This is a genomic window from Algibacter sp. (assembly GCF_039977455.1).
Lineage (GTDB): Bacteria > Bacteroidota > Bacteroidia > Flavobacteriales > Flavobacteriaceae > Algibacter_B.
Genome location: NZ_JBDWDG010000010.1, coordinates 57,672 through 110,603 on the forward strand (window position 1 = coordinate 57,672; position 52,932 = coordinate 110,603).

The 52,932-nt window shown below is 33.0% G+C and carries 46 protein-coding genes; 25 read left to right on the forward strand and 21 right to left on the reverse strand.

The annotated features are described in order from the left end of the window. Positions 1-36: 36 nt before the first annotated feature. The 6 genes from ABJM36_RS02240 to ABJM36_RS02265 all read left to right on the forward strand — a co-directional run bounded on the left by ABJM36_RS02240 (position 37) and on the right by ABJM36_RS02265 (position 6,587). The gene (locus ABJM36_RS02240) at positions 37-1,083 is read left to right on the forward strand and encodes a sugar kinase (RefSeq protein ID WP_348448730.1); all 1,047 of its coding nucleotides are present in this window, start codon (positions 37-39) and stop codon (positions 1,081-1,083) included. Positions 1,084-1,210: 127 nt separating this feature from the next. Next, entirely contained in the window at positions 1,211-2,428 is a 1,218-nt protein-coding gene (locus ABJM36_RS02245) for a 6-phosphofructokinase (RefSeq protein ID WP_348448732.1), read from the forward strand. 26 nt (positions 2,429-2,454) lie between these two features. Continuing rightward, a complete protein-coding gene (locus ABJM36_RS02250) occupies positions 2,455-3,123 on the forward strand; it encodes a bifunctional 4-hydroxy-2-oxoglutarate aldolase/2-dehydro-3-deoxy-phosphogluconate aldolase (RefSeq protein WP_348448734.1) in 669 nt (222 codons plus the stop codon). Positions 3,124-3,281: 158 nt separating this feature from the next. Next, positions 3,282-3,983: an FKBP-type peptidyl-prolyl cis-trans isomerase gene (locus ABJM36_RS02255; protein ID WP_348448736.1), complete on the forward strand. Its 702-nt coding sequence runs from the start codon at positions 3,282-3,284 to the stop codon at positions 3,981-3,983. A 123-nt stretch (positions 3,984-4,106) separates the two neighbouring features. Continuing rightward, positions 4,107-4,988, forward strand: coding sequence for a GTPase Era (era, locus tag ABJM36_RS02260; RefSeq protein ID WP_348448738.1), 882 nt, complete (start codon positions 4,107-4,109; stop codon positions 4,986-4,988). 81 nt (positions 4,989-5,069) lie between these two features. Further along, entirely contained in the window at positions 5,070-6,587 is a 1,518-nt protein-coding gene (locus ABJM36_RS02265; protein ID WP_348448740.1) for a choice-of-anchor I family protein, read from the forward strand. A gap of 48 nt (positions 6,588-6,635) precedes the next feature. Here the strand turns inward: ABJM36_RS02265 and ABJM36_RS02270 are convergent, their stop codons facing one another. Continuing rightward, positions 6,636-7,148 carry a GTP-binding protein gene (locus tag ABJM36_RS02270; RefSeq protein WP_348448742.1) on the reverse strand — a complete coding sequence of 171 codons (513 nt, stop codon included), beginning with the start codon at positions 7,146-7,148 and terminating at the stop codon, positions 6,636-6,638. 167 nt (positions 7,149-7,315) lie between these two features. Here ABJM36_RS02270 and der point away from each other — a divergent pair, with 167 nt between their 5' ends. From der to ABJM36_RS02285, 3 genes are all read left to right on the forward strand, one after another. Further along, positions 7,316-8,620, forward strand: a complete 1,305-nt coding sequence (der, locus tag ABJM36_RS02275; protein ID WP_348448744.1) for a ribosome biogenesis GTPase Der — start codon at positions 7,316-7,318, stop codon at positions 8,618-8,620. A 164-nt stretch (positions 8,621-8,784) separates the two neighbouring features. Then, positions 8,785-11,568: an outer membrane beta-barrel protein gene (locus tag ABJM36_RS02280; RefSeq protein ID WP_348448746.1), complete on the forward strand. Its 2,784-nt coding sequence runs from the start codon at positions 8,785-8,787 to the stop codon at positions 11,566-11,568. Positions 11,569-11,658: 90 nt separating this feature from the next. Next, the gene (locus tag ABJM36_RS02285) at positions 11,659-12,663 is read left to right on the forward strand and encodes a sugar kinase (RefSeq protein ID WP_348448748.1); all 1,005 of its coding nucleotides are present in this window, start codon (positions 11,659-11,661) and stop codon (positions 12,661-12,663) included. Between the two features lie 180 nt (positions 12,664-12,843). On the opposite strand, the gene ABJM36_RS02290 is transcribed toward ABJM36_RS02285, so the two are convergent. The 5 genes from ABJM36_RS02290 to ABJM36_RS02310 all read right to left on the reverse strand — a co-directional run bounded on the left by ABJM36_RS02290 (position 12,844) and on the right by ABJM36_RS02310 (position 16,115). Then, entirely contained in the window at positions 12,844-13,668 is an 825-nt protein-coding gene (locus ABJM36_RS02290; RefSeq protein ID WP_348448750.1) for a TPM domain-containing protein, read from the reverse strand. An 8-nt stretch (positions 13,669-13,676) separates the two neighbouring features. After that, a complete protein-coding gene (locus tag ABJM36_RS02295; protein ID WP_348448752.1) occupies positions 13,677-14,120 on the reverse strand; it encodes a TPM domain-containing protein in 444 nt (147 codons plus the stop codon). Positions 14,121-14,125: 5 nt separating this feature from the next. Further along, the gene (locus ABJM36_RS02300; RefSeq protein ID WP_348448754.1) at positions 14,126-14,722 is read right to left on the reverse strand and encodes a LemA family protein; all 597 of its coding nucleotides are present in this window, start codon (positions 14,720-14,722) and stop codon (positions 14,126-14,128) included. Between the two features lie 92 nt (positions 14,723-14,814). After that, a complete protein-coding gene (locus ABJM36_RS02305; protein WP_348448756.1) occupies positions 14,815-15,144 on the reverse strand; it encodes a MerR family transcriptional regulator in 330 nt (109 codons plus the stop codon). After that, positions 15,144-16,115: a M23 family metallopeptidase gene (locus tag ABJM36_RS02310; RefSeq protein ID WP_348448758.1), complete on the reverse strand. Its 972-nt coding sequence runs from the start codon at positions 16,113-16,115 to the stop codon at positions 15,144-15,146. Before ABJM36_RS02310 ends, ABJM36_RS02305 begins: the two co-directional genes overlap by 1 nt. Before the next feature lie 223 nt (positions 16,116-16,338). On the opposite strand from ABJM36_RS02310, the gene alaS reads away from it, so the two are divergent. From alaS to ABJM36_RS02325, 3 genes are all read left to right on the forward strand, one after another. Continuing rightward, a complete protein-coding gene (gene alaS / locus ABJM36_RS02315) occupies positions 16,339-18,954 on the forward strand; it encodes an alanine--tRNA ligase (RefSeq protein ID WP_348448760.1) in 2,616 nt (871 codons plus the stop codon). A gap of 128 nt (positions 18,955-19,082) precedes the next feature. Then, a complete protein-coding gene (locus ABJM36_RS02320; protein WP_348448762.1) occupies positions 19,083-20,027 on the forward strand; it encodes a GSCFA domain-containing protein in 945 nt (314 codons plus the stop codon). A gap of 475 nt (positions 20,028-20,502) precedes the next feature. After that, complete coding sequence (locus tag ABJM36_RS02325; protein WP_348448764.1) at positions 20,503-21,117, forward strand: DUF4230 domain-containing protein; 615 nt, start codon at positions 20,503-20,505, stop codon at positions 21,115-21,117. On the opposite strand, the gene ABJM36_RS02330 is transcribed toward ABJM36_RS02325, so the two are convergent. Beyond that, positions 21,112-21,378: a rhodanese-like domain-containing protein gene (locus ABJM36_RS02330; RefSeq protein WP_348448766.1), complete on the reverse strand. Its 267-nt coding sequence runs from the start codon at positions 21,376-21,378 to the stop codon at positions 21,112-21,114. The genes ABJM36_RS02325 and ABJM36_RS02330 overlap by 6 nt on opposite strands. Positions 21,379-21,528: 150 nt before the next feature. Between ABJM36_RS02330 and ABJM36_RS02335 the strand changes: the two genes are divergently transcribed. The 3 genes from ABJM36_RS02335 to ABJM36_RS02345 all read left to right on the forward strand — a co-directional run bounded on the left by ABJM36_RS02335 (position 21,529) and on the right by ABJM36_RS02345 (position 24,561). Continuing rightward, on the forward strand, positions 21,529-22,278 hold the full coding sequence (locus tag ABJM36_RS02335; RefSeq protein WP_348448768.1) for an enoyl-CoA hydratase/isomerase family protein: 750 nt from the start codon (positions 21,529-21,531) through the stop codon (positions 22,276-22,278). 185 nt (positions 22,279-22,463) lie between these two features. Beyond that, complete coding sequence (locus ABJM36_RS02340) at positions 22,464-22,712, forward strand: hypothetical protein (protein WP_348448770.1); 249 nt, start codon at positions 22,464-22,466, stop codon at positions 22,710-22,712. A gap of 388 nt (positions 22,713-23,100) precedes the next feature. Beyond that, on the forward strand, positions 23,101-24,561 hold the full coding sequence (locus tag ABJM36_RS02345; protein ID WP_348448772.1) for a potassium/proton antiporter: 1,461 nt from the start codon (positions 23,101-23,103) through the stop codon (positions 24,559-24,561). Positions 24,562-24,601: 40 nt separating this feature from the next. On the opposite strand, the gene ABJM36_RS02350 is transcribed toward ABJM36_RS02345, so the two are convergent. The 3 genes from ABJM36_RS02350 to ABJM36_RS02360 form a co-directional block, all read right to left on the reverse strand. Then, positions 24,602-26,362, reverse strand: coding sequence for an aromatic amino acid hydroxylase (locus ABJM36_RS02350; RefSeq protein ID WP_348448774.1), 1,761 nt, complete (start codon positions 26,360-26,362; stop codon positions 24,602-24,604). 195 nt (positions 26,363-26,557) lie between these two features. Then, entirely contained in the window at positions 26,558-27,115 is a 558-nt protein-coding gene (locus ABJM36_RS02355; protein ID WP_348448776.1) for a DUF4136 domain-containing protein, read from the reverse strand. 115 nt (positions 27,116-27,230) lie between these two features. Beyond that, positions 27,231-27,395, reverse strand: coding sequence for a DUF5522 domain-containing protein (locus ABJM36_RS02360; protein WP_348448778.1), 165 nt, complete (start codon positions 27,393-27,395; stop codon positions 27,231-27,233). A 148-nt stretch (positions 27,396-27,543) separates the two neighbouring features. On the opposite strand from ABJM36_RS02360, the gene ABJM36_RS02365 reads away from it, so the two are divergent. Genes ABJM36_RS02365 through ABJM36_RS02385 form a run of 5 tightly spaced genes read left to right on the forward strand, consistent with a single transcriptional unit; the run spans position 27,544 to position 31,366 of the window. Further along, positions 27,544-27,882 (forward strand): hypothetical protein, encoded by a 339-nt coding sequence (locus ABJM36_RS02365; RefSeq protein WP_348448780.1) that lies wholly within the window; start codon positions 27,544-27,546, stop codon positions 27,880-27,882. Beyond that, a complete protein-coding gene (locus ABJM36_RS02370) occupies positions 27,872-28,780 on the forward strand; it encodes a pyridoxal-phosphate dependent enzyme (RefSeq protein WP_348448782.1) in 909 nt (302 codons plus the stop codon). The genes ABJM36_RS02365 and ABJM36_RS02370 overlap by 11 nt, the downstream gene beginning before the upstream one ends. Before the next feature lie 4 nt (positions 28,781-28,784). After that, positions 28,785-29,576 carry a glucosaminidase domain-containing protein gene (locus tag ABJM36_RS02375; protein ID WP_348448784.1) on the forward strand — a complete coding sequence of 264 codons (792 nt, stop codon included), beginning with the start codon at positions 28,785-28,787 and terminating at the stop codon, positions 29,574-29,576. 5 nt (positions 29,577-29,581) lie between these two features. After that, a complete protein-coding gene (gene hemL, locus ABJM36_RS02380) occupies positions 29,582-30,868 on the forward strand; it encodes a glutamate-1-semialdehyde 2,1-aminomutase (protein ID WP_348448786.1) in 1,287 nt (428 codons plus the stop codon). Positions 30,869-30,883: 15 nt separating this feature from the next. Next, positions 30,884-31,366: an SRPBCC family protein gene (locus tag ABJM36_RS02385; protein ID WP_348448788.1), complete on the forward strand. Its 483-nt coding sequence runs from the start codon at positions 30,884-30,886 to the stop codon at positions 31,364-31,366. Positions 31,367-31,455: 89 nt separating this feature from the next. Here ABJM36_RS02385 and ABJM36_RS02390 read toward each other — a convergent pair whose 3' ends face one another. Next, positions 31,456-31,950, reverse strand: coding sequence for a hypothetical protein (locus ABJM36_RS02390; protein ID WP_348448790.1), 495 nt, complete (start codon positions 31,948-31,950; stop codon positions 31,456-31,458). Between the two features lie 327 nt (positions 31,951-32,277). Next, entirely contained in the window at positions 32,278-33,495 is a 1,218-nt protein-coding gene (locus tag ABJM36_RS02395) for a hypothetical protein (RefSeq protein ID WP_348448792.1), read from the reverse strand. A gap of 120 nt (positions 33,496-33,615) precedes the next feature. Here ABJM36_RS02395 and ABJM36_RS02400 point away from each other — a divergent pair, with 120 nt between their 5' ends. Continuing rightward, the gene (locus ABJM36_RS02400; RefSeq protein WP_348448794.1) at positions 33,616-34,494 is read left to right on the forward strand and encodes an alpha/beta fold hydrolase; all 879 of its coding nucleotides are present in this window, start codon (positions 33,616-33,618) and stop codon (positions 34,492-34,494) included. Further along, the gene (locus tag ABJM36_RS02405; RefSeq protein WP_348448796.1) at positions 34,454-35,278 is read left to right on the forward strand and encodes an alpha/beta hydrolase; all 825 of its coding nucleotides are present in this window, start codon (positions 34,454-34,456) and stop codon (positions 35,276-35,278) included. Before ABJM36_RS02400 ends, ABJM36_RS02405 begins: the two co-directional genes overlap by 41 nt. Position 35,279: 1 nt before the next feature. Here ABJM36_RS02405 and ABJM36_RS02410 read toward each other — a convergent pair whose 3' ends face one another. After that, positions 35,280-37,748, reverse strand: coding sequence for a hypothetical protein (locus tag ABJM36_RS02410; protein WP_348448798.1), 2,469 nt, complete (start codon positions 37,746-37,748; stop codon positions 35,280-35,282). A 333-nt stretch (positions 37,749-38,081) separates the two neighbouring features. Further along, a complete protein-coding gene (lysS, locus tag ABJM36_RS02415; RefSeq protein ID WP_348448800.1) occupies positions 38,082-39,776 on the reverse strand; it encodes a lysine--tRNA ligase in 1,695 nt (564 codons plus the stop codon). A 299-nt stretch (positions 39,777-40,075) separates the two neighbouring features. On the opposite strand from lysS, the gene ABJM36_RS02420 reads away from it, so the two are divergent. Both ABJM36_RS02420 and lipB read left to right on the forward strand, forming a co-directional pair. Further along, positions 40,076-40,234 carry a YqaE/Pmp3 family membrane protein gene (locus tag ABJM36_RS02420; RefSeq protein WP_348448802.1) on the forward strand — a complete coding sequence of 53 codons (159 nt, stop codon included), beginning with the start codon at positions 40,076-40,078 and terminating at the stop codon, positions 40,232-40,234. Positions 40,235-40,312: 78 nt separating this feature from the next. Further along, a complete protein-coding gene (gene lipB, locus ABJM36_RS02425) occupies positions 40,313-41,020 on the forward strand; it encodes a lipoyl(octanoyl) transferase LipB (protein ID WP_348448804.1) in 708 nt (235 codons plus the stop codon). Positions 41,021-41,060: 40 nt separating this feature from the next. Here the strand turns inward: lipB and ABJM36_RS02430 are convergent, their stop codons facing one another. The 7 genes from ABJM36_RS02430 to ABJM36_RS02460 all read right to left on the reverse strand — a co-directional run bounded on the left by ABJM36_RS02430 (position 41,061) and on the right by ABJM36_RS02460 (position 50,197). Then, positions 41,061-41,453, reverse strand: a complete 393-nt coding sequence (locus ABJM36_RS02430) for a response regulator (RefSeq protein WP_348448806.1) — start codon at positions 41,451-41,453, stop codon at positions 41,061-41,063. Further along, positions 41,440-43,311: a PAS domain S-box protein gene (locus ABJM36_RS02435; protein WP_348448808.1), complete on the reverse strand. Its 1,872-nt coding sequence runs from the start codon at positions 43,309-43,311 to the stop codon at positions 41,440-41,442. The genes ABJM36_RS02430 and ABJM36_RS02435 overlap by 14 nt, the downstream gene beginning before the upstream one ends. A 306-nt stretch (positions 43,312-43,617) precedes the next feature. After that, the gene (locus ABJM36_RS02440; RefSeq protein WP_348448810.1) at positions 43,618-44,667 is read right to left on the reverse strand and encodes a nucleoid-associated protein; all 1,050 of its coding nucleotides are present in this window, start codon (positions 44,665-44,667) and stop codon (positions 43,618-43,620) included. Positions 44,668-44,800: 133 nt separating this feature from the next. Then, the gene (locus tag ABJM36_RS02445; protein ID WP_348448812.1) at positions 44,801-45,478 is read right to left on the reverse strand and encodes a hypothetical protein; all 678 of its coding nucleotides are present in this window, start codon (positions 45,476-45,478) and stop codon (positions 44,801-44,803) included. Between the two features lie 6 nt (positions 45,479-45,484). Then, the gene (locus tag ABJM36_RS02450; protein WP_348448814.1) at positions 45,485-47,029 is read right to left on the reverse strand and encodes an OmpA family protein; all 1,545 of its coding nucleotides are present in this window, start codon (positions 47,027-47,029) and stop codon (positions 45,485-45,487) included. A 104-nt stretch (positions 47,030-47,133) separates the two neighbouring features. Next, positions 47,134-49,566, reverse strand: coding sequence for a ribonuclease HII (locus ABJM36_RS02455; protein ID WP_348448816.1), 2,433 nt, complete (start codon positions 49,564-49,566; stop codon positions 47,134-47,136). 31 nt (positions 49,567-49,597) lie between these two features. Then, a complete protein-coding gene (locus tag ABJM36_RS02460) occupies positions 49,598-50,197 on the reverse strand; it encodes a ribonuclease HII (RefSeq protein ID WP_348448820.1) in 600 nt (199 codons plus the stop codon). Positions 50,198-50,797: 600 nt separating this feature from the next. On the opposite strand from ABJM36_RS02460, the gene ABJM36_RS02465 reads away from it, so the two are divergent. Further along, a complete protein-coding gene (locus tag ABJM36_RS02465) occupies positions 50,798-52,801 on the forward strand; it encodes a putative porin (RefSeq protein ID WP_348448818.1) in 2,004 nt (667 codons plus the stop codon). Positions 52,802-52,932 lie beyond the last annotated feature (131 nt).

A 52,932-nucleotide genomic window follows, 5' to 3' on the forward strand; every position in this document is an offset into this window, starting at 1 on the left:
AAGCAAAAACTAATTTTTTAAATAACACTAAATAGGATGAGTAAAGTAGTAACTTTCGGAGAGATCATGTTAAGATTAGCTCCACAAGGATTTTTAAGATTTTCACAAGCAAATAACTTTGATGCTGTTTACGGTGGCGGAGAGTCAAACGTAGCTGTTTCTTTAGCTAATTATGGTGTGTCATGTGATTTCGTAACACGTTTACCAAAAAATGATATTGGTGAGTGTGCTATGATGGAAATGCGTAAAAGAGGCGTTGGTGTTGATAAAATTGTTTGGGGTGGAGATCGTTTAGGAATCTACTTTTTAGAAACAGGTGCGGTATCTAGAGGTTCTAAAGTGGTTTACGATAGAGCACACTCTGCAATTGCTGAAATTGAATCAGGAATGATTGATTGGGATGCTGTTTTTGAAGGTGTTGAGTGGTTTCACTGGACAGGTATTACACCAGCAATTTCTCAAGGTGCTGCCGATGTTTGTTTAGAAGCTGTTAAAGCTGCAAGTGCTAAAGGAATTACTATTTCTACCGATTTAAATTACCGTGCTAAACTTTGGAAATATTGTAGCGATGCACATAGAGAAAAAATAATGACTGAGATTACATCATATTGTGATGTTGTTCTTGGAAATGAAGAAGATGCAGAAATGCACTTTGGTATTAAGCCAGAAGGAATTTCTGTGCAAACTCAAGGGCACGATGTTAAAGCTGAGGCTTTCTTATCTGTATGTCAACAAATGATGGAAAAATTCCCTAGAGCTAAAAAGGTGATTACAACTTTAAGAGGCTCTATTTCTGCATCTCATAATACATGGGCTGGAGTTTTATATGATGGTAAGAAAATGTACGAAACTCGTCAATATCAAATAACGGATATCGTTGATAGAGTTGGTGGTGGAGATTCTTTCATGGGTGGATTAATCTACGGATTATTAAAATACCCAGAAAACGATCAAAATGCATTAGATTTTGCTGTTGCGGCATCTTGCTTAAAGCACACTATTAAAGGTGATGCTAACTTAGTAACTGTTGCTGAAGTTGAAAAACTAATGGGTGGTGATGCATCTGGTAGAGTTGCTAGATAAATTATACCGATAAAGTTTATAAAATAACCTACAAGGTGAAGTATAGCTGTAATTGCAGTTAACACCTTGTAGTTTTTTTGTTATTTAATTAAGTAAGTTTTTCTAATCTTAAAATCATATAAACTATATGAAGAAATCTATTGCAATAATGTGTGGAGGCGGACCAGCTCCGGGCATAAATACTGTTATTAGTACATTAGCCAAAACATTTCTGAAAGATGGTTACCAAGTTATAGGTGTGCATCATGGTTATAAAGGATTGCTTTCTGATGAACCTTCATTAGTTTTTTTTGATTTTCATCATGCCGATCGAATTTTTAGTCGTGGTGGTTCAACCTTAATCATGAGCCGGTTTAAACCTAAAGATAGCGATTTTAAGGCTGGTTTTTTTAAGAAATACAACGTAAAATTACTTGTAACTATTGGAGGGGATGACACAGCATCAACAGCCAATAGGTTAACAAAATATGTAAATACTCAGGATTTGGATGTGGCGCATGTTCATGTGCCTAAAACCATCGATAACGATTTACCTTTGCCAGATAGGAATCCAACCTTTGGTTTTCATACAGCAAAAGATGAAGGTGTACGTATAGGTAATACGGTTTATGAAGACGCTAGAACAAGTGAAAACTGGTTTGTAGTTGCCGCTATGGGGCGTTCTGCAGGACATCTTGCTTTTGGAATTGCATCGGCATGTCATTATCAAATGATGATTATTCCTGAAATGTTTAATAAAACTAAAATAACATTCGGAAAAATTATCAATATGATTATTTCTTCGATTGTTAAATGTAAGATCCAAGGTATCGAATATGGTGTTGCCTTGGTTAGTGAAGGCGTTTTTCATTTTATGGATGAAGACGAGATTATAAATTCGGGCATCAACTTTACATACGATGACCACGGACACCCAGAATTAGGAAACGTAAGTAAATCACATATATTTAACTTCTTATTACAAACAAAGCTTAAAGAGGTTGGTTTAGAAATTAAATCAAGACCCGTAGAGCTTGGATATGAGTTAAGATGTTGTAACCCAATTGCATTCGATTTAACATTATGTACGTTATTAGGTATAGGTGTTAAAAAGTTGTTTGACGAAGGCGTTTCTGGTTGTATAGTAAGTGCCAATTCAAATGGCGATATTATGCCTCTGTATTTAAAGGACTTTGAAGACAATGAGGGTAAAATACCACCTAGATTAGTAGACATAAATTCAGATATGGCTCAGCTATTTATTAATAATCTCTTTTATATTAAGGAAAAAGATTATGAGTTGGCTAAACAATATTTGCCTAATCCGGAAGCATACGATTTTAAAAAATTACTAAATTGGAATTAAATTAACTAATTAAAAAATAAAATATAATGGCACAATTTTCAAGATTAGAAGTAGCGCAAGCAATGAAAGATACAGGAATGATTCCTTTATTTTTTCACAGTGATATAGAGTTAAGTAAAAAAGTATTAAAAGCATGTTATGATGGTGGAGCTCGTTTAATGGAGTTTACCGCTCGTGGTGATTTTGCTCACGAAGTTTTTGGAGAATTAACAAAATATGCCATTGCTGAATTACCAGGAATGATAATGGGTGTAGGTTCTGTAACAGATGCAGGCGCTGCATCATTATACATGGCTTTAGGAGCAAACTTTATTGTAACTCCAGTTTTAAGAGAAGATATTGCTATTGCTTGTAACCGTAAAAAAGTATTATGGTCTCCAGGATGCGGAACTTTAACTGAAATTACAAGAGCAGAAGAATTAGGATGCGAAATCGTAAAATTATTCCCTGGCGATATCTACGGACCTCAATTTGTAAAAGGTATTAAAGGGCCACAACCTTGGACGTCGGTTATGCCTACGGGAGGTGTTTCTCCAACAGAAGATAACCTTAAAGGATGGTTTGATGCTGGTGTAACATGTGTTGGAATGGGGTCTAAGCTTATTTCAAAAGATATTATAGCTAATAAAGATTACGCAAAATTAGAGAAGGATGTTAAAGCAGCCTTAGCTATTGTAAAGTCTGTTAGAAAATAATTACAAATTTTATTTGTTTTTTAGAGCCGCTATTTAGCGGCTCTTTTAATTTAATAACTCAGTTTAATGATTTTAAGGGGTAATTAAGTGCCGTTATTTTTCTTTTTTACTCTCTATAAAATTTGTTACATTTGGCGACATAATAAAAAAATATAAAAATGAAAATAATGAAAGTTTTAGGTTTGCTATCAGTAATTATACTTGCAGCATCTTGTAATCAAAACGGAGCAACACAAAAAGCAATAACAACAGAGATTGACTCAGTAAGTTATGCTATAGGAATGGATGTTGCTAGAAATGTAAAAGCTAGTTTTGATGAATTTGATAGTGATTTATTTATTCAAGGCTTTAATAACGTGTCAGATTCTTCAAATATCTTACTTGATGAAGCTAAAGCACAACAGGTAGTAAGAGCTTATTTTCAAAAGAAACAACAAGCCGATGCAGCTAAGCTAAAAGAAGAAGCTGAAAATAATAAATTTGAAGGCGAAAAGTTTTTAGCTGATAATGCTAAGAAAGAAGGTGTTGTAACAACCGAAAGTGGTTTACAATATATCGTTTTAAAAGAAGGAACAGGTGCTACACCAACAACCTCGTCTAAAGTAAAAGTTCATTATCATGGAACTTTAATTGACGGAACTGTATTTGATAGTTCGGTTGATAGAGGTGAGCCAACTGAGTTTGGAGTAACTCAAGTTATTAAAGGTTGGACTGAAGGTTTACAATTAATGAAAGAAGGTGCTAAGTATAAGTTTTTTATTCCTAGTGATATCGCTTATGGTGCTAACCCAAGACCAGGAGGACCAATTAAAGCAAATTCAACATTAATTTTCGATGTAGAGTTATTAGAAGTAAAGTAATTTTACCTTACGTATTTAAATATAAAAAACAGGAAGCTTAGCTTCCTGTTTTTTTTGTTTTTACATTTTTAGTATATTAAAATAATCAAGTTGTAACTTTGCATTATCTTAAATAAAAATATCATGAGCCATAAAGCAGGTTTTGTAAATATAATTGGTAATCCTAATGTTGGTAAATCTACATTAATGAATGCCTTTGTTGGAGAAAAGCTTTCCATTATCACGTCCAAAGCACAAACTACAAGACACCGAATTTTAGGTATTGTAAATGGCGATGATTTTCAAGTGGTTTTAAGTGATACTCCAGGTATTATTAAGCCAGCGTACGAGCTACAAGAATCGATGATGGGCTTTGTAAAATCGGCTTTTGAAGATGCCGATGTGCTTATTTATATGGTAGAAATTGGAGAAAAGGAGTTAAAAGATGAAGCTTTCTTTAATAAAATTACCAATTCAAAAATACCAGTATTATTATTGCTAAATAAAATTGATAAATCTGATCAAGAGCAATTAGAAAGTCAAGTACAAACTTGGGCAGAAAAAGTGCCTAATGCTGAGATTTTTCCTGTTTCAGCACTAGAAGGCTTCAATGTAAAAGAAGTTTTTAATAGAATATTAGATTTAATTCCAGAATCACCACCGTTTTACCCTAAAGATCAGTTAACCGATAAGCCAGAACGGTTTTTTATAAACGAAACTATTCGAGAAAAAATTCTAATGCATTACAAAAAAGAAATCCCTTATGCGGTGGAGGTTGATACCGAAGAGTTTTTTGAAGAAGAACAAATTATTAGAGTAAGATCTGTAATTATGGTCGAGCGCGAAACTCAAAAAGGTATTATTATTGGTCATAAAGGAAGCGCACTAAAACGCGTAGGTGTAGAAGCTAGAAAAGATTTAGAAAAGTTTTTTGGAAAACAAATTCATATCGAATTATACGTAAAGGTGAATAAAAATTGGAGAAGCAATCAAAACCAGCTGAAACGTTTTGGTTACAATAACTAGCAAATGCTAATAATAGCTTTTTAATTAGTTAACATCTGCTTAAAGTAAGGGTTTCATATTTGTCAAAACAAATAATCAAATATGAGATTTAATAAACTACTTACTAGCGCAGTATGTATTGCTGCAATTTTCAGTTGTCAGAATGATGACGATAATACTACAAAAATACCAGTAAATACCGAAGTCAATTTTCAGTATAAAACCACCATTAATGTTGGAGGAGAAGGTGCTTCAGAAATTTCGGCTTATGATGCCATTTCAAAAAAACTATTTACAGTTAATGTGGAATCTAATCAAATATCTGTAAATAACATTTCAAATTTAGATTCTCCTGTCTTAGAAACTCCAATAGATTTATCGGTATATGGTGCACCAAATAGTGTAGCAGTTTCCAATGGTAAATTGGCAATAGCTGTTGAATCAGATCCAAAACAAAACCCAGGGAAAATTTTAGTTTACAATACCTCTGATAATACATTATTAAATCAATATACTGTTGGTGCTTTGCCAGATATGGTCACGTTTTCTAAAGATGGAAAATTAATTATTTCTGCAAATGAAGGCGAACCTAATGATGATTATACCATAGATCCATTAGGAACTATCAGTGTAATAGATTTATCTGATGATTCAATATCAATTCTAGACTTTACATCTTTTAATAGTCAAGAAACTGCGCTAGAAGCGCAAGGGTTTAGAGTATTTGGTCCTGGAGCTACACTTGCTCAAGATGTGGAGCCAGAATATATAGCTGTATCAGAAGATTCCAATACAGCATGGGTGTCATTACAAGAAAATAATGGCGTTGCTAAAGTGAATTTAACATCAAAAACGATTGAGGGGATTTATCCTTTAGGTTTTAAAGATCATAATATTGCAGGAAATGAAATGGACGCCAGCGATAAAGATGGTGTTACAGAACTTAAAAATTGGCCAGTTCTTGGCATGTATCAACCAGACGCGATTACTTCAGTAAATATTGGAGGAATAGATTACCTTTTTTCAGCTAACGAAGGTGATTCTAGAGATTATGATGGGTTTAGTGAAGAAGAACGTGTAGAAGATTTTACACTTGATGAAACAATTTACCCTTCTTCTAACAATTTTCAAAATGAGGTTAATCTTGGAAGATTAAAAACAACATCTACATTAGGTGATACAAATAATGATGGGGAGGTAGAACAAATTTATAGTTATGGAGCACGTTCATTTAGCGTTTGGTCGGGAAGTGGCAGTTTACTTTATGATAGTGGAAACAGTATTGCAAAAGAAACCTTATCGATAACACCAACTCGCTTTAATGACGAAGACGGAAGAAGTGATGATAAAGGAGCAGAGCCAGAAGCCGTAGAGATTTTAAATATTGGTAATGAACGCTATATTTTATTTGTGGGTTTAGAACGGAATGATCAAGTTATGGTTTATGATGTTACCAATCCAACAGCACCAAAATATATGGCTATTTTATCGCATAATGGTGATGAAGCACCGGAAGGTTTATTGGTTATACCTGCTGCTGATAGTCCTAATGGTAGAGACTTATTAGTAGTTTCCAACGAGGATAGTGGTACTGTAAGTTTCTACGAAAACATTCAATAGTTAGTCTAGTATTGAATTTGAATTAGTTGATGAGCGCTTTAATTGTTATTAGGGCGCTTTTTCATGGTCTATGTGTAATACATTATTCATAAAGGTATTAAGCAAGCGCATATCTTTTATACTTGAAGCTTTGCCAATACTACCTGCAAAATATAGGGTAACCCAAAGTAAAACCATAAAAAAAGTTACACTAGCTTGCACAGCATAACTCTGTTTTAGGCTTATGTTAGTGTAGGTCCAAATAGCAAAGGCTATAAAAATAACAGCAACCAGAAAATGGAGGAACATAAAAAGTGTCCAAACCGTTGGGTTAGGTCCAAATAATCCATGAAGTGTACTAGAGTTGTCGTCAACCTTATTTATTTCTAAATGTAATTGTGGCGACCAAAAGTGTTGTTTTTCTTTAGGGAACTTAATAAAAACATGATCGTCTACTCGAGTAACAATAAAATCAGATTGGATAGACTTCGCATTTTCAAAATCATTTAAAATGGCTTCATTTGGCCTAGGTATTTCCAATTTAAACCGTGGGCGTAGTAAAATGTCGTTACTTAAAGGCATTTATGTTTTGTTTAGCATAGTAAATTACTGTTTTTTATTTAAAATTAAAATAGTTTCAATCTTTATTAAAAAAGAACTTTGGGTCATCTATATTTCCTATTTTTGCAAAATGTTTCGGATAGAAATATTAAGGCATCAGATAAGGTGTAACAGATAATATTAAGATTATGAGTAATATAGTAGCTATTGTAGGAAGACCAAATGTTGGTAAATCAACGTTTTTTAATCGTTTAATTCAACGAAGAGAAGCCATTGTTGATGCCGTAAGTGGTGTTACAAGAGACCGCCATTATGGTAAAAGTGATTGGAACGGAAAAGAGTTTTCTTTAATAGATACTGGAGGTTACGTTTTAGGAAGTGATGATGTATTTGAAGCGGAAATTGATAAACAAGTAGAGTTGGCTATTGATGAGGCCGACGCTATTATTTTCATGGTCGATGTAGAATCTGGTGTAACTGGAATGGATGAGGATGTTGCAAAGTTGCTTCGTAAGGTAAGTAAACCTGTATTTCTTGTAGTAAATAAAGTGGATAATGGTAAACGTGCAGAAGATGCTGTAGAGTTTTATTCCTTAGGTTTAGGTGAATATTACACCGTTGCTAGTATAAACGGAAGTGGAACAGGAGAATTACTAGATGCTTTAGTTGAAGCTTTACCAGAAAAGGAAGAAGTTGAAGAGGAAGCATTACCAAGATTTGCAGTGGTTGGTCGTCCAAATGCAGGAAAATCTTCTTTTATAAATGCACTTATTGGAGAGGACAGATATATTGTTACAGATATTGCAGGAACAACAAGAGATTCTATAGATACTAAATATAATCGTTTTGGATTTGAGTTTAATTTGGTAGATACTGCCGGAATTAGAAGAAAATCTAAGGTAAAAGAAGATTTAGAATTTTACTCGGTAATGCGTAGTGTTCGAGCTATCGAACATGCCGATGTTTGTTTGGTGGTTTTAGATGCTAACCGAGGGTTTGACGGACAAGTACAAAACATTTTTTGGCTTGCAGAACGCAACAGAAAAGGTATTGTAGTGCTAGTTAATAAATGGGATTTAGTAGAAAAAGATCATAAATCGGTTAAGGAATACGAAAAAGTAATAAGAAAACAAATGGAACCGTTTACCGATGTGCCAATTGTTTTTATCTCAGCTTTAACTAAACAACGAATTTTTAAGGCTATTGAAACCGCTGTGGAGGTGTATCAAAACCGTTCTAAAAAAATTAAAACAAGTCAACTTAACGAAGTGCTACTTCCAATTATAGAAAATTACCCACCACCAGCATACAAAGCAAAATTTGTTAAAATTAAATATATTATGCAGTTGCCGACACCGCAACCACAATTTGCTTTCTTTTGTAATTTACCTCAATATGTAAAGGAACCTTACAAGCGTTTCTTAGAGAATAAATTAAGAGAAAAATTTGGTTTTAATGGTGTACCTATTAGTGTTTACATGCGTAAAAAGTAATACATATCTTGGGTAAGAATCTCTTATTCAAGTCAAATATCAAGTTTATTTAAAGTCTTAAAACTTAAAAAATTAAATATTAGTTTTTTAAGTTTTAAGACTTTTTTAAGAAAAATCACATGATGTTCAAGCTATATTAGAGGTTTTAAATAAAAATCAATACAATGAAGTCTATTCTTTTAGTAATAGTCATTTTGTTTGCATCATTATCTTTTTCTCAATCTAAATCATTCGAAATCTCTGGTACACTACTATCAGAGGAGGATGCTATTCCTTTGGAGTCTGCAACGGTTTATTTACAACGTGTTACCGATAGTAGCTTAGTTACTTATGGGTTAACCAATAAAGAGGGTGAATTTACTTTAGAAGGAAAATTGGCGCGTAAAAGAGCTAATCTATTTATTTCTTACGTTGGGTATCAAACCTATTTCCGTGAGGTTAATATGGATAAAAAAATCATTGATTTAGGAACTATAAATTTACAAATAAGCTCTGATGCTTTAGATGCTATAATTATCAAATCAACAGCTCCAATAACCATTAAAAAGGATACTTTAGAGTTTAATGTAAAGTCTTTTAAAACAAAAAAGGATGCCAATGTAGAAGACTTGTTAAAACAGCTTCCTGGAGTTGAAATTGATGAAGAAGGTAACATTAAAGTAAATGGAAAAGAAGTAAACAAAATACTCGTTAATGGAAAACCCTTTTTTGGAGACGATCCCACTATAACAACCAGAAATCTAACCAAAGATATTGTAGAGAAAATACAAGTTTTAGATACTAAAACTAAAGATCAAGCATTTACAGGCGCAACGGCCGATGGCGAAAATAAAACCGTAAACCTTGTTATAAAAGAAGAAAACAATAAAGGTGATTTTGGTAGGGTAGCTGCAGGTAAAGGAACCGATAAACATTATGAGTTTGCAGGGATGTATAATCATTTTGATAACGACCAACGCGTTAGTGTTTTGGCAGGTGGTAACGATATTAACTCACCAGGTTTTAGCTTTGGCGAAATTCGTAAAATGTTTGGTGGCGGTAATAGTATCCGGTTTAATGGAAATGGTTCTTTTTCTATAGATGGTAGGTCTTTTGGAGGAGGTCAAGGTATTACAGAATCTCAAAATTATGGTGCTAATTATTCCGATGAGTATGGAGAAGGTAAAGATATAGCAGCAAATTATTTTTATTCTGGAAGTAGTTCGGAAAACAGAAGTAAAAGAGATAGAGAAAATATTTTATCTGATTCAAGATATTTTACATCTTCAAACTCCAGTTCTTTCAGTGATAACGAAAGCCACAGTGCTAATGTGGAGTTTGATGTTAAGGTAGATTCTACACTCTTAATTAATTTTGAACCGTCATTCAGCTATACAAAAAGTAAAAATTATTATAATGAAGATGAGTCTTCAACCAACGACTCCAATGCCTTAATTAACGAATCAACATCCAATTCTAATGTTGAAAATATTGGTAAAAATTTTAGTAGTGATCTTGATATTACAAAGAAATTTGGTTCTAATGGTGCTTTTGTCAGGTTTAGTTTAGATAATGATTTTAGAACACGAGAACTGGATGATTATTTGGTTTCAAAAACAAATATTTATGGAGATTCGCCCGAAGAAATTAACAGAAACCAGTATACTGAAGGTGAAAATAAAGTCAATAATTTTAGGTCCAATATTACCTATAGATTACCCATAGTAGGGAAGACATTTTTCCTAGAATTTAAATACGGGTACACGCGAAACAAGCAACAAGACAGACGAAGTACTTTTGATAAAGAAGATCCAAACGCTGAAGATTATACCGTTTTTAATAACGAGTTAAGTACAGATTTTGAGTATATTAATGAAATGACAACGCCTGCTTTAGAGTTGGAGTTTAAAAACGAAAAAATATCTGCAAGGTTTGAAACCACCTATGTATTTAGAACTTTAGAAAATAATGATATTTTAAGGCCAACCTTAAGTTTAAAACGAAATTTTGAAGCTATCGAATTTCGATCAAGATTTCGTTATAAATTTAGTGATAAAGCGTCCATGCGACTGGGGTATAACTTAGATAATAATCCGCCGCAATTATCTCAATTACAACCGTTTTTAAATGTGTCCAATCCTTTAAATACTGTAATTGGTAATCCTAATTTGGTACCTCAAAATAACCATAGAGTTTATGCGAGTTACAATACGTTCGATTTTCAAAAAGGTTCTGGTTTTTACGGATATTTAAGTGCTAATTTTGATAATAATAAAGTGGTTTCAAAAACCATTATAGATGAGGATTTGGTAAGAGAAACAACCTACGACAATGTAAACGGTTCTTATAATGTAAATGGTTATATATCTGCAAACAAGAAAGTGAAAGTAGATAGCTTACGCACGGTTACCTTTTACTTAGGTGTTGGGCCAAGTATTAGAAAATCAATAAACTTTAATAACGGTGTTAAATATTCGAGTACTAATAATTCGGCTTCTCCAAACGTGGGCTTACGTTTTAATTGGAAAGATGTTTTAGAGTTTAACCCTAATTATAGACTGTCTTTTACCAGAAATACATTTGATTTAGAAGCCTTCGAAAACCAAGAGTTTGTCAGTCATTCACTTAATTTGAATACAGCTACTTTTTTGCCAAAAGGTTTCGAATGGCGAAATGATATGAGATATAGTTACAATCCCAATATTGCAGATGGGTTTCAAAAAAGTGCATGGTTTTGGAATGCTACACTAGCATACTCGATGCTTAAAGATAAAGGTACGCTTACTTTAAAGGCTTACGATTTACTAAACCAAAACACCAATGCCAGACGAATTGCCACAGCAAACTATATAGAAGATTCTCAAAGCACCGTATTGCAACAATATTTTATGCTTAGTTTTAGTTGGAAATTTAATAGCTTAGGTAAGGCCGGAGAAACAGGAGGCGGTTCTAGGTATTATAGACATTAATTCGGGCAAAGTAAAAGTTTATAAATATTCTTCCAGTTTCAGTGTAATTTTTAAACTGATATTTCCTATTTTAGTTTAAAATAGAATACTATGAGTCAGATTATTACATTTGGTGAAGTGCTTATGCGTATTTCACCTCGAGGAAATAGAAAATTTATCCAATCCAATACAGTTGAATTTTATTTTGGTGGTACAGAACTAAATGTAGGACTTTCTATTGCTCATTTTGGTGAAAGTGTAAAACATATCACTTGTATTTCTAATGATTTTATAGGCAATACAGCCTTGGCTTACCTAAATAAATTCGATTTAGATACAACGGCTATTGTTCGGTCAGATAGACCTTTAGGAGTTTACTTCTTGGAGGTTGGTGCCGTAATGCGTCCTAGCCAAATTTCGTATAACCGATCGCATTCTGCCTTTTCTGAAATTAAACCGAGTATGGTAGATTGGGAAAAATCCTTGGCTAATGGTAGTTGGTTTCATTGGACAGGTATTACGCCAGCATTAACTCAAGGAAGTTTCGATACTTTAAAAGAAGGCTTAAAACTAGCCAGAAAAAAAGGTATGCAAGTATCGGCAGACCCAACGTATAGAAGTGGTTTATGGAAATATGGGGTCGATCCTAAAGAGGCTTTAACCGAATTATTACATTGCTCTACTGTTTTTATTGGTGGAATTAATGAAATGAATGAGGTTTTAGGTACTAATTTCGGTTATAGTAACGATGAGTTTATTGAAGCTAGTAAGTTACTTATAGAAAAATTTCCAAGCATAGTTAAAGTGTTCGATAAAATACGAACATCCATCAATTCTTCATGGCATAAAATTAGAGCAAGAATGTGGAATGGTAAAAAATTCTACGAAACTCAAGATTTCGATATTACACATATTGTAGATCGTATTGGAACAGGCGATGCCTTTGCAGCAGGGTTAATTTATGGTTTACAACATTTTAAGGATACTAAATCTATGGAGTTTGCCAGTGCAGCTTGTGCTTTAAAACACACGTATGTAGGGGATGTTAATTATGCAACTATAGATGAGGTAACTCGATTAGTAGAAGGTAATATAACAGGTCGTTTTAATAGGTAGTAAACGCTGCACTTAGTCAAAAAGAGTTAGATTTTTTGAGTTCTCCGCAAAATTGAACAGTTTACTGATACTGATACTGATACTGATACTGATACTGATACTGATACTGATACTGATACTGATACTGATACTGATACTGATACTGATACTGATACTGATACTGATACTGAAAACTAAACCTTACCAGCCACCAGAAGCGCCGCCGCCGCCAAAGCCGCCGCCGCCGAAACCGCCACCAAAGCCACCGCCACTACCAAAACCACCGCCGCTAGAACTTCCGCCCCAACCGCTAGATCCTTTTCGGTAACTACCACGGCCCATATTACTTAAAATAATGGCTTCTAAAATATCACTTCCTGTTGATCTGTGGCCTCCATTTCTGCCGCCGCCACCTCGTCTGTTTTTTGATATCGATATTAGAATGATAATAAAAATAAGGATGAGGATAAAAATGATGCCAATAGGGAATTCACCGTCGCTAGATTGCCTTGTGCCTGTGTACTCGCCATTAAGAACCTCAAAAATAGCATCGGCACCTCTGTTTAATCCGCCAGGGTAATTATTTTGTCTGAAATAAGGAATAATATCTCGTTCTATAATACGCTTAGACATGGCATCTGTTAATAAATGCTCTACGCCATAACCCGTACTAATAGCTATTTTTCTATCATTTCTTGCTAATAGAATTAATACACCGTTGTCTTTTTCCTTACTGCCACCAATTCCCCATTTTTGACCCCATTTAGCCCCCAAGTAACTAATGTTTTCACCATTGGTAGAATTTATAATAGCCACAACAATTTGGGTTGAGGTGGTGTCGGAATATTTTATAAGTTTATGTTCTAAACTAGATTTTTCTGAGGCACTTAATAAGTTAATGTAATCATACACACTAGTTTGAAATTCCGGTGTTTCAGGGATTTCATATTGCGCATATGATAAGCTGAGTGAGAATAAAGCAAACAGTAAACTGAGGGTAACTTTGCTTTTTAAGATATACTGCATACTGAAAATTATCCTTTAGAAATGTCGTTTGTTAGTTCGTTAGTGCCAGTATCTGAATACGGAAAATACCTTTTAAGTTCTTCTCCAGATTTTAAAATGCCTTCAATTAACCCTTGTTTAAAGTTACCGTTTTTGAAATGCATTTGCATCACATTTTTAGTGCTGTCCCAAAAATTGCTTTCAACTTTATCATTTATGCCTTTATCGCCATAAATAGCAAAGGCTTTATCTTGAATAGCTAAATAAATTAACACGGCATTTTGTAGTTTCGTGTTATCCATTTTTAGAGTATGAAAAAGGTCTAAAGCACGAGTAGTAATGTCTTCAGCTTTACAAGATTGCTCAATATGCACACGTATTTCTCCTGAGGTATTTAATTCTGCAATTCGGATAGCTTCAACAATATCTTGCTCTTCGCTAGTGCTTAAGAAATCTTCAACTTGATTAGACATAAGTTTTATTTAAAATCGAAATTAACATCTGGAGCTTTTTCACTTCCAATTTCAGCCTTGAAATAACTCATTGGTTCAAAGTCTAAAATACCCGCAAGAATAGAATTTGGGAATTCTTTAACGTGGTTGTTATATGGTTCTACACTTTCGTTAAAACGATCTCTTGCAACGTTAATTCTGTTTTCGGTGCCTTCTAACTGACTTTGTAATTCTAAAAAGTTTTGGTTTGCTTTTAATTCAGGGTAACGTTCTACAGTTACTAGTAAGCTTTTTAAGGCTCCAGATAAACCTCCTTGAACTTCATTGAATTTAGCAAGCTGTTCTGGTGTAATATTTGATGGGTCTATTGTAACTGATGTAGCTTTTGCTCTAGCTTCAATGACCGCTGTTAGTGTGCCTTTTTCAAAATCGGCAGCACCTTGTACCGTTTTTACTAAATTACCAATTAAATCGTTTCTACGTTGATAGCTACTTTCAACATTAGCCCATGTTTTGGTTGCGCTTTCTTGAAGGTTTACAGCAGTATTATTGAATCCTTTTCCCCAAGAATAAATTCCTATTACAACAATTGCTATTATAATTAATGGTAAAAATTTTTTCATGATATAATAATTAGTGGGTTTTGTATTGTTTGTTAGACTCTTATTTTAAATAATAGTTACAGGTTTTAAACTATTTTTTTAATTAAAGAATATTAAAGATGTTCCTTAATCTTGGTAAGTTGGCTTTTAATATCTTCAAGTTTACTAATAATTTCGAAGTTATTAAGGGCTTGTTTTCTTTCTTCTTTTAAATGTGTTTTTGCACCTTCTAAAGTAAAACCACGTTCTTTTACCAGATGATAAATAAATTTTAAGTTTTTTATATCCTCTGGTGTAAATTTACGATTGCCTTTCGCGTTTTTTTTAGGTTTAAGAACATCAAATTCGCCTTCCCAAAAACGAATTAGCGATGTGTTAACCCCAAAGGCCTTCGCGACCTCTCCAATAGCATAATATCTTTTTTCAGGTAAATCTATATACATTAATCTAGCGATTGGTTTTCTAATGAAGCATGCTCCAAAAGTTTGTTAAATTCTTCGGCTGTTAAACTACCGTAGTAAAAGTTTATAGGGTTTATGCGATTCTTATCTTTAAAAATTTCATAATGTAGGTGAGGCGCTTCCGAACGTCCGGTGCTTCCAACAAAACCTATTAGGTCGCCTCGTTTTACTTTTTGATTTTTTCTAACATTGTATTTGTATAAATGAGCATACAAACTGGTGTAGCCGTAACCATGGTCTATTCTAATATGCTTGCCGTAACCCGATGAGTTACTGTCTGCACGTACTACAACGCCATCGCCACTAGCATAAACAGGTGTGCCTCTTGGTGCAGTAAAATCCATGCCCCAGTGCATTTTTCTAACTTTAGTGAAAGGGTCAGACCGCATACCATAACCAGAAGCCATTCGGGTTAAGTCTTCATTGCTTACGGGTTGTATTGCAGGAATGGCAGCAAGTAGTTTTTCTTTCTCTTCAGCAAGTTTAGCAATTTCATCAAGCGATTTAGATTGTACTACAATTTGTTTTTGTAATACGTCTAAACGTTTATTACTTTCTATAATTAATTTAGAGTTATCAAAGCCTTCTAAGCTTTTATAACGATTTATACCTCCAAACCCTGCTTTTCGTTGTTCATCAGGTATAGGGTTTGCTTCAAAATATACACGATAAATATTATTATCTCTATCGGCAACATTGGCTAAAACCGCCTCAGCATGTTCCATTTTTTTGTTCAGTAATTCAAACTGTAATTGGGCATTTTGTAATTCTCTTTTAAGGGCACGTTCTTTAGGAGATTCTACATACTGACTCGCAATAAAAACAAATATAAAAGCAAAAAAAGCTGCCGCTAAAATAAAGAGCGTAGCATACTTAAAAGTAGTTCGTTTTTTGCGCTCTATCTTGCGGTATGAGAGTGATTCTTTATCGTAGTAATATTTTACCTTACTCATGTCTTAAATTATACTATTTTTGCAACTAAAATTTATGCAACAAAAGCTGTTGTTTAAAGTATGTTAACGAACAAAACTACGAAATTATTATCAAAGCATTTTGACTGATAATTTAAAAGTAGATTAGGTATCTCCTTAATTTTAAATATTTTTGGAGAGTAAATATAGAAAATTGTTTTTATTAAAAATAAATTAATAAAAACAAGATGCATAATAAGGATAAATGAAGTCACAAGAAGTTAGATCAAAGTTTTTAAGTTTTTTCGAAGAAAAGAAACATGGCATAGTGCCATCGGCACCAATGGTATTAAAGGACGACCCAACATTAATGTTTGTTAATGCTGGTATGGTACCTTTTAAGGAGTATTTTTTAGGTAACGGAAAACCTAAAAACAACCGTCTTACAGATTCGCAGAAATGTTTAAGAGTTTCTGGTAAACATAACGATTTAGAGGAAGTAGGTTACGATACCTACCACCATACATTGTTTGAAATGTTAGGGAATTGGAGTTTTGGCGATTACTTTAAAAAAGAAGCAATTGCTTGGGCTTGGGAGTTGTTAACAGAGGTTTTTGGTATTGATAAAGATATTTTATATGTAACGGTGTTTGAAGGAAGTGATGATGCCGATAATTTAGAAATGGATACCGAGGCTTATGATATTTGGAAACAATACATATCTGAAGATCGTATTTTAAAAGGGAACAAAAAGGATAATTTTTGGGAAATGGGCGATCAAGGACCATGTGGACCTTGTAGTGAAATTCATGTAGATATTCGTTCGGCTGAAGAAAAAGCAAAAGTTTCTGGTAAAGATTTGGTAAATGAAGACCATCCTCAAGTTGTCGAAATATGGAACCTAGTATTCATGCAATACAACCGAAAGGCTAATGGAACTCTTGAGAACTTACCAAATAAGCATATTGATACTGGTATGGGATTCGAGCGTTTATGTATGGTGCTTCAAGGTGTTCAATCTAATTACGATACCGATGTATTTACACCAATTATTCGCGAAATTGAAACCATAACGGATAAGGTATACGGAAAAAATGAAAAAGTAGATATTGCTATTCGCGTTATTTCCGATCACGTTCGTGCTGTTGCATTTTCAATAGCCGATGGGCAGCTTCCAAGTAATACGGGTGCAGGTTACGTTATAAGACGTATTTTACGTCGTGCCGTACGTTACGGATTTACTTTTTTAGATAAAAAAGAACCATTTTTATTTAGATTGGTAGATGTTTTAAGTAACCAAATGGGAAAAGCATTCCCGGAAATAAAAGCACAAAAGCAATTAATAGAGAATGTTATTAAGGAAGAAGAACAATCGTTTTTAAGAACATTAGATCAAGGATTGGTTTTATTAAACCGTATTGTAGAGGAAACAAAAGGCGATACAGTTTCGGGTGAAAAAGCATTCGAATTATACGATACTTATGGTTTTCCTATAGATTTATCTGCGTTAATTCTTTCTGAAAAAGGAATGAAGCTTGATGAAAAAGGTTTTAACGAGGAGTTACAAAAACAAAAAGATCGTTCTCGTGCAGCAAGCGAAATGTCTACAGACGATTGGACCATTCTTGTTGAAGATGCCGAAGAGGAATTTATTGGTTATGATGTATTAGAAGCTAATGTAAAACTAACTAGATATAGAAAAGTAACCTCTAAAAAGGATGGAGATATGTATCAGTTGGTTTTCAATTTAACACCTTTTTATCCAGAAGGTGGCGGTCAAATTGGCGATCAAGGTTATTTGGAAGATACACGTGGTGATGTAGTATATATTTTAGATACCAAAAAGGAAAATAATGTTATTATTCATTTTTCTAAAAATTTACCTAACCACCTTAACGAAACCTTTAAAGCTGTAGTTAGCAATGAGCACAGAGAATTGTCTTCTTGCAACCATACTGCAACGCATTTATTGCATCAAGCATTAAGAGCTGTTTTAGGAACACATGTAGAACAAAAAGGGTCTTTAGTAAAACCTAAATCTTTACGATTTGATTTTTCTCATTTCTCAAAAGTTACTGCAGAGCAACTTAAAGAAATTGAAGAGTTTGTTAATGCTAGAATTGAAGGTAAACTACCATTAGTGGAACATAGAAAAGTGCCCATGGAGCAAGCTATTGAAGATGGAGCCATGGCCTTGTTTGGAGAAAAATATGGCGATACGGTAAGAACCATACGTTTTGGGCAATCTATAGAACTTTGTGGAGGTATACATGTTAAGAATACTGCCGATATTTGGCATTTTAAAATAGTATCAGAAGGTGCTGTTGCTGCAGGGATTAGACGAATTGAAGCCATAACAAATAAGGCTGTTAGAGAATTTTATCAGGATAATAATAGAGCGTATTCCGATATGAAAGCGCTTTTAAATAACGCTAAAGAGCCAGTTAAGGCACTGCAGAGCTTACAAGACGAAAACACAAGTCTTAAAAAGCAAATTGAAACGTTATTAAAGGATAAAGCTAAAAATATTAAAGGCGAACTTAAAAGTGAGTTAGAAGCTATTAACGGTATTCAATTTTTGGCTAAAAAGCTAGATTTAGATGCTGGTGGGATAAGGGACGTCGCTTTCGATCTAGGGAGTCAGTTTGATAATTTATTTTTATTGTTCGCAACCGAACAAAATGGAAAGGCTTTACTGTCTTGTTACATATCTAAAGAGTTGGTGGCAAGTAAAGGTTTAAATGCAGGACAAGTTGTTAGAGAATTAGGTAAATATATCCAAGGCGGTGGCGGCGGCCAACCCTTTTTCGCTACTGCAGGAGGTAAAAAGCCTGATGGTATAGAAGAGGCTTTACATAATGCAAAAAAATACATAGAATAAAAGTGGTATACAGAGATACGCTGAGTATTTACAGAGTTAATGTCTATGTAATGCTTTGCGTATTTTCTTTCCATTGGCCTATATAGAAAAAGTAGTTTTATTTATTATTAGTGAAATTCGTGTCTGAAATGCAACTACAAACCAAAATACCATTAGAACCAAAGTCTGAAAATCAAATAGACTACAACTCTAATGTTTTATTGTTTGGTTCATGTTTTTCAGAAAATATTGGGGAGAAGTTAAATTATTTTCAAATTAAAAATACTCAAAACCCCTTAGGTATATTATTTCATCCTAAGGCTATTGAAACCTTAATTTTAAAGTCACTTACAGATTTTGTGTATTCCCAAGACGACGTGTTTTTTCATAACGAACAATGGCATTGTTTCGATGCGCACTCAAAACTAAGTCAGTCTTCAAAAGGAAGTTTAATTCATCATTTAAATTCCCAAATTGCTGTAACAGCTTCAAATTTAAAAAAAGCATCTCATGTTGTTATAACCTTGGGTACAGCCTGGGTTTATACTAGTGTTGAAACAGATAAGATTGTAGCAAACTGCCATAAAGTTCCTCAAAAACTATTTAAAAAAGAACTATTATCTGTAGAAGAGATTATAGCTTCATTAAAACGCATATTAAGTTCAATTAAACGTGTTAACCCTTATGTTTCAGTAATTTTTACCGTGTCACCAGTGCGACATATTAAGGATGGATTTGTAGAAAATACCCAAAGTAAGGCGCACTTAATTACGGCCATCCATCAAGTGTTAGGGAATCAATCTTTTTACTTTCCATCTTTTGAAATTATGATGGACGAGCTTCGCGACTATCGTTTTTATAAAGCAGATATGATTCACCCAAGTCCAATAGCGGTTAATTATATATGGGAAAAATTTAAGGAGGTTTGGGTTTCAGAAGCGTCTTTTAAAACCATGGAGGCGGTAAACGTTATTCAAAAAGGACTTCAGCATAAACCATTTAATGAAAAATCTGAGGCGCATCAAAAATTCCTTCAAAATTTAAATACAAAAATTAATGCACTTAAAGCATTATATCCTCAAATGCAATTTTAAGCATGCCATTTGTCTGGGGATTTTTATTAGATGTACATGTTTTAATTGGTTTGCGTAAATTTCCTACTTTTAAAAAATCGTATTTTTTAACCCTGGATATCAGTCTGTTGTGATTAGCCATTTTTTGGAACACTTAATCGAAAATTTAATGAAGATGAATTAATAAATTGTAGATTCATTTTGCTATTAATCAAATCACATCAAAAAGCACCAATATTTTAATCAGTTATCTGGTTGAGTGTAGGTGTTTTTTTTATGCCTTGAGTTTTCTATATAGAGTGTTTTTAATTTAATGATTCTTTAACCTTAGGGTAATCTAAAAAAGGCTTTTGTCGGGTATATTTGCAGTGTTAATTTAGTTAAGTAAAAATGCATTGGTTTGGACTTCTTATGTCGAAGGAAACTGATGTTTTTTTTTGCTCAAAAATTAACTTCTTACCCACTTATAGTATTGAAATTATTTCTAAATTAGTACATGCGAAAAATTCTATTCGGTGTTATTATTACTTTAATCGTGATCTTTACTTTTAAATATTGTGGAGATCAGAAAGAAGATAACATAGTGCTTCAAGAAAGTTCTGTTCTCATTCAAGAGCAAATAAAAAACGTGGGTAAACTTGTTGTAACCGAAGGGCATTTTAGCGAAGTTTTTAATTACACCAAATCGAAAGATATTTTAGGTGATTTGTTTTCGGTGGAAAAAAAAGCTTTGGTTGTTGTAAATGCAGATGTAACTATTGCTTACGATTTAAGTAAAATTGAATTTGAAGTGAATCAAACCAATAAAATACTTACCATTTTAAGTATTCCAGAAGAAGAAGTGAAAATTAATCCAGATTTGGAATATTATGATGTCCAGGCCGATTACTTAAATCCTTTCGAGGCCAAGGATTATAACGATATTAAAAATACAGTAAACGCACTATTAACAAAAAAAATTGAAGCCTCAGATTTAAAAGCAAACGCCAAAAACCGATTACTTAGCGAACTATCAAAATTTTATATCCTTACAAATTCTTTAGGTTGGACCTTAATATATAATGAACAACCCGTGCATTCTATAAGTGATTTTCAAAATATAAGACTATAGCTTATTTCTAAGGCTTGTCCAACCACCACCATTTATAGCTTCAATACCACTACTTTTTAAAATAGATGCAGCATTTCCAGATCGCATACCACTTGCGCAACATGTTATTACTGGTTTTTTTAATTTTTTTATTTCAGAAACTTTAGTGTTAATAGTTTGTAACGGAATGTTTTTAGACCCGGGAATGGCACCTTGATTATATTCGTTAACTGTTCTTACATCTATAATTATCGCACCTCTTGTTATAAAATCGTTTATCATATTGTTCTTTTTACCAAATAGAAAATTGAATAAGCCCATAGTTTATTTTTACTGCAAATAACCTTAATTATTCTTAAAGTTTAAGTAACATGAGTTGCATAAGGTTGCATTAAAAAATTATGTATATTCAGCTTTTAAAATTAAAAATATATGGAAGCTTACGTTTCGCTTACAATTACAAATAATGTTGGTTATATAGAGTTTTATCATCCTAATAGAAACTCCATGCCTTCTGCTGTGTTATCAAAGCTAGAGCAAACTCTTTTAGATGCTGGAAGTAACGACGAGGTAAAAGTTATTGTTTTAAAAAGTGGTGGAGACAGAACCTTCTGTGCAGGTGCCAGTTTTAATGAAGTTATAGCTATTGATAACGAAGTTAGCGGAAAACAATTTTTCTTAGGCTTTGCAAATATAATTAATGCTATGCGTAAGTGTCCTAAATTAATTATAGGGCGTGTGCAAGGTAAAACTGTAGGGGGCGGTGTTGGTTTAGCAGCGGCAACCGATTATTGTTTGGCTACAAAATTTGCCTCCATTCGCTTAAGTGAACTTAGTATAGGCATAGGGCCTTTTGTAATAGAACCAGCAGTGTCTAGAAAAATAGGGGTAAACGCTATGTCGCAAATGGCTATTGATGCAGAAACCTTTTTTACTGTTGAATTTGCAAAAGAAAAAGGCTTGTATGCTGAAGTGTTTGAAACCACTGAGGATTTAGATAGGGCTGTTGAAACTTTGGCTGAAAAGTTAGCGAGTTATAATCCGGAAGCCGTAAAAGAAATGAAAAAAGTATTTTGGAAAGGCACTGAAGATTGGGATGCTCTACTTGGCGAACGTGCCGAAATGAGCGGAAAATTAGTGTTAAGTAAATTTACTAAAAATACCTTGAAAAGGTTTAGGTAAATTGTGTGTGTATTCACTTTTCTTAAGTGTGTTATCGTATTTTTCCTATAAAAAATAATTATCTTTACCGGATTGCAGAAACGGAATATTTATGTTATCCTAATTTGTTTATGGGATAGTGTTTATTAAAGTTTCGTTGTAGTTTAGGTAGAAGAAAGCATAAAACACATTTCGCTGAAAAATAAATGGATAAAGCATATTATGCTGAGAAAGGATTATTTGTTGGAATTACTTCGGTGGCTTGTGCGTTTTATTTTTTTGCGCCAACTATTTTCACCTTTAAAAGTTCGCTAATTGAAATTAACGGAGAAATAAGTGAATTAAATACTTATTATAGCCGTGTAGAGAGTTATAGAGGTTCAAGTAGTATTAAGTCTGAACTACAATTTACACTGAATTCGATACAAAGTATATATGTCCTTAAAAAAATATAGGGCAAAGTAGTTTTTATGAAAGGTTTGAGAATTTAGAAAGTCAATTAAAAAAAAATCAGGAAGTGCTAGTGTTTGGATAAAACATAGCCAAAAAGATGAATATAAACCGACCGTTTTTCAAATTGCTGATTGGAATAGAAATATAATTTATGATTTTGAAGAATCGAAATCCCAATCAAGATACGGGTTCTTAATTTCTTTCGCTTTAGGAATTTTTGGAATTGGATTATGGGTGAGACATAAATACTTGAAAAAGCCCGATGGGAGGAAGTCTAAAAGTAATAGCTTTTTTTAACCTTAAAAATATCCGGAATGGATTTTAAGAGTTTTACTGATTTTTACGGCGAAAATAAGCGTCTTTGCTCAAAAGAAATAAGAAAATAAAATAATGAACTTAACAATTGAAAATATATTATTAGTTGGCTCCTTATTACTGCTTGTAAGTATTTTAGCAGGTAAGACAACCTACAAATTTGGTGTTCCCACCTTATTACTTTTCTTGGTAATAGGGATGTTAGCAGGTTCAGATGGCATAGGTGGTATCCGTTTTGATAACCCAAAACTCGCGCAATTTATAGGTATTGTATCCCTTAATTTTATCTTGTTTTCAGGTGGACTAGATACCAATTGGAAAGATGTTAAACCCATTCTCAAAGAGGGTGTGGTGTTATCAACATTAGGGGTTTTGTTAACAGCAATTTCTCTAGGGACTTTTGTATGGTTTGTTACCGACTTTACTATTTATGAGAGTTTACTGCTAGGGTCGATTGTATCTTCAACAGATGCTGCAGCGGTCTTTTCAATTTTACGTTCAAAAAGTATTGCACTAAAAACGAACCTAAGACCAACTTTAGAGTTAGAAAGTGGAAGTAACGACCCAATGGCGTATGTACTTACGCTTGCGTTTTTAACTTTAGTAATACATCAAGACCAAAGTTTTGTTTCTATAATTCCATTGTTTTTACAGCAAATGGTTTTGGGAGGTATAGCAGGTATTGCCTTTGGGGTGTCCAGTAAATATATTATCAATAAAATAAAACTTGATTTTGAAGGGCTTTACCCTGTATTAGTCATCACACTAATGTTTATAACATTTTCAGCTACCGATTTTGTGGGTGGAAACGGGTTTCTCTCCATTTACATTTGTGCTGTTTATTTAGGTAACCAGGACCTAATACATAAAAAAACCATTTTAAAAATGTTTGATGGTTTAGCGTGGCTTATGCAAATTGTTCTATTCCTTACATTAGGGCTGCTTGTTTTTCCTTCTCAAATTATTCCATATATGGGCATTGGTCTTCTAATTTCGGTGTTCTTAATTGTTATTGCGCGACCTATAGGGGTGTTTATTAGTCTTGTGTTTTTCAAAATGAAGCTTAAACGACGATTTTATATTTCGTGGGTTGGCTTGCGCGGTGCTGTTCCAATTGTATTTGCAACGTATCCGCTTTTAGCCGGAATTGATAAAGCGAATATGATTTTTAATATCGTGTTTTTTATTTCGGTAAGCTCAATATTAATTCAAGGAACTACGTTATCTATCGTGGCAAAATGGTTAAATGTGGCATTACCTGAACAAGCAAAAAGATTAACAGCTACAGATTTACTCATGTCAGATAATCCCAAAGCTGAAATGAAAGAAATTTTAATAACTTCAGGTTGTTTTGCCGTAGATAAAAAAATTGTTGAATTAGGGTTTCCTAAAAATGCAATAATAGCCATGATTATTAGGGATAATAATTATATGACACCAAACGGAGCAACTGTAATTAAAGCGCACGACACTTTAATAGTTCTCGCAGATAAACCTAATGTTTTTGATGAAGTATATAAAGCCCTTGAAAAATAGAAAGTAAGTACAACCTTAAAAATCTTTTAAAGGAAATAAATTAACTCAATTGTTTAGAGTTATGAAGAATATCCAATCCATCATCAATCAAACGGCCTAATTCAGGTTTGTTTTGCTTAACCATTTCAAGGTGATGCAATATTTTTTTACATAATTCGGTTTCATTTCCTAGGTGTGCTAATTCATATAATTCGACTGCTAATAGCCAGTCATTAGGATGGTTTTCAATAAGTTGTTCCAAAACTTTAGTTCTAGAAATGGTAGTGTTAGTACCTTCTCGGTAATCGCGTACTTGTTCATATAGGGTTTCTAACGCCAATTGTGGTTTTGTTTTTTTAATATGAATTGTTTTTGATGTTGTTTTGTGGGTAATTAAGTCAAAGCTAATTAAATCGGCAGGTCCTGAAAATGCCGACACAATAGCTTTGCCAACAGCCATATCGTAAACACCCCATTCGGGTTTAAAAAGTATAGTATCGTTGTGAGAAACGGTGCAATTTTTAAAACTGATAAGAATGATTTTTCCTTGTAAATTACGTTTTCCGGTTATAATTTCTCCAGAAACTTGTATGCCACCTTCAAATTCTAATGTAACAACCTTTTCTTCATAAATATTATAAGCCGCTAAATCTCGAGGACTCATTTCTTCAATGGCCAGATTAATACCTTTTAGTTTTCCAATTGGAGAGCCAAATCCTTTGTGGTGTGTGCTAATGCCATGGCCAACTAACTCTTTATCACGATAAGCGAGAGCTGTTGGTCCTGTGGTTTGTATGTAACTGGGTTTACCATCGTGCTGTATCACTTGACTAAAAATACCAGAAATTTGTAATCCCGTACTTAACTCAATAGAGCCTAAGGCATTCGATTTTATTAATTTTTGCACGCCTTCTAAGCCGCCTTTACGCAGAGCCATTGTGTTTGCAAATTCCTCAAGAATTAAACTTAAGTGCGCAAAATTTGGTGTTACATAAAGTTGAGGTTGTGGTTTAGTTATGTCAAAATCTTTGTAGGTAGCATCAATGTTGTAGGGTAACTTTTTAACAGCGTTTGTCATACACCAAGCACTTTCTCCAATAGAAGATAGTAATCCTGCACCATAAATTTTTGGGTTTTCAATACTCCCAATTAAACCATATTCCACAGTCCACCAATGTAGGTTTCTAATTAATGCCATTTCACTAGGTTCGCCCATGTTGTTTTGTAAATGGTCAACTTTTTTTTCCGCGGAAGTGATCTCCTTATCCGTGGAATTAGGAGCTTCTTTTATAATAGATAAATGCCTTACCGCTTCGTAAAGTTCATAATCTTTAGCCGATGAAATAGCCTTACAGCCAATTTCGCCAAAACGCCTTAAATATTCGGCATATTCTGGGTTTGCAATAATAGGTGCGTGTCCTGCGCCTTCATGAATTATATCTGGTGCCGGTGTGTATTCAATATGTTCCAATTGCCTAATGTCGCTTGCAATCACAAGTACATTATAGGCTTGAAATTCCATGAAGGCATTTGGAGGTATAAAACCATCAACAGCAACTGCGGCCCAACCAATATCTTTTAAAATACGGTTCATACCATACATATTGGGAATATGATCAATAGAAATCCCAGTTTGTTTTAACCCTTCTAAATAGGATTTATGTGCCACTTTACTTAAAAAATCGACATTTTTACGCATAACATATCTCCAAACCGCTTGATTTATAGCTGAATAATCCTCGTAATTTTGAGGTTTAATAAACTGTTTTAAGTGTTTTGGTAATTTTTTAAGTATTTCGTTTGATTCAAATAAATCCGACATTGCTAAATTTTATATGTGAAACCATTATAAAAATACGAATAATTCATTAGTAATTGTGTTTTTTAAGTTTTCTTTCAACGGTGTTAGTTTTTGCAAAAAAAAATAGATTAATCTGTGAAACCTTCTAAAACAAAAAAGCAACCCTAACTGAGTTGCTTTTATAATGCGTATTGGAATTTTAAATTCCTAATTAAATTAGTTTTGTGCTCCAGGAGGATATTTTTCCATGATTTGAGAAACAAACTCTTTAATGCGTTCCTCTTTCTTATCCATATTTCTGCTTAAATAACCCGTACCCATGCCTTGCCAAACCAATTCTTTTTTGTTGGCATCGATAATATCTATATATAAATGACCTTGCGTGCTTGTAGATACCGATGGTTGATTCCAACCCCAACCCCATCCAGGACCAAAGCCACCATAACCACCCCAACCCCAACGGCCCATACCCCAAGAGTTGTTATAAACATCAACCCGTTGTTGCGATTTTGTAAATAAGCTAATTAAAACATCTGGGTTTTCAGATTTTGTAAAGCCTTTAGCTAAAAGTTCGGCTTCGATAGCACGAAGAATTCGACGTTTATCTAAATCGCTAATTTCTGCTTTATCAATACCTGTTTTAAAAAAGGCAAAAGTTTTGTAATCGCTAAAGGTTGCTTCTTTGTCATAATCGGCTGCTACTCTAACAGAGCTACAAGATGAAACCACTAATAGTAAAACTAAAACTGGTAAGGTTGTAAAAAGTTTTTTCATAGTACAATTTTTAAAGGTTATAGTAGCTGTAAACTGTTAATTTTCAGCTTTATTATTTGAATATCATGTTAATTAATAGTATCAATAATCATACCAAGTATTTGAGTTTTAGCAACTACTTTTTTGTAGAATTTGTTGCCTTGTTATAGCCGTAAGGGCAATGTCGACATCCGCTTTCGCAGCAATAGCCTCGTTTTAAGTGGTATTGTTCGGTAAAACAGCGATAGCCTTCGGGTGTCCAATAGAAATCGCCTTCTTCAATAGGGATTATTTTTTTCATTTGTAGCAAAGATAATGTAAATTGAAAAAGCTTAAACGCGTTGCATATTAAATGTTGTCGTATTTTATCAATTTAAGTTTAGTGATTTTCAATTTAAAAAATAATCATGAAATCACAATGTTGGAGTGGTTTTTGAACTGTAAATAATATGATATTTATTTCTAAATATTTAGTACCTAAAGGTTATACTGGAATGACAGTATATCCTTTTGTGTTTTTAAAATCTGCTGATTTAAAAACGAATTTGGTTTTAATTAATCATGAGAAAATTCATTTGAAACAGCAGGTCGAACTTTTAATTATTCCTTTTTATGTTTTTTATATACTTGAGTTTTTAATTCGTTTATTACAATATAGAAATTGGCAAAAAGCCTATAGGAATATTTCGTTTGAACGGGAAGCATATTGCAACCAGTTTAATTTAGAATATATTAGTGGACGTTCCATTTGGAGTTTTTTGAAGTATCTTCGCCATCATGATATTTAAGCTTGAAAATAGTATTAACCAGCCAATAAAACTGCCTAATAATAAGGTGGAACTTTATATGAAGCGCGAAGATGTAATACATCCGTTTGTTTCAGGAAATAAATACCGTAAATTAAAATACAATCTACTTGAAGCTAAAAAAGGCAACTACGATAGGCTATTAACTTTTGGTGGTGCGTTTTCAAATCATATCGCAGCGGTAGCTGCGGCAGGTAAAGGTTTTGGTTTAAAAACTATTGGTGTTATTCGTGGCGAGGAACTTGCTGATAAAGTTGTAGGCAATGCAACATTAAGTTATGCGGAAGCCAATGGTATGCGCTTTAAGTTTGTATCTCGTGAGACGTATAGAAAAAAAACAAGTCCAGAATTTTTAGAAGCTTTAAAAGAAGAATATGGTGCGTTTTATAAAGTTCCAGAAGGGGGCACTAACACTTTAGCTGTTAAAGGCTGCGAAGAAATTTTAACCCAAGAAGACGCCAATTTTGATTATATCTGCACAGCAGTTGGAACCGGAGGAACAATCGCGGGACTTATTAATTGTTTAAAACCTAGTCAACAAGTTTTAGGTTTTCCTGCATTAAAAGGCGACTTTTTAAAAGAAGATATTAGTAAATTTGCCAACAAGTCCAATTGGAAATTAATTACCGATTATCATTTTGGTGGTTATGCTAAAATTAATGAAGCTTTAGTGGTCTTTATTAATAAGTTTAAGCAAGATTACGGGGTTGCTTTAGATCCTGTTTATACCGGAAAAATGCTTTTTGGTATTTTCGATTTAATTGAAAAAGGATATTTTTCTGAGGGTTCAAAAATATTAGCTATTCATACAGGCGGTTTACAAGGAATTGAAGGTATGAATGCCGTTTTAAAAAAGAAAAATTTACCAATAATTATCTAGTGTAATGAATAGAATCATAGTAATTATATGTTTAGTAGGTGTGTTTTTTAGTTGTAAGTCTAAAAAAAGTATTGTTACTAAAAAGCCGAATACCACAACAAAAGACGTTCGTAAAACAACTGAAACTTCAAGTAATAGAAGTACTAAAGTGTATGCTAGTAATACCGAACGTTATGTTGATGTGCATAGAGAAACAGCACAACAAGAAATGAGTTTATATGGTATTCCTGCTAGTATCACTTTAGCTCAAGGAATTTTGGAATCTGGATCTGGAAGTGGCCGTTTGGCTGTAGAGGCAAATAACCATTTTGGCATTAAATGCCACGGTTGGACAGGGCAAAAAATTTATCATGACGATGATGCAGCGCAGGAGTGTTTCAGAAAATATAAGGATGCCAAATATTCTTTTAGAGACCACTCGTTGTTTTTAACTGAAAGATCGCGCTACTCAAAACTATTTAAATTAAAACAAGAAGATTATAAAGGTTGGGCCAAAGGATTACGAGCTGCAGGTTATGCTACCGATCCTAAATATCCGCAGAAACTTATTAGTTTAATAGAACGTTACAAATTATATGAGTTTGATAAGGAAGTTCTTGGCGACAAGTATATTACTTATAAAAGTGCTGTGGTAGAAGACCGAACAACATATACAGTTACAAAAGGCGATACTTTGTATTCCATTTCTAGACGCTATAATATTTCGGTAAAAGAACTTCAAAATTTAAACGGTTTACGTGATTCTGCTATTAGTATAGGGCAGGAGTTAATTGTGAAACCATCAACAAAAAAATAATAATAATGATTTATAAGAGAAGCAGTGCGCTATTCGCGGAAGCAGAAAAAGTAATTCCAGGAGGTGTAAACTCGCCAGTTAGAGCCTTTAAAGGTGTTGGAGGAACACCCATTTTTGTAAAAGAAGCTAAAGGTCCGTATTTGTTTGATGAAGATGGAAACCGATTGGTGGATTATATAAATTCTTGGGGGCCTATGATTTTAGGTCATGCATTTGAGCCTGTGGTTAAAGCTGTTATAGAGAAAGCTAAAAAAGGAACCTCGTTTGGTATGCCAACCGAAATTGAAACACAAATTGCAGAATTGGCAGTGTCGATGGTACCTAATATAGATAAAATACGTTTTGTGAATTCTGGAACCGAGGCTTGTATGAGCGCCGTACGTTTGGCAAGAGGATATACAGGAAAAGATAAAATTATAAAGTTTGCCGGTTGTTATCATGGACATTCCGATTCGTTTTTAATTCAGGCAGGAAGTGGATTAAGTACGTTTGGAGTACCAAATAGTCCAGGGGTTACAAAAGGAACGGCCCAAGATACTTTGTTAGCACGTTATAATGATCTTGATAATGTAAAGGCTTTAGTTGAAGCTAATAAAAACGAAATCGCTTGTATAATTATTGAACCAGTAGCAGGAAATATGGGGTGTATTCCGCCGATAGATGGATTTTTACAAGGGTTAAGAGATTTATGTGATTCCAATAATATATTGTTGGTTTTTGATGAGGTTATGACTGGTTTTCGTTTAGCAAAAGGTGGTGCTCAAGAGTTATTTAATATAAGTGCAGATATTGTTTGTTTTGGAAAAGTAATTGGTGGAGGACTACCTGTTGGTGCTTTTGCAGCAAGAAACGAGATTATGAATTATTTGGCGCCTTTAGGTCCCGTGTATCAAGCAGGAACCTTAAGTGGTAATCCGTTGGCTATGGCTGCTGGGTTAGCCATGCTTACTGAGTTAAATACAGATACAGAGGTTTTTAAAAGATTAGAAGAAAAAACAAGGTATTTACACGACGGTATTGCCAAGGTTTTAAATGAAAATAAAATAACGCATACTATAAATAGAACTGGTTCTATGATTTCGGTGCATTTTGATGAGGCTACTGTTATTGATTTTGATACGGCAGCAAAAGGAAATAACGAAACCTTTAAAAAGTTCTTTCATGGCATGCTTAACGCTGGTGTCTATATTGCGCCTAGTGCTTTTGAAACATGGTTTATAACTGATGCATTAAGTTATGAGGATTTAGATTTTACTATTTCGGTTGTTAATGCAGTAGCGAAAACCTTATAATACTAGTGAAATAAAATGCCTATAATTGAACTTAAAACCGAAATAAAAGCATCAAAAGACATTGTTTTTGATCTTTCGCGAAGTATCGATTTACATAAAATTTCAACCAAGCAAACTTATGAAGAAGCTATAGCTGGAACAATAGGTGGTTTAATTGGCTTACATGAAAGTGTAACTTGGAGAGCAAAACACCTAGGGGTTTACCAGAACTTAACCTCTAAAATTACAGAATTTAATCGTCCTCATGTATTTGTGGATGAAATGCAAAAAGGTGCGTTTAAATCCTTTAAGCATGAGCATCATTTTACAGAATTAAACAATGGAAATACGTTAATGGTTGATGTTTTTGATTATGAGTCGCCATTTGGTGTTTTTGGAAAACTAGCAGATACATTATTTTTAAAAAAGTATATGACTAATTTACTAGTGGAGCGTAACCGAATAGTAAAAGAATTTGCTGAATCTGAAAAATGGAAAGCGGTATTATTAATGGATTAAACTGTTTTTGGTTTGGGAGTAAAACTTGGAATAAAAAAAAACGCATCTCAATTATTGAGATGCGTTTTTACATGAACCAAATTAACTAACTAAATTCTATCTTCACTAGGCCCTTTTTTCTTGTCTTTCTTTTTTCTTTCTCCATTTCTTTTGCCTTTATTTCCCATCCTTTCTTGAGATTTTTCCCATTTCGCATATTGCTCGTTGTTTAAAATGTCTTTCATTTTAGCCTTCTCTGCAATTTTTTGGTCTAATCTTGCATTTGCCATTGCTAAACGCTCTTTTTGAGTAGGTTTTTTAGCATCACCACTTTCCTTTTTAGCTTTATGATCTGCCATCATTTCTTTTCTTTTGTTGGCGTTCTCTAAATTTATTTTATAAATTTTAGCTTGTTGTGTATTGTTTAGGTCTAGAGCAAGGGTCATTTTTTTAGTTTGAAATGTTGCCATTTCTTCTGCAGAAAGGTTCATCATTCTTTCTCCTCTTTCTCCTCTTTCACCTCTGTTGTGTTTTTCGTTTTTGTCCTCTTGAGCTGAAACTTGTAATGCGAACAATGCTACAGCAACTAATATTAATTTTTTCATTTATTAATGTTTTTAAAGTTATTTGTCTTTTGGACTTTTAAAAATGAAAAGGGTTTAATCTAATGGTTGATTTTAACTACATATTAACAATGTAGGATACGTTTGGAGTTAGGTATATAGAACCTGAAAATATTTTTTTACAATTATAGGTTGACTTAAGACTAGATGCTTGTAACTGCAGACTTGCTCGCGTTTGGGGTTGTACTGGGTAGTCCACAGCGATCTCGATGGTTGATCGGGAGAAATCGGGAGAGCGAGGACTTGTAACCTTTCTACTTTGCTCTAGGTAGTCTCCAAGACTGACCTTTGTGCTAAGGCCTAAATAAATTATTTGGATATAGGGGCTGTTATGCTCACCCCTGTTTGAAAATCTGGAGCGTTGTTTACTCTTAAATCTTCTTTTACAAAGAGTGATAATTTATATTTTGGAGTGCCGTAGGTGTAAATAAAATTCCAACTTGCTAGTGGTTCATAAAGATTGTAAACGCCATTTTGCCAGCCGCCATTTATTTCACGCCATTTGCCAATTAGTTTATAATACTGGCTTTCTTCCTTTTTGTTATATGCCGATTGAGCGTGGTAATTTATTCCAAAAGCGTTGTAATTGCCCTTTTTGGTGTGTTTAGTAAGTTCTATTTCACCCTCGAATGTTGCTAGAAATGGACTGTTTCCTAAATCGATAACTTCTTTAAAGTTTACAATGTTTTTTGCCAAGGTGTTAATGCCTATGGCGAAGTTAAGCTCGTAATTGTTATTTAAGGCTAATTTTTTAATAAGGTTTGCAGAAATACCAGCATCCATGGAGGCGTTATATTTTGAGGTGTTCCAGCCTAAATGTGTTCCAAAATTTAAATAAATGTTTCTAGTTTTATTTATGGCTAATTTGGGGTAATAGTAATGTGAAAGCTCTAATCCACCAACAAAAAAATCGTTGTTATTAAGTTGTAATGTGTTGCCGTTGCGATCTAAATAGTTAAAGTTTACTTGGTTTAACCCGTAATAACGTCGGCCAAAGGGGTCTTCGCCACCTGCTACGTTACTATGAAACCACTCTATACTTTCATCGCTAGTAAATAATGAGAACGGATGTTTACCATTTGTAATTAAATAGGAACGCAGCGTTACACCCAATTCATGTTGTTTATTTATAGGAATAGTTGTGGTAACCCGAAACTCTTTAATTATAGCATCAACGACGATGTTTAAATAATCTGCAGGGGTTAGCTCTTGATCTATAAAAGTAAACTGACGATCGTGCCATTTAACTTGACTTAACTGTTCTCTAACTATAGGGTCTTTGGGAAAATAGGCTTCTACAAATGGGTGAAAATTATTTCCAGATGTATAGTTAATAGCTACGGTGGTTTTTTGCGGTGGAGCGTACTTAAAATTAGTGTTTAAACGTGAGCTAAATATGCCAAAGTGGTGGGTAGATAATATACTTGGATTCTCGATTCCGTTTTTAAAAGACAGGCTATCTTGTGCTTGTGCAGTTAGCTTATAGCTGCATAAACCAAGTAAAATAAATAAACTTTTTTTTAGCATTCGGCAAAAATAGGTAAACTTTAAATAATTATAGTTTTTGAATAAGTTATTTATAACGTGCCTTTTTTTTAATTAAATCAATTATCCCATTTATTGTATATTAGTATATAAACAAGCCGTATGTTTTATTGGTTACATATTCTAGTCATAGTTCTTATTGCTTATGTTGCAATAAGTGTAGCCTTGTATTATTTACAAGATTATATGTTATTTAAGCCTGAAAAGTTACATAAGGATTTTGAGTTTTATTATGAAAATCAAGATATAGAAGAGCATAATCTTGAAACTAGAGATGGTGCAACCATAAACGGTATTTTGTTTAAACCTAAAAGTGAATCTAAAGGGGTTGTTTTATACTTAAAAGGAAACTCTAAAAGTATAAAGGGCTGGGGTAAGTTTGCTGTAGATTTTACTAGACATGGTTATAATGTTTTGATGGTAGATTATCGTGGTTTTGGAAAAAGTACTGGCCGCCGCTCGCAAAAAGCAATTAAAAGAGATTTACAAGTTGTCTATAATAAAATTAAAAACCGCACCACCGAAGATAGAATTATCCTTTATGGCAGATCGTTAGGTTCAGGTTTTGCGGCAAAATTGGCATCTATGAATAATCCAAAAATGTTAATACTTGATGCGCCCTATTACAGTTTAACAAAGGTAACAGCTCGTTATGCGCCTTTTATGCCTTTATCTATTTTATTAAAATATCCGTTGCCAACCTATAAATGGTTAAAATATGTGAAATGTCCTATTCATATAATTCATGGTACTAATGATAAATTGATTCCTTATAAAACGAGTATTAAATTATCTAAAGTAAACCCTAAGCTAACTAAGTTACACACGGTAATTGGCGGCGGACATAAAAATTTGAATAATTTTGAATCGTATCATAAAATGATTTATGAGATATTAAATAGTAAACCTCAAGATATCGATTTATCAACTACAAGCATTCATGTTAAACACAGCTCGAAACCGAATAAAACAAAAACTTAAACAAATTGTAATTGTTGTAATTAGCTTTTATCTTATGGTTGGATCTTTATTGTACTTTATTCAAGAAAAAATGTTGTTTTTGCCAACGGTTTTAGAACAAGATTATAAGTTTCAAATGTCCTATCCTTTTAAAGAATTATTTTTTAAAACGGAAGAACATGCCTTTATAAATGCTATTCATTTTAAAATAGAAAAGCCTAAGGGGGTTGTGCTTTTTTTTCATGGAAATGCTGGTGATTTATCGCGTTGGGGAACTATAGCAGAATATTTTGTTGAAAAACAATATGATGTTTTGGTAATGGATTATAGAACTTATGGAAAAAGTAAAGGTACGCTTAGTGAGAAAGCACTTTATTTTGATGCACAATATTGTTATGATTTTTTGAAAACGGAGTACAGAGAAGAAGACATTACTATTTATGGTCGCTCTCTAGGAACGGGTTTAGCCACACATGTTGCTTCCAAAAACAACCCGAAACAAATTATTTTAGAAACCCCTTATTATAGTATTTTAGATGTAGCACAATCTAGGTTTCCAATGTTTCCAGTAAAATATTTTTTAAAATATAAACTATTTAGCTATCAGTTTATAGAAGCTGTAAATTGCCCCATTTTGATACTACACGGTACAAACGACCAAGTGGTGCCTTATGAATCCGCTAAAAAATTATATAAAGTTTCACCTAAAGAAAAAACCACCTTTATTACTTTTGATGGTGGTGGACATGGTAATTTAAGTAGTTTCGATAGGTATCATCAGCATATGGAAAAAATGCTTAAGTAATTTAGTCTACTTCTAAGGTAGACAAATGATACACCGGAATACCTGAATCTGTAAGACCTTCAATTTTTATGGCATAATTACTTTTCTTATCACTGGTAAAAAATGAAATTTTAGCCTTAATGTTGTTTTCATTGAGCACTATTTTGGGTTCCCAATGCAATGTGGTTCTCATATCAGCTTTCATGGCTTCGTCAAAACCATTTAAATGATCTGGTGCGTAAAACTCCCTAGCGGTATAGAAGCCTATGGATTCAAAATCAATAATTCCAGGTTTACGTTTTACATTTCTAACCGATATATTAATTCCTGTTCTAGAGTAAATGGCGACTACACCATTTCCGCCGTTATTAAAAGTAAAGGCCTCCGCGCCCGATAGCACGTCTATAAAATCGATATCGTTTCCAGTAAGATGAGTAAGGTCATCTAATTCAACTTGAAAACCATCTAAATAAACCGCTGGTGCTTGGTTTCGTATGTAGATTGAGTCGTTTACAGTAGTAACTCCAGGAAGCATGTTTAGTAAATTAAAGATGGATAGGTGACTTTGATTTTCAAGGCTTTTCATGTCTAGTCGTTTTGATGCATAGCCATAATCCGTTCTGTCATTTAGCTCTTGCTCTCTTTGTTCTTCTTCTGTTTCTCGTTGTGCTGTAATTACAATTTCATCTAATACTCTTGCCGATTTAGCAAATGCTGCATCAATTTGAAAGATGTTTTTTGCCTGTTTTAAAAAGCTATTTATTTTACTGCTGTCTTGTAATGTTGATTTTAAAATATCATTTCGCATAACCCTTGGGCTAGCCAAATTTTTGTTGGTTAAAGTAATGGAAACTAACCTGTTTTTTTTGTCATTATCAGATTTAAAATCTTTAACGCGAGCTTCTAAAAGTATAGGTAAGGTGTCATTAAAAATAAAAGGACCATAATTGAATATGCCTTTAACATCAGTTTGTTTTTTTTCTTGGTAAGGTAAGCTTCCCATAAAAGTAATTCTCGTAGTCGATTGTATAGGTTGTTTAGTGCCATTTAAACTACGTGTACTTCCAGAAATAAAAATACCTTTTTCGGGTGTATAACGTTTTTTTTCTTGGTGCTTATACAGTAAGTCATGCCAAGTAAAACGTCTCCAACCATGAGTAAGCATTAATACATCTAATAAATAACGCCGTTTTATATCGTTTTCCTTTTGAAAAAAATAACCTGGGTTTTCAATACTTCCTCTTATATCTGAATTTAGTAAAAGATATGTTTTAATGTTTTCGCTTTGGGCACTTTGTCCAATAGCATCAATATCGGTAATTGACATCGATAAATTTCCTGATAAGGGTTGTCCATTTTTATCACTTAAATCTATTTCCATAGAAACCTTGTCTCTGGTTTTAGGCGCTTCATTATCTAAAGTTAAATTTATGCTAGCCTCGTCAAGTTGGCTATCAACATAAACCAATCTTTCGCAAACCGGATTACCACTACTATTAAATAAGGTGAAGCTAACCACACCATCCTTTAAAGCTGCGGTGTTTATTTTTACATTATAATTAGTCTTGTCTTCAGTTTCTAGTCTTTCATAAATTAAATGTCCACGTTGATGCGCCACTAAAAAGGTGTTTTTTAAACCAACACCTGTGTTTGAAGTTGCTTGTACTAATATCTGATCGCCAGAATTTACCATACTTAGATTGTATCCATTTGGTAAGGCTGTTGGTAACGGGTATTTTACTTCTTCACCGTTAAAAATAATGCTGGCGTAATAGGTGTTATTGGCTTCAGGTTTTAAGGTTACAACACTTAATCCAAATTTAAATGTAGAAAAAGAGGTAACTATTTTATTATTTGAATCCTTTATAGTGCCTTTTAATTCACTATTTTGATACGCTTGGTCTTTAACCTTTATACCTACTTTTGTATTTAATCCATTTACTAAGTACCCACTTTCTGGATAAAAACCAATTTCGGGAGGAGAGATAGTACGTGTTTTAACAGTTTTAGTAGTGTTTGTTGTTACGCTAGAAATTTTGTTTTGAGAATGGTTTTCAGTAACATTCCATATTGGTATTTGAGTTTGGAAAAAATAATCTGCACTATCATTTCGCATATTATTAGTATAGGCTCTTAGCAGGTATGTTCCAGATTCCCATTCTTTTTTTATTTTGAAATCGCCCGCAACACTTACATCAGCAGTGAAAAGTTGTCGTTTAGATAAAATACTATCCTGTTCATTAACAAGTTCTACATAAAGAACGCGACTTATGTTAGATTTTTGATGCGTAATGCCGTTTACTAAATACGCGGTGTACCAAATATCATCTCCTGTGGTGTAATAAGGTTTATCGGTTTGAACATATATTTTTTCTGGATAATTATTAGCATAATTTTCTAATTTTCCTATAACAAGTTCTCTAAAGTTATTTGTTACCGCGAACCCTAGAAGTGTGCATAGTGTAACAACTACTGCAATTTTTTTAATCATACTAAATGTAATTAGTGATGTTCTTTTTCTTAACAATAAATATAGTAACTAAAGTCGTAGTAAATTGGTTTAGTATGAGACTTTATTACAATCGTTTAGTTTAAAAAGAAGCTTAGATATCTTAAAAAATTAACATACCGGTAAGTTAACTCTTAAATAAAAATTAAAATTGGTGAAACCACTGTTAAACATTTCTAAAAGCTACTAATAGAAAGGGGTTAATGTTAGATATTTGTCCTGAGTTTAGTTAATAGATTTAGTTTGGTTAGTTTAAAAAAGCCAGTAATTTTAAAAAATTACTGGCTTTTTTTATGATTTGTATTTTGATAAGTATTACATGATACTAACAAACAGCCCGTCATCAGTCTTCTCAACTTTTGATAGATTATTTTTAGTTAGCTCTTTAATTGTTTTATCCCATTTTTTATTGGATAAACCAGACTGCGATTTTAAAGCTACAAGATCTAGTTTTTCAGCTTTCTTCAAAATTTCAAAAACAGCTTTTGCATCATCACTAATAGCTAAAGGTTTTTTCTCAGGGCGCATTTGCGGGAAAAATAAAACCTCTTGTATCGATTGGTTATTGGTTAAAAACATAATTAAACGATCCATACCAATTCCCATTCCAGATGTAGGAGGCATACCATATTCTAAAGCACGTAAAAAGTCATGATCAATAAACTCGGTAGCTTCATCATCACCTTTAGCAGCCAATTTAAGTTGGTGTTCAAAACGCTCACGTTGGTCAATAGGATCGTTAAGCTCAGAATACGCATTAGCAATTTCTTTACCACAAACCATCAGCTCAAAACGCTCTGTTAATTCAGGATTATCACGGTGTTCTTTACATAGTGGACTCATTTCTTTAGGGTAGTCGGTAATGTAAGTTGGCTGTATGTAGTTACCCTCGCATTTTTCACCAAAAATTTCATCAATAAGTTTGCCTTTACCCATGGTTTCATCAACCTCGATACCTAGGTCCTTGGCAGCTTGTCTTATTTCATCTTCAGATTTATCGGTAATATCAAAACCAGTAAAATGCTTAATAGAATCTGCCATAGTAACTCTAGCATATGGCGCTTTAAAATCTATTTCATGTTCGCCAAAAGTTGCTTTAGTACTTCCGTTTACGGCAAGAGCACAATGCTCTAATAATCGTTCACAGAAATCCATCATCCAATTGTAGTCTTTGTAAGCTACATAAATTTCCATAGCTGTGAACTCAGGGTTGTGCGTTCTGTCCATCCCTTCGTTTCTAAAGTTTTTAGAAAACTCATAAACCCCATCAAAACCACCAACAATTAGCCTTTTAAGATACAATTCGTTTGCAATTCGCATATACAAAGGAATATCCAAAGCATTGTGGTGTGTAATAAACGGACGTGCCGCTGCACCACCAGGAATAGGTTGTAAAACAGGTGTTTCAACCTCAAAATAACCAGAATCGTTAAAAAACTGGCGCATGGCGTTAAACAATTTGGTACGCTTAACAAACACTTCCTTTACCTGTGGGTTTACAACCAAATCGGCATAACGTTGTCTGTAACGCTGTTCTGGATCGGTAAACGCATCATGCACTTTTCCGTTGGTATCAGTTCTGGGTAATGGTAAGGGTTTTAAGGCTTTACTAAGCAATGTGAAATTTTTAACCTTTACCGTTTTTTCACCAACTTTGGTTAAAAACAATTCGCCCTCAATACCAATAAAATCGCCAATATCTAGCAATTTTTTATATACATCGTTGTACTTACTTTTATCATCGGTAGTACAAATTTCATCTCTATTAAAATATACTTGAATACGGCCGTCGGCATCCTGCAATTCAGCAAAACTTGCATTACCCTGTATACGTCTCGACATTAATCTGCCAGCAATAACCACCTTATTTTCTTCCTTAAAATTGGTTTTTATGGATTTCGATGTGTCCTTTACAGGGTATAAATCTGCCGGATAAGGGTTAATACCCAAATCGCGTAATTTTGCTAATTTCTCTCTTCTTACAAGTTCTTGCTCAGATAATTGTGACATATTCTAAATACTAGGTGAAAATTTTTAAGGCACAAAGATAAACATTTGATTTTCCATTTACATCTATTGATTTATGAATTTTTTGTGCGTTACCACAAGGGTCGGGCTATACACTATATCTTTTTAAAAATGTTACTGTGTGGAGGGAGGACGTGACATTCTTAACATTTTTAGTTTATCATTTAGCTAATTGGTTACTCCTTTTAAAAAAGGATGCCGTTTCTATCCCTAACGCAGCGTGTAACAAATAACTAACTTTATCGTCAAATGAGTAAATCATCAATAAATAAATATCAAACATGAGTATCTGGAGAGTTTTACTATCTATTATTTGCCCACCTTTAGCTGTTATCGATAAAGGTTGCGGTTCTATAATTATTGTTTTCTTATTATGGCTTTGTGGTTGGGTGCCAGGTGTTATTGCAGCCTTAGTTATACTTAATAACCCTAAGAGTTAGTTGGCCGTTGGCTGATATGAAGTATCAGTCTTCAGTCATTAGTCCTTTTTATATAAAATATCGTAATTTTACAGCCGTATGAATAAGAACATCGAACTACAAGATTTAGGCTTAAAAGACTATAAACAAACCTGGGAATATCAGGAAACCTTGTTTCGAGGTATTGTAGATGCAAAAATTAAGAATAGAAGGGAAGAGGCAGGTCTGGAAACCAAAAATCACTTTTTATTTGTCGAGCATCCGCATGTATACACCTTGGGTAAAAGTGGCGATATGTCTAACTTATTGGTGGACGAAGCACAGTTAAAAGAAAAAAATGCAAGCTTTTATAAAGTAAATCGTGGTGGCGATATCACCTATCATGGTCCTGGGCAAATAGTAGGTTATCCTATTTTAGACTTAGATAATTTTTTTACCGATATTCATAAATACCTTCGTTTTCTTGAAGAAATGATAATACTAACCCTTGCCGAATACGGCTTAAAAGCAGAACGTAGCTCAGGAGAAACAGGTGTTTGGCTAGATGTAGGAACACCATTTGCACGTAAAATTTGCGCTATGGGTGTGCGAGCTAGCCGGTGGGTTACTATGCATGGTTTTGCACTTAATGTAAACGCTAATTTGGGGTATTTCGATTTAATGATTCCATGCGGGATACGTGGTAAAGCAGTGACTTCCTTAAATGTTGAATTAGGAAAACAAGAGGTTGACGAAACCGAAGTAAAAGCCAAATTACTAAAGCATTTTTCCAATTTATTTGAAGCCGAATTTATAGAAAAGAGTTAACCTTTTTCTTTGGACTTTGGTGAAATTAGCACAAAACGAATTATTCCTTAAAAATAGATTCTTTTAATTTATCTAAAGTTATCGGTTTAACAATATAATTGCTATTAATATTATATTGTTTAGCACGCTCCTTATCTGCTTTAGAGTCAGAACTAGTAACTATAAATATTTGTATTTTTTGCTCTATAGGTATGGTTTTAAAAGCATCTAAAAATTGCCAACCATCCCAAATTGGCATATTAAGGTCTAATAAAATAAGTTCGGGAAGTCTTTCGCCATTCGAGATTATGGATTTCAATTTATCAAAAGCATCTTTGCCGTTAGAGCATATTAAAACAGATTCTACAAATCCACTCAAATCTAAAAAACGTTTAGTAATATAAACATGAGTTGGATCGTCCTCAATAATACAGGCTAGGTTAATTTTTTTCATTTCTAAAATTTACTTTAAAGGTTGTACCAATATTTTCAGTGCTTTCTACTTCAATTTTACCACCTAAGGCTTCTACTTGAGTTTTGGTAATAAATAAGCCAATACCTTTGGAGTCTTTATTTTGATGAAATGTTTTATACATACCAAAAAGTTTATTTTTATGTAAATCTAGGTTTATTCCAAGACCATTGTCGGTAAATTCTATTGAAGTATAAGTGCTATTCTTTTTGTACTCTATCTGAAGATAGCTCTCTCTTTCGTTGGAACGATACTTTATGGCATTTGTAATAAAATTTAGTACAATACTATCTAAATATGCTTTTATTCCAATAACCTCAAGATCTTCAGGGATATTGGTTTTTATTTTTACCTTATTAATTTCTGCAAGTGGTAAAATAGATTCAATTTGTTGATCGATAATTGGTTTAATAGGTATGTTAGTAAGAGTTTCTTTAGATAACATGTTTATTTGTACAATCTCTGAAAGATCTGAAATAGTTTCTTCTAGGTTTTGAGATGATGTTTCTAATAGCTGAACCATTTCATTTTTAAAAAAATCTGGTTCTTCACTTTTTAAAATTCCTAAAAGTGCCGAAATACCTCCTGAGTGCGATCGTAAATTATGTGAAACAATATGGGCAAAGTTTTTTAAACGTTCATTTTGATCTTTTGTAATGGAAATAATTTTTTCCATCCGTATTTCTTGCTCCTTAATTAAGGTAATATCTACTATTTGAGAAACAAAATGAAGTACATCGTCGTTTATATCTCTTACCACTGAAACTGCTAAATGAATGTAAACAATATGTCCGTTTTTATGGAAATAGCGCTTATCCATTTTGTAATGGTCCCGTTTACCAACAATAATTTCTTTTAATAGGTGTAAGTCTAAATCAAGATCTTCTGGATGGGTAATGTCTTGAAATGTAAGGTCGTACATCTCTAAAGCTGTATAGCCAAGAATATTACATAGCGTTTGGTTAACTTTTAACCATTTACCGTTACTATCTAAGATTGCCATACCAATAGCGGCATTTTCAAAACTACCCCTAAAAGCTTGCTCACTTTGTTTTAGCTTTATCTCATTGGTTTTAATTAAATCGATGTCCTGTATAGTACCGTAAATTCTCCTGATTGATTCGTTGTTTTTTTCGGGAATACCAATGACTTTTACCCACTTTGTGTTGTTTAACTTAGTAACTATTTGTAGTTCTTCGGTAAATCCTTCACCGTTTTTTAATGCCTGAAGTACAAGTTCGGTTATACGATCTCTATTAAATCCTTTTTTGTAAAAGTTTATTCCTGTATCAAGCGAAGGTTCATAGTCCTCTTCAACTTCGTGTATGTTTTTAGTTGTATTGCTCCAAATTACATTTTTATTGCTTACATCCATTTCCCAAAAACCTATATGGGCTTCATGATTACATCTTTCTAAAAAACGTTCCTGTTCTTTTAGTTTTGTAACTTCAATATGAGATCCTAACATTCTTATAGGAACTCCTTTTTTGTTTCTTATTGCTAAACCTTTACATCGTATCCAAACAATTCTACCATTTTTATGTGTGTATCTTACAACTTGATCATAAGGAAAATTTGGGTCACTTAAATGTTTTTGAAAGTTAGCAACGGCAATTTTTAAATCGTCTTGGTTTATTATATTTTGCCATGCAGAGGCTTTATGAGCTTTGTTTTCCGGATTGTAGCCTAGGGCTTCCCAAAAGCGTTTGTTCATCCATTCATTTTCTGGGTTTTCTAAATCCCAGTACCACATACCGTCTAGGGAATTATTTTGGATAAACTCGAAAATAGTATCATCAGATTTTATAAGATCATACAATTCTTTTTGTAAATAATTCATTTTTAATTACTTGATTAACAGTGCTATTAATTAATATATGTTTGTTGTAAATCTTAGGATTTACATGGTTTTGTTTTGGAGAAGCGTGTTTATTGATAAGAGAGTAACTAATAGATAATCAATTAAGGCAATACATATTAAACTAGTTTCTGCGTCTAATTTAATGATTTAGTAAAAATAATTTATGAGAATTATAATTATTTTAAAAAAAGCAAAGTTGATTTTCGCTACATTTCTTATTAGTTAAATGCTTAATATTTTGGATTTGTGTGAGTTAGTGGTGTTGCTTTTTAAAAAAAATATATATTAATCTTCCTCGTTAAAAAACACTTTATAATAATGCATTTTTTTCACATCATCATAACCACGTTCTAAATATTCAGCTGATGCGTCTGGCGCATCAATATCTAGTTTTATTTGTATGTTGGTATCTAGTTTAATGTCTGTTTTTATCTTTCGTTTAGCTTTGGTCACTACAGCTTCGGCAACATCAAATTGGTTTCTTAAAACAAGGTTTTGCTCGCTTTCGTAATCTTTTTTGTAGTTTTCAAATTCTCTAATGTGTTTTTCATCTTCAAATAATTCTTCTTTAAAGCGTTCTACATTAACAATTTCATTCTCTTTAAAAAAATCAATAGTATGTGCTAAAAACGTGTTTTGTTCTTTGGCACCATAATTAGGTTTTAAAACTTCGGTCGAGAATTCTTTACAAAGCTCTATATATTGTTGTGTGTGGTTATTAGCATCATCGGCATATTTTATATTCAAAAAATGATTAAGCCAATATTGTGCATCGTAACTGTTATTGTCTACACTTAAAATAATATTTCCTTCGGTATCGCTTTGGTTTAAAATTAAACAGCCTTTGTCTACTTTTCTGGAGTTAATTCCTTTTTGTACTAATACATCATAACTGTTATTTTCTAAATAGGTTTGAAAGAAATTAACCTTGCTTTCTATTTTAAAAATTCCAATGGCGTTAGTGGACATGTCTCTAAACTCTATACCTTCAAACATTACAACCAGAACATCGCCTGTTTTTATTTGAGCCGAACTTGATTGCTCATATAAATGGGTAACAATATGTTTTGATACTTCAACAAAAGCATCCTCATCATTAAACATTTGGGTGCAATAGCTATTTATTTCGTTTAATGAAATACTTGCGTGGTGGTTAAACCGGTAACTTTGCACAACACTACCAAAAGGTCTTAATAAAAAAGGTAGCATTAGGTCGTAACTAGGTTCGTCAAAATCGACTAACTTTTCTGAAAAAGCATTTTTTGTGTCGTTAAACTTGTTACCTACTTTGTGTATGATAAATTTTGATATGGCGGCGTTTTTTCTTGAGATCATGAATTGTGTATTATAAATGCAATACTATAAAATTAAGCTGAATTTGATATAAAAAAAGAGCACCAAAGTACGATACTTTGGCACTCAAGATTCAAGGGCTTGCCTTTAGTGGTTATAGGTCTTTATGCTATAATTATTTTGAAAAGCTTGTAAGCTCTGAATAGCCCATAAGTTTGCCGTTTTTGTTATAGGTTTCTGTTCTTACTACGCCTACGCCTTCGGCAATCCATTCTTTTATAGTAAATGTCATTTTCATACCCATTTTCATTTCGTTTTTATAACTTAATACAAAGCAGTTAAAAGTTCCTGCAGGTGTGGTTATGGATTCTTTGTTGTTTACCTTCCTGTTTATAAGGGTTACACTCATATTCATTTTAATGCCGCCCATATCTATGGCCATATTCATGTTGGCATCTTTTAATGTTGTCCCTACCTGTAAATCGTTTGGTAGTTCTATATTGTTACCTGTAATATCCATTTCCATGTCTTTGTATTGCTTAAACATGTCTTGCCTCATCATCGATTTAAAATCAATAGAAATACGGTTGCCCTCGCAAGTTATTTTATAGCTTGTAGTTGTTATTTCTTTGTCTTTGGCATCTAATATTATGGTTTTTATTGTGGCCTCATTATTTTCAATAGTGGTTACTTCGTAATTAACAGCACCTTCCTTTTTACCTTTTTTATTGTAATTGGTCATTTCGAAGTTAGCACCAACTTCAAATGGGTAATATGCTTCGCAAGGGTTTTGACTAAACGATGCGTAACTTATATAGAGTAAGGTGATTAGGGATATAATTTTTGTTTTCATAGCATTTTAAATTTTTATGAATTCTACACGTCTATTTTGGGCTTTACCATAATTAGTAGTATTGTCTGCAATAGGAACACTTTCTCCTTTACCATTTGTTTGAAGTCTGTGTCCTGAAATTTTATAAATACTAATTAATGCTTCTTTAACGGCAGCAGCGCGAGCTTTTGAGAGTTTTAAATTGGATTCTTCAGTTCCATCAGCATCTGTATGTCCAACTATGTTTAGTTTGATATTCTCATCTTGCATTAATACTTGAGAAATTTGACGAATAATCCCTAAGGATTGTGGCTGAATATTTGCAGACCCAGAGTCAAATAAAATACCATTGGTTGATATTTTGCCTTCTGAAAGTAATTTACGTCTTAAATCTACACCACCTTCTAGGACTTTTAGATTAGATATATAAAGGTGTTCTTCGCCGTCTTTAAAATTATTAATATGAAATTTTAGATAGTTTAAAACGTTTAGCTCTTCTATAAATCGAGGAATGTCTACATACTTAACTTCATTTACCCATAACCGATACCTGTTTTTAGTTACAGAAATAGAAATATGTGGCTTATTTAGAACTTCATTTCGTATGTCTGCTTTAATATTGGCATTTATTTCTCCTCCACCTCGGTTAAAATAATTTTTGGCTCTTAAAGGGAAAGCTCCGTATTGCCCAACAGGTATTGAAACATAAGCGTAATGTGCAGTGCCATCTTTAAATTTGTTATCGTCACTTAAAATAATAAATAACTGTGCTGTTGATGAAGTTTTGCGTCCAAGGCCTTTTGTGAGTATATCGAATTCAATTGTATAATCTTTTGGTAAATTATTTAAATCGGGAATAAAATAGACACCATAACCAGATTTTAATTCGAACCAGTTGCCTTTATCTCCAATTCTTACAACTTCTCCCGAAGCGTTAGTGTTCCATTTACTAGGAAAATCGCCTATAAAATCTTGTGAGAAATCATCATAAAATAACATTTTGTCACCTGGAACAAAATCAAATTTACTGTATACTTCTAGGTTATCTGATATGTTCGCTTTTTCAGTATCATCATTTTCGTGATTTGAATCCGTTCCTTGATCATTAACTGTAATAGTGTCATCGGAATCATTTTCTGTTTCTTCTTCGTTTGTATCCCGCTCCCGTTGACCTAATAGTAATTCTTTTGCGGTTTTAATACTGTATTTTAGGGCTTTTTTAGCTTTGTTTATTTGTAGTGTTGCTTTCCCTTGTTTTAAAATACTTAAACCACCTAAATCTCCTAAAATATCTGGAGCACTATCGGTTAAACCATTTAGGTCATCTAGTGCATCTTCCAAAATATCAATATCGTCCTCTTCTAATGGCGTTCCTGCTTCATTATATCCATCATATTTATAAACCTTATCATAAATATCGAACGATTCAGTCACAAAATTATCAACACTAGAAACTCCAACTTTACTTTTAGGACGTTTTAATGGGGTAGTTTGCGCTTCAGTATTCGGACAAATAAAAACTAACGCCACCGAAAAGAGCAAGACGTGTATTACGTTTATTTGTGATTTCATCTGTAATTGATTGATTATTAGCTACCTTAAAGATAAAGATTAGTTATTTATCAACAAAAAAGATGAGAGGAATTTATGTTTTAGAGGTCTTATTAATATCCCAATTAATTGATTTGATACAGAATTAATACTTTAGGTTCTCCTTTAACAATAAACTCTAAATTTCTGTCTTTATCAATATTATCCAATTCTATGGCGGAGTTTCCATAAACAGGGAAATTTGGAAGTAGTTTAGATTGACTGTCGTATAAATAGATTTTATGCGATTGTAAATCTGTAGTAGAAACGTAAATTTTATTGTTTATGTAAAAAAGTTTCGGGTTAGTATAATCTCCAAAATCTAATTCGTTGGTCTTACCTTTTATCGTTAATTTGTTTTCGCTTTGAGTTACTAACGTTTTGCTAGTGGTTTCAATATGATGGTTTTCCGTAAGGTTTAAGTTTCTAGACGATACATTACCTTTTGTATCTACCGAAACTAAATCGCCAGTAGCTGTTGTTGTGGTAAAGGTATTATTGTATAAAAATACTGGTTGGTTGGAATAGGTGTAAGACTGCTTGGGTTTAACTCTGGTTTTACCAAGCCTATCTAAAATGTAAAGTTTGTTATTCAATTTAATAGTAATGTAATCTTTACTGCCTATTCTAAAATGTTTAGGTTGAGAAATTATGGTGTTACTGGCCGATTTAAACTTGAAGCCAGTTACTGTTTTACCTTTTGTATCATACATTAACACGTTTTTACCTTGAGTAACTAAAAGCCTGTAGTTTTTGCGGTTATCATAATCAAAAACGGCCAAGGGTTGGGTAATGTTATCATTAAATTTTAGGGCAAATGGTTTTACTTCTTTGCCATTTCGGTCTAAAATATAAACCCGGTTTGGTGTTGCAAATGCTAATTGTAAGCGACCGTTTTTATAAATATCTATTTGCTCTATTCTACCTAAAACAGGACCTTGTAGCTGTTTTTTCCATAGGGTTTTTCCTTGGTTAGATATTAAATATAAATTGTTGTTTACATCTTGTACAACAATTTCTTTCTGTTTGGTAATATGGTTTTTAACAAATTGCGGGGTATTTAAAATGGCTTTGTCTAGTTTTATATTTAATTCTTCTGAAACAGAGTTTACATGAGCTCTTTTTTTGTTTTTTGCTATAATGCCATTAATATGCGCAAAATTGTTGTCGTAAATAAATTGAATGGCCGATGCATTGTAGGTGTCTATATTATAAGTGGTATTGGCTGTTATATTTTTATTTAACAGCGTTTTTAGTGTTGATGTATTTATAATTTGTAATAATGATGATGCGTCACTTAGGTTTTCCTTATTGTTTTTAAAATACGACGTGGTATTTAAAGTTGTTTTGTTTTGGTAGTTTGCAATTATATTTTGAAGCATTTCAAGACTAGCACTAAATACTAGATAGTTGTCTATAATGCAATATAAGTTGGCATTGGTAATATTAATAAATGGTGAAAAGGTATGGGCAAACAAATTAGGCTTGCTAAAGCTATAAATGTCAATTTCTCGATAAGTATCAACACTTGTTTGTTCACCTAAAAGCGCGTCATTGGTTGCAATAATATCAATAGAGTTTAAAACAATGGCTCTATGGTTTCCTTCATAAATAACTCCAACTTCAATAACATCATTAAAAAGGTTGGTGTTAATTTCTAGGGAGTCTTTCTTTTGGTATTTAACCAAATTGGTATGCAATTTTGTAAAATCGTCAAATGTAAATGCCAATACGCCATCGCTATTGGTTGGTGTTATATTTTGAATTTGATTGACCTGAGGAATTGTATTTTTAAAAACATTAATAAGACTATTAGTAGAATCGATTGCCTTGGCAATACCATTAAAGTACGTGTCGTTTTGGTTTAATTCCACATCAATAGCTATATATTTTGTAAGCTGGTTAAGTGAAAGCGAATCTTCAATAAAAAGCGATGGTACTAAATTCCATTTCGTGTTTAAAAGAATGGAAGCTGTTTTGTTACTACTTGATGCCTTGTATAGCTTCTTTATGTTTTCATCTTTATAATTAGAAATAAAGGCTTGGACAACTATATATTTTGATGAGGATGCTATAAAAGTACTATCAATAATGGTACTGTAAAAAATAGATTTTTCAATAGTATGTTTTCTAATAGATTGGTTGTTGTATTTAAGTACCTCTTCAGTGTAATTGGGTAAAGAATCTGTAAGAAATAAATCTTTGGTTAGTTTTGTTATTAAGGAGTATTGTAAGCTATCGGCAGTATCTTCCGAAAAACAAATTAAAACCTCGCCGCTAGGGTTTAAGTGTGTTAAAGGCGAAAGTTTTTTTTCTAAATTCGTGAAAGTTGTAGTGCCTGAAATATTTTGTAAAAAATTACTATTATTAATGCCACTGTTTAAACCTTCAATATTATTAGTCTTTAAAATTAACGAGGTGTTTTCGGGCACGTAATCTAAAAGATTAACGCGTTTATTGTTCGTTTTAGAGCATGCAAAAACCATGAACAATAGGAAAGCAAAACAAAGTAGTCTCATAAAAGGAATTAATTTATGCAAATATAAAAACTTAAAGGTCTAACTTAAATTGGTCGGGTAATAATCTAAACGATTTTCTGTGGTATTTTGTTATGCCATGTTTTTTAATAGCCGCTCGGTGTTCTTTAGTGGGGTAGCCTTTGTTTTGTTTCCAATTATACATTGGGAATTCTTCGTGAATTTTGTCCATATATAAATCGCGATGGGTTTTGGCTAAAACAGAAGCAGCGGCAATACTTAAATATTTACCATCACCTTTAATAATGGTGTCATAAGGGATGTCTTTATAGGGTTTAAATTTGTTACCATCTACAATAACAAATTCTGGTGTTTTAGTTAATTGGTCAATAGATTGGTGCATGGCTAAAATTGAAGCGTTCAATATGTTTATCTCATCAATTTCTTCTTGAAATATGTGTGCTACCCCAAAGCATATTGCGCGTTCCTCAATAATAGGTTTTAAAACTGTTCTTTTCTTTTCACTAAGTTGTTTGGAGTCGTTTAAAATTGCATTTTTAAAATTTTCTGGAAGTATAACTGCTGCCGCGGTAACCGGGCCAGCTAAACAACCGCGACCTGCTTCATCTGTACCACACTCTAAAATTAAACCGGAATAATTTGCTAATAACATGACGCTAAAATATTGATAATTCTTTAAACTATAATTACTATGTGGAGTTAGTATTTTTATCAAGAATGTTATGGAAAGTTTAAAAAAAATAATGTGGCTTGTTTAGATTTATTCAAGGTTGTGTATAGCTTAATGTTAGGAAACGGTTTTTAGTCGAGATTTTAAACGTTAAAAGTACCTTTATTAAGTACTTTTTAATATAATTCTTTGTTTGTTAAAAATAATATTTAGAAATTCGTCCTTGACTAATTCAAATAATTATTAAATTAAAATTAACCTAGTTACTAACACTTTTTGTGTTGTTTTCAGTTTAACTGGTTAATACTTAAGAAAGTCAAATTACTCATAAAATTATTTATTGTAGTAGTTTGACTTTTCTTTTAGTAATGGTTTAATAGATCCTATACTTAAAGGATTCACTATCGTTTTTTCAATTATTTAACTAAACAATAAATAATTTTTTCATTTTACAACGTTATCATATTTTGTATTTACATTTGCATGGTTTTAATTTTGTTTAATTTTTTAGCATTATTAAAATAACTCTTGTAAAGTATTTATAATGGCTTTAGCTTTAAATTATATAAAAAACACCCTAGAATGCATAAATTAGTTACCATACTTCTTTTGTTATTGTTTACTTTATCAATAAAAGCGCAGGTTTTACCTCAAAAAGGACAAAAACAAGAAGGAGTAAAGTCTACTCAAGTTCAGGATTCATTAAGAACAAAGCAAAAGTTACAGGGTAAAGAAAAGACTTCAGAAAAGCAAATAGCTAAAATAGAAGACTATCTAATCATTTCTCACGAAAGAGATACTACATATCTTGACACCTCTTTAACTATTCAAAAAGAATATAAGTTTAATTATTTACGTAAAGATAATTTTGGATTAATTCCGTTTTCCAATTTAGGGCAAACCTATAATAGTCTAACTCATAATTTTGCTAACAGCAATTCTATGCCATTATTTGGGGCTCGAGCTAGACATTTTAATTACATGGAGATTGAGGATATTAATTACTATCATGTGCCAACACCATTAACCGAGCTGTTTTTTAAAACAGCATTCGAGCAAGGGCAATTGGCCGATTCCTTTTTTACGGTAAATACCTCCCCGCAATATAATTTTTCAATTGCTTATAAAGGGTTGCGATCTTTAGGTAAATATCAAAATATACTTACTAGTACAGGTAATTTTAGGTTTACGTCAAATTATACATCAAAAAATAAACGATACAATGTGAGAGGTCATATTGTAACGCAAGATTTATTAAATCAGGAAAATGGAGGTTTGCAAGACGATAGTGTAATCGATTTTGAGTCGGGGGACCAAGAGTTTATAGACCGATCAATTTTAGAAGTCAATTTCGAAAACGCCGAAAGTATAATGCAAGGAAAACGCTTTCATCTAGATCATAGCTATTCGCTTTTTAATAAATCGGTTAAAGCTCATCTACCAGAAACACTTAATGACTCTACTTCTAAAAGCAGTTTAAAAATCAATCATATAATGTCCTTCGAAGATAAGAGTTATGAGTATGATCAAACTAGTGCCGACACTGATTACTTTGGTGATGCATTCAAATCAACTAGTTTAAAGGACAAAGCTACTTTAGAAAACTTCTATAACAAAGTTCAGGTCGATTACTTTAACAACGTACTAGGTCGTATTCAGTTAAATGTAAATACTAATAACTATAACTATGGTTACGATAAATTGGTAGTACTAAACGGAAACACAATTACTAATCGAATAAAAGGAAATATTGTTGCAGTAGGAGGTAAGTATAGTAAACGTTACAAAGGTTTTCGTTTTAATGGCGAACTAGGAGCTAACATCTCTGGCGATTTCGACGGTAATTACCTTAAAGCAAATGCCGTTTTTAATTTAAATAGCGAAATTTCGGCATCTGCATCCATTAACCACAGTTCAAAAGTGCCAAATTATAATGCCCTCCTATATCAAAGCGACTATATCAATTACAATTGGCAAAATAACTTTAGTAATATAGAAACCCAGCAAATTGGGTTTAACCTAAAATATAAAAACTTAGCCAACATTATAGTCGATTATTCTACAATCGATAACTATGTGTATTTCCAAAAGGACCAAACCACACTCCAAGTAGCCCCATTCCAAAACACCAGTACAATAAACTACCTAAGAGTTAAATTGGTGAACGAAATAAAGTTCGGCAAATTCGCATTAAACAATACCATATTATACCAAAACGTAAAGGACGACAATAACACCCTAAACGTTCCAGAATTAAATACCCGTAACACCATATATTTTTCAAGCCCATTATTTAAAAATGCCCTGTATTTACAAACAGGGGTAACCTTAAATTACTTTACCAAATATTATATGGATGCCTATAATCCTGTATTGGCAGAATTCTATGTGCAAAACGACGCGCAATATGGTAATTTTCCGCGCTTAGATTTCTTCTTGAATGCTAAAATTCGTCAAACAAGAATCTATTTTAAGGCAGAACATTTTAATGCTGCATTCACTGGCTATAATTATTATTCAGCACCAAACTATCCATACCGCGATTTTTCAATCCGATTTGGTGTTGTTTGGAATTTCTTTTTATAAACATCAATTGTGCGTTCCCCTTCGGGTCTGGCTATCCGTTTCAAGTCCTCGCACCTCCTACGTCGTGCTGTGGGCTATGCACTACTATCCCTAACGCGGGTGGATCAGCAAGTATATACAATACCAATAAA

Excerpts from the sequence above, each read along its gene's own strand:
- ABJM36_RS02355 (WP_348448776.1), bottom strand. The coding sequence starts at position 27,115 with ATGAAAAAACTTTTTACAACCTTACCAGTTTTAGTTTTACTATTAGTG.
- ABJM36_RS02370 (WP_348448782.1), top strand. The coding sequence starts at position 27,872 with ATGATATTTAAGCTTGAAAATAGTATTAACCAGCCAATAAAACTGCCT.
- ABJM36_RS02240 (WP_348448730.1), top strand. The coding sequence starts at position 37 with ATGAGTAAAGTAGTAACTTTCGGAGAGATCATGTTAAGATTAGCTCCA.
- ABJM36_RS02460 (WP_348448820.1), bottom strand. The coding sequence starts at position 50,197 with ATGTTATTAGCAAATTATTCCGGTTTAATTTTAGAGTGTGGTACAGAT.
- ABJM36_RS02455 (WP_348448816.1), bottom strand. The coding sequence starts at position 49,566 with ATGAGACTACTTTGTTTTGCTTTCCTATTGTTCATGGTTTTTGCATGC.
- ABJM36_RS02430 (WP_348448806.1), bottom strand. The coding sequence starts at position 41,453 with ATGAAAAAAATTAACCTAGCCTGTATTATTGAGGACGATCCAACTCAT.
- ABJM36_RS02265 (WP_348448740.1), top strand. The coding sequence starts at position 5,070 with ATGAGATTTAATAAACTACTTACTAGCGCAGTATGTATTGCTGCAATT.
- ABJM36_RS02305 (WP_348448756.1), bottom strand. The coding sequence starts at position 15,144 with ATGTATATAGATTTACCTGAAAAAAGATATTATGCTATTGGAGAGGTC.
- ABJM36_RS02245 (WP_348448732.1), top strand. The coding sequence starts at position 1,211 with ATGAAGAAATCTATTGCAATAATGTGTGGAGGCGGACCAGCTCCGGGC.
- ABJM36_RS02340 (WP_348448770.1), top strand. The coding sequence starts at position 22,464 with ATGGATAAAGCATATTATGCTGAGAAAGGATTATTTGTTGGAATTACT.
- ABJM36_RS02420 (WP_348448802.1), top strand. The coding sequence starts at position 40,076 with ATGAGTATCTGGAGAGTTTTACTATCTATTATTTGCCCACCTTTAGCT.
- ABJM36_RS02255 (WP_348448736.1), top strand. The coding sequence starts at position 3,282 with ATGAAAATAATGAAAGTTTTAGGTTTGCTATCAGTAATTATACTTGCA.
- ABJM36_RS02365 (WP_348448780.1), top strand. The coding sequence starts at position 27,544 with ATGATATTTATTTCTAAATATTTAGTACCTAAAGGTTATACTGGAATG.
- ABJM36_RS02375 (WP_348448784.1), top strand. The coding sequence starts at position 28,785 with ATGAATAGAATCATAGTAATTATATGTTTAGTAGGTGTGTTTTTTAGT.
- ABJM36_RS02300 (WP_348448754.1), bottom strand. The coding sequence starts at position 14,722 with ATGAAAAAATTTTTACCATTAATTATAATAGCAATTGTTGTAATAGGA.
- era (WP_348448738.1), top strand. The coding sequence starts at position 4,107 with ATGAGCCATAAAGCAGGTTTTGTAAATATAATTGGTAATCCTAATGTT.
- ABJM36_RS02400 (WP_348448794.1), top strand. The coding sequence starts at position 33,616 with ATGTTTTATTGGTTACATATTCTAGTCATAGTTCTTATTGCTTATGTT.
- ABJM36_RS02360 (WP_348448778.1), bottom strand. The coding sequence starts at position 27,395 with ATGAAAAAAATAATCCCTATTGAAGAAGGCGATTTCTATTGGACACCC.
- ABJM36_RS02320 (WP_348448762.1), top strand. The coding sequence starts at position 19,083 with ATGCAACTACAAACCAAAATACCATTAGAACCAAAGTCTGAAAATCAA.
- ABJM36_RS02335 (WP_348448768.1), top strand. The coding sequence starts at position 21,529 with ATGGAAGCTTACGTTTCGCTTACAATTACAAATAATGTTGGTTATATA.
- ABJM36_RS02435 (WP_348448808.1), bottom strand. The coding sequence starts at position 43,311 with ATGAATTATTTACAAAAAGAATTGTATGATCTTATAAAATCTGATGAT.
- ABJM36_RS02350 (WP_348448774.1), bottom strand. The coding sequence starts at position 26,362 with ATGTCGGATTTATTTGAATCAAACGAAATACTTAAAAAATTACCAAAA.
- hemL (WP_348448786.1), top strand. The coding sequence starts at position 29,582 with ATGATTTATAAGAGAAGCAGTGCGCTATTCGCGGAAGCAGAAAAAGTA.
- ABJM36_RS02270 (WP_348448742.1), bottom strand. The coding sequence starts at position 7,148 with ATGCCTTTAAGTAACGACATTTTACTACGCCCACGGTTTAAATTGGAA.
- ABJM36_RS02285 (WP_348448748.1), top strand. The coding sequence starts at position 11,659 with ATGAGTCAGATTATTACATTTGGTGAAGTGCTTATGCGTATTTCACCT.
- ABJM36_RS02325 (WP_348448764.1), top strand. The coding sequence starts at position 20,503 with ATGCGAAAAATTCTATTCGGTGTTATTATTACTTTAATCGTGATCTTT.
- ABJM36_RS02295 (WP_348448752.1), bottom strand. The coding sequence starts at position 14,120 with ATGTCTAATCAAGTTGAAGATTTCTTAAGCACTAGCGAAGAGCAAGAT.
- ABJM36_RS02280 (WP_348448746.1), top strand. The coding sequence starts at position 8,785 with ATGAAGTCTATTCTTTTAGTAATAGTCATTTTGTTTGCATCATTATCT.
- ABJM36_RS02385 (WP_348448788.1), top strand. The coding sequence starts at position 30,884 with ATGCCTATAATTGAACTTAAAACCGAAATAAAAGCATCAAAAGACATT.
- ABJM36_RS02450 (WP_348448814.1), bottom strand. The coding sequence starts at position 47,029 with ATGAAATCACAAATAAACGTAATACACGTCTTGCTCTTTTCGGTGGCG.
- lipB (WP_348448804.1), top strand. The coding sequence starts at position 40,313 with ATGAATAAGAACATCGAACTACAAGATTTAGGCTTAAAAGACTATAAA.
- ABJM36_RS02405 (WP_348448796.1), top strand. The coding sequence starts at position 34,454 with ATGTTAAACACAGCTCGAAACCGAATAAAACAAAAACTTAAACAAATT.
- ABJM36_RS02410 (WP_348448798.1), bottom strand. The coding sequence starts at position 37,748 with ATGATTAAAAAAATTGCAGTAGTTGTTACACTATGCACACTTCTAGGG.
- ABJM36_RS02445 (WP_348448812.1), bottom strand. The coding sequence starts at position 45,478 with ATGAAAACAAAAATTATATCCCTAATCACCTTACTCTATATAAGTTAC.
- lysS (WP_348448800.1), bottom strand. The coding sequence starts at position 39,776 with ATGTCACAATTATCTGAGCAAGAACTTGTAAGAAGAGAGAAATTAGCA.
- ABJM36_RS02440 (WP_348448810.1), bottom strand. The coding sequence starts at position 44,667 with ATGATCTCAAGAAAAAACGCCGCCATATCAAAATTTATCATACACAAA.
- ABJM36_RS02310 (WP_348448758.1), bottom strand. The coding sequence starts at position 16,115 with ATGAGTAAGGTAAAATATTACTACGATAAAGAATCACTCTCATACCGC.
- ABJM36_RS02250 (WP_348448734.1), top strand. The coding sequence starts at position 2,455 with ATGGCACAATTTTCAAGATTAGAAGTAGCGCAAGCAATGAAAGATACA.
- ABJM36_RS02395 (WP_348448792.1), bottom strand. The coding sequence starts at position 33,495 with ATGCTAAAAAAAAGTTTATTTATTTTACTTGGTTTATGCAGCTATAAG.
- alaS (WP_348448760.1), top strand. The coding sequence starts at position 16,339 with ATGAAGTCACAAGAAGTTAGATCAAAGTTTTTAAGTTTTTTCGAAGAA.
- ABJM36_RS02330 (WP_348448766.1), bottom strand. The coding sequence starts at position 21,378 with ATGATAAACGATTTTATAACAAGAGGTGCGATAATTATAGATGTAAGA.
- ABJM36_RS02345 (WP_348448772.1), top strand. The coding sequence starts at position 23,101 with ATGAACTTAACAATTGAAAATATATTATTAGTTGGCTCCTTATTACTG.
- der (WP_348448744.1), top strand. The coding sequence starts at position 7,316 with ATGAGTAATATAGTAGCTATTGTAGGAAGACCAAATGTTGGTAAATCA.
- ABJM36_RS02290 (WP_348448750.1), bottom strand. The coding sequence starts at position 13,668 with ATGCAGTATATCTTAAAAAGCAAAGTTACCCTCAGTTTACTGTTTGCT.
- ABJM36_RS02390 (WP_348448790.1), bottom strand. The coding sequence starts at position 31,950 with ATGAAAAAATTAATATTAGTTGCTGTAGCATTGTTCGCATTACAAGTT.
- ABJM36_RS02465 (WP_348448818.1), top strand. The coding sequence starts at position 50,798 with ATGCATAAATTAGTTACCATACTTCTTTTGTTATTGTTTACTTTATCA.